The sequence below is a fragment of the Streptomyces sp. NPDC058671 genome (genome assembly GCF_042716475.1).
In the GTDB taxonomy this organism is placed as follows: domain Bacteria; phylum Actinomycetota; class Actinomycetes; order Streptomycetales; family Streptomycetaceae; genus Streptomyces.
The window spans coordinates 150,628-204,343 of sequence record NZ_JBHXSA010000015.1; the positions used below are offsets into that span (position 1 = coordinate 150,628).

Below are 53,716 nucleotides of genomic sequence, written 5' to 3' on the forward strand. Positions count from 1 at the left end.
GGGGGGGGCGCCCGCGTACTGGCGCTGACTTTCGGGCGACCGGGACCACCCCCCGGCCCCCCCCCCGGCGCGGGCGGCGGGGGGGTGGGCGCCGGAGGTTGTGCCTGTGTGGCTGCTCGCGCGGCGCCGTCGCCCCGAGTCGGACGGCGCCGTGCGGCTCTCGGCCTGGCTCAGCTGTCGGCCAGGATGTGGGAGAGCTCCGTGTCGAGATCGAAGTGCCGGTGCTCGGTGCCCGGTGGCACGGCGGCGTCGGTCCTCTTCAGGAACGACTCCAAGGCCCTCGCCGGGGCCTCGAGCAGGGCTTCTCCCTCGGGGGAGCTCAGTGCGATGCAGACGACTCCCTGACCGTGGCTACGCGACGGCCAGACGCGGACGTCGCCCGTGCCGGTGGGCCGGTGCAGCCCCTCGGCGAGAAGGTCGCGGGCGAAGACCCACTCGACCGTCTCCTCGGCTCCGGTGTGGAAGGTGGCGTGCACGGCATAGGGATCGGCCGTGTCATACCGCAGGCCCGCGGGTACAGGCAGTGAGGACTCGCTCGACACAACGAGGCGCAGGTGCAGCTCGCAGCTGACCGTGGTGTTCATAAGCGCCAGGGCCTTTCGCTCAGTGTGCGCTCGGGGATTCGCACGTCGGCGAAATCGACATGCCACCTCTGGTGCCGTTGTAAACCCCTCTGTCGGTTTTGTGAGTGTTCAGGTCGCTCGTATGGGCGCCTGTGACCTGCGGTAATACCGCCATTCCGGCAAGGGCTCCCGGTCCGGTAGGTTGGGAGTCATGAATGCGGAGAGTGACGAGCGCGCCGGGGAGTCCGCAGACGGCCAGGACGCCGAACTGGGATCACGCGCGCCGGAGTTCATCAAGTCGCGCCGAGGCCTGCACATGAGCTGGCAGGTCGGCGTCTTCGTCGTGGGACTCGCCGTGGTCGGCGCCGGAGTGGTCATGCTGCCGCTCCCCGGACCCGGCTGGCTGGTCATCTTCGGCGGCATGGCGATCTGGGCGACCGAGTTCGTCTGGGCGCAGCTGGTGCTCCGCTGGACCAAGCGCAAGGTCACCGAGGCGGCCCAGCGAGCCCTCGACCCGAAGGTCCGCCGCAGGAACATCATCCTCACCACCGTCGGCCTGGTGATCATCGCCGTCCTGCTCGGCTTCTACCTCTGGAAGTTCGGCTTCGTCATGCCGTGGAGGATCGACCAGTGACCATCGGCTGGTGCGGGAGCCCCGCTGACATGCGGTAATGTTTGCGGTGCACCGGGGCGATTAGCTCAGTGGGAGAGCACTTCGTTCACACCGAAGGGGTCACTGGTTCGAACCCAGTATCGCCCACCACCCGGTCCGAAGGCCCGGAGACGGATCACCGTCTCCGGGCCTTCGGCGTTCACCGCATCCGCGCGACCCGGTCCCGGAGCCTCCTGGCGTCCCGCAGCCGCTGCTCGTAGGTGGCGCCCACCGCGAGCAGCAGCAGCCCGGCCAGGGCCGGCGGCAGCCAGCGCGGCAGCGCGCCCACCACCTGCACCACGTACGGCGCCAGCTCGTGCAGCCCGTCCAGGGCCAGCACCCCGCCGCCGAGGACCAGCAGGGCCTGGAGCCGGAACCGCGCGCCGACCAGCGTCACCGCCAGGGCCGCCGCCCCCAGGGCCAGCGGGCGGAACCACTCCGGGTCCGTCCAGGCCGCCAGGAGGCTCGGCAGCAGCGTCGCCGCGAGCCCGGGGCCGTACGCCGTCCAGGACGAGGCCTCGGGGTCCCGGCGCCGACGCAGGAAGCCGAAGAAGAGCGCGGGCACGGTCACCGGGATCGTGTACGCCTCCGGCGTCGTCACCTCCCAGGCCCCGAGCCGCACCCAGGCGGCGAGCAGGAACAGCGCCGCCGCCGTCCAGGAGGCGAACCGCCGCCGCTCCGGACGTACCGCCGTCGCCGCCGCGATCACTCCGCCGAGGGCCAGCGCGAGCGCCAGGAACGCCGGCCGGGACGCGGCGAGACCGACCGCCGGAAGCGCCACGACCGCGCCGGTGATCTCCACCGTCAGGGCCACCGCACGCGGGCGGGTCCAGGCGCCCACGGCAGCGGTTACCGCCGGGACCACGAGCAACGCGAGAGCCGTCCAGTGGTCCTCGAAGCCCCCGGCCGCCGCCACCGCCCACACCAGCCCCGCCGCGGAGAGGACCGCGCCCGAGGCGGCGACCAGGCGGCGCGCGTCCGTACCGAGCGCCGTCACGGCCGTGAGGAGAGCCGACACCGCCCCCAGGACGACGAACGTGGCTCCCCGTACGTCGAGGGCCAGGGCGACGGCGCTGACGGCGGACGCGAGCCCGCCCCCGTACGCGCACCACCCGAGGACGGCACCCGGCTCCATCACGGGCGTCCGCGCGCCGGGCCACTGGGGTACCCACGGAGCCCAGGGCGTCGCCGGTCCGGTCGGCGCCCCCGCCTCCGGGTGGCCGGGCGCGGGCAGGCCGCGGGTCAGCGGGTCCGGACGGACGGCGATCCCGAGGGCCGCCGCGGCCGTCAGGAGCTGGACGGCGAGCGTCACCGCGTACGGCAGGTCGAGGGAGACCGGCAGGGCGGTCAGGAGCGCCCAGGCCAGAGCGAGGGCCCCGCACCGGGCCCACAGCCGGGGAACGGCGGCCAGGGCGGCGACGGCCACCGCCAGGACCAGGGCCGCCGTCGCCGGGTACGACGTCAGGACGCGCCCGGTGTGCTCACCCGACCACACGTCCGTCGTACGGGCCATCGGCCCGAACAGCCCGGCGACCACCGGCGGCAGCGCCCACACGACCCCCAGCGCCGCCACCCCGGCCCCCGCCCCGGCCAGTCCGAGCCGAACCCCGCGCGGCAGCGGACGACCACCGGCCGTCGGCCCGGCGACCACGCCGACGTGCCCGCCGCCGGACGCCCCGGCACCGGCCGAGGCCGTGCTCACCGCGCCGCTCCCGGTGGGCGATGCCGTACCCGCGCGTCCCAGCGATGCCAGGGCCAGGGCGCACAGCACGTACCCCGGCACCGCCCAGTCCGCCGGGACCGCGGTGCGGAGCAGGCCGCCGAGGGCCGTCACCGTCGCCAGGCCCGCGACCGCCGCGGCGGCCACCGCGAGGGCGGGCGTGCGCCAGGCCACGTACAAGGACACCGCCGCGCCCGCGAGCAGCAGCGCCGCACCGCTCCACGGCGAGGCGACGGAGAGCCAGCCACCCGTCAGGAGCGCCCAGCCGCCCAGGACCACCGCACCCGTGGCGGCCGTGATCCGGACCGACTGCGGTCGCGCCCACAGCACCACCGCCCCGTCCACGGCGGCCGTCACCAGTGCCGCCCACGCGAAGGCCGTCGGCCCGCCGCCCGCCGCGAGGGCTCCCAGCGGCAGCGGCAGCTGTCCGGCGACGACGGCCACCGGCAGCGGGATCCGCAGCCGGGACAGTGCCGAGCCGTACGCGGTCCACGCGCCCGCGAGGACCGCGGCGGCCGCGGCCGTGTACCCCAGGCCGTCCGTCCCCGGCAGCGCCACCCGGTGCAGCGCGTACGCGTCGAGCACCATCAGGACCAGGCCGAGAGCCGCCACCGACTCCGCCGTCGACACCAGGCTCCTGCGCAGCAGCGCCGCCGGCGCCACCAGAGCGGCGGAGGTCACCACGCACAGGACCGCGGCGCGACCCCCGATGCCCATCGAGCCCCAGCTCACCAGGGTGAAGGCGACCGCCGCGATCGTCAGCAGGGTGCCGCCCAGCGTCAGCAGAACGTTCTGCGCGCTCCGCGGGGTCGCGTCCGCCACCGGCGGCCGCGGCCGCGGCGCCGCCGACGCGACCGGGGCGTACAGCACCTGGAGCAGCCAGGCCCGCCGCGCCAGCAACTGGGACCGGCGTGCGTCGAGTTGCGCCAGCTCGCGGTCCACGAGCACCAGCTCGTCCGCGGGCGGCAGTGAGTTGTCCATATCCGGAGTGTGGCCCCGGCCACACGGGGCGGGAATGCGTCCCGGTACTCATCTTCCGGCGCCCGGCGGCTGAGTACCCCCACACTGGGGGCATGGACTGGTGCCGGTACCGCTTCCGCAGCGTCTGGCGGCTCGCCGCCCCGCCCGACGCCGTCTACGGCGTCCTCGAACGCCCCGAGGAGTACCCCCGCTGGTGGCCCCAGGTGCGCGAGGTCGTCCGCGTCGACGACACCACCGGCACCGCCCGCTTCCGGTCCCTGCTCCCGTACGAGATCGCCGTCACCGTCCGGGCCCTGCGCGGCGACCCGGCCGCCCGGGTCCTGGAGATCGCCCTCGGCGGCGACCTGGACGGCCGGGTCCGCTGGACCGTCACCCCGGAGGGGCCCGGGACGCGTGTCGTGTACGAGCAGGAGGTCGAGGTCCGCGCCCGCCTCCTGCGGACCCTCGCCGTACCCGGCCGGCCCCTCTTCCGCCTCAACCACGCCCTGATGATGCGCGGGGGACGGCGGGGACTCGCCACCCGCCTCCTATCGGTTTGAACGAGAGGTGCGAGGGCCTGTATGGTTCAACCCGTTCCCGGGCGATTAGCTCAGCGGGAGAGCACTTCGTTCACACCGAAGGGGTCACTGGTTCGATCCCAGTATCGCCCACCGGGTAGAGGCCGGTCCGTCGCGAGACGGACCGGCCTCTGTCATGTGTCACGCCGCCGTGCGCATTTCCGGCCGCAGCGGCCACGCCGGGTCCACGGTCTCCGGTGTTCCCTGCCGGGTGAACCACGCCTGGAGGCCCCGCGCCTGCGCCGCGTGCCACACCGCCTGCAGCGTGTGCAGCTCGGCCGGGCTCAGCCGTTCGAGCCGGGACGAGAAGCGCCGCGCCACCGCCCGTACGACGTCGAGCGCCGCCGTCGCGTCCGCCGCCGCGTCGTGCGCCCCCGTCAACTCCACCTCGTAGTGCGCGCAGAGGTCCGCGAGCGTCCGGCGTCCCTTGCGGTAGCGGTCCAGATGCTTGTCCAGGACCCGCGGATCGAGCACGCACAGAGGGGTGCCCGGCAGGTAGTCGCCGAGCGTGGACGCCCGGTGCCTGCGCAGCTCGCGGTCGAGGATCGTCAGATCGAACGGCGCGTTCATCACCACCAGCGGACGGCCCGCCGCGACCTGCTCGGCCAGCGCCCGCGCCAGCTCCTCCATCACCGGGGCCGGCCAACGGCCGTGACGCTGGAGGTGATTGTCCGTCAGGCCGTGTACCGCGGTGGCCCCTTCGGGCACCGGTATGCCCGGATTGACCAGCCAGCGCGTCACCCTCGGCCGTGCCGCCGCCGTGTCCTGCACGACGAGGGCGGCCGACACGATCCGGTCGCCCTCGACGTCGACTCCCGTGGTCTCCGTGTCGAAAGCGGCCAGGGGCCCCTCGTACCACTGCATTGTCATCCCTGAACTCCCTGCACACGTGCGGCAGATGGCCAACCCCCTGCCCCGAAACGGTGATACCCGGACTGTTTGCGTCGTACGCGGACCGGTCACAACACAAGGGACGGGGAAGGGAACAGACATGGCGCTCGCCCAGCCCGAGTCGGGAGGGCTGCCGCCCCAGGGGATGGCACCGACGCGCGGCTCACTCGCCACCACCGCCTGCATGGAGACCCTCCAGGTGGGATACCTGCACGCCGTCGCCGCCGCGGCCGGCTGCTCGCTGTCCCAGCCCTTTCCGGACAACGGCATCGACTGGCACGTGAGCCACGGCTCTCCTGGACACACCGTCGATGACGAGGTGACCATCAAGGTGCAGCTCAAGTGCACGTACCAGACACCGCCGCGCCCGCCCGGGAGCACGTCCGCGGCGTTCTCGTTCACCCTCGACAACGACCACCTGGTGAAGCTCGCCAGGACCCCGGTGTCCGTGCACAAGATCCTCGTCGTGATGCTCGTCCCGAGGTCACCGGAGGACTGGCTGAGAGCGAGTCACGACCGGCTCGACCTGCGGCACTGCTGTTACTGGATCAACCTGGCCGGACAGCCGGTCACGGGACGCCACAGGACCACCGTGCGCATCCCCACGGCGCGGATCTTCGACGACCGGGCGCTCTGCGAGATCATGACCCGGGTCGGCGTGGGAGGGAGACCTTGATGCACCGACCGATCGACGAACCCGGGTTCGGGGACGAAGGCGACGGGACCGCGGGCGGCCCCGTCCCCGTACCCCCGCCCTACCGGCCCCACCCGGCGCCCGGTGACACCCCCGGTCACTGGACCGGCGTCCCGGCCCCGCCCACCGGACCCTGGGCCGACGGCCATGGCGCACCCGACCCCGGCCGGGTCGACCCGCGCGTCCTCGGCGCCCTCCTCGCCCGCCACGGGTGGCGGCGGCGCGGCGGCGCGGCCGGCCGCTACAGCCGCTGGACCCCGCCCGGAAACGGGGCCGGCACCAGCCTCCTCGTCCCCGAGAGCCGCGCCTTCCCGGACTGCGAGGACCTCATCGGCGAGGCGCTCACCGCCCTCGCCCGCAGCGCCACCCCCTCCGCCCGCGAGGTCCTCACCGGCCTCGCCGTGCCCAGCGACGAGATCCGCTGGTGGCGCGACGTGCCCCCGGGCCCCGCCGGCACCGTCCCCTGGACCGTGCAGGAACAGCTCAGGTCGGCCGCCCGGCAACTGCTCCTCGCCGGCGCGCTCGCCGTACGCGGCCGGGCCGGCTACTACGGGGCCCGGCACCGGCGCGCCGCCCAGGCCTCCCTGGAGACCGTCGTCGTCGGCGCGGCCCCCGACGGGCGCGGCCTCACCGCCTTCCTGCCGGTCGCACCGGGCCGCCCCGTCGCGGTCCGGCTCCACCACGCGCTCCACGCGGCCCGCGAGGCCACCGACTACCAGCGGGCCACCGGCGGCATGGAGGCCTTCGAGGCCGCCGTCGGGGCGGGCGTCAGCCGCGAACTCACCGAGGCCCTCGTCGCCCTCGTCCGCGGCACCGAAGGCGCACGCGTCGCCCTGGAATGGGCGCCGTCCGCCGGCGCGCCCGAGGGCTGCGCCGCCCGGCCCGAACCGGTCGAGTTCTCCCCGGGCGACCTGCCCGCGCTACGCGAGGCGAGCGCCCGCTACCTCACCGACGAACCCTCCGTGCCGGTCCGGATCACCGGCGCCGTCGTCCGCATGCGCCGCTCCGGGCCGCGCGGCGACGGCACCGTACGCCTCCGGGTGCTCGCCGGGGCGGAGGTCCCGCACGTCCGCGTCACCCTCGACGAGGAGGCGTACCGCACGGCGGGCCACGCCCATCTCGTGGGGCTCCCGATCCGGGTGGTGGGCCGTCTGGAGAGCCGGGGCGGCTTCCGCCGCCTCACCGACGCGTCCGGGGTCGTCCCCGTACAGGTGGACGAGACGGAACGGGACCGGCTGATGAAGGCCCTCCAGGAGAACCTCGACTTCTTCGAGGAGGCCTGCGGCCCGGACGAGACCTGACCCGCGGGTCCCCGGTGCGTCCGCCTGCGGCGCCGGGCGACTGAGCCGAAGGGGCGCGCCGGGGGAACAGCCCCGAGCGCGCGGAGCCTCCTGAGGGCGAAGGAGGCGAGCACGGTCGGGGCTGTGAGCCCGCCTCCAACGTCCCGGAGGCGAACCGAGCCCTTAGGATCAGGGGAGCGCGGCACCTCGTCTCTGTCGCGCGTCACCGGCGCCGGCACCTCGTGCCTGCCCGCGCCCCTATGTATGGAGTACCTGTGTCTGATGTCCGTGTGACCGTCCAGTCCGCCTCGGAAGCAGAGGAGAGGGCGGTGAGCGCGGGCACCACCGCCGGCGCCCTGTTCGCCGACGACCGCACCGTCATCGCCGCCCGCGTCGGCGGCGAGCTGAAGGACCTGTCGTACGAGCTCTCCGACGGCGATGTCGTCGAGGGCGTCGAGATCTCCTCCCCGGACGGTCTCGACATCCTGCGCCACTCGACCGCGCACGTCATGGCGCAGGCCGTGCAGGAGCTCTTCCCCGAGGCCAAGCTGGGCATCGGCCCGCCGGTCCGGGACGGCTTCTACTACGACTTCGACGTCGAGAAGCCCTTCACCCCCGAGGACCTCAAGGTCATCGAGAAGAAGATGCAGGAGATCCAGAAGCGCGGCCAGCGTTTCGCCCGCCGCGTGGTGACCGACGAGGACGCCCGCGCCGAGCTGGCGGACGAGCCGTACAAGCTGGAGCTCATCGGCATCAAGGGTTCGGCCTCGACCGACGACGGCGCGAACGTCGAGGTGGGCGGCGGCGAGCTGACCATCTACGACAACCTCGACGCCAAGACCGGCGACCTGTGCTGGAAGGACCTCTGCCGTGGTCCGCACCTGCCGACCACCCGGAACATCCCGGCGTTCAAGCTGATGCGCAACGCCGCCGCCTACTGGCGCGGCAGCGAGAAGAACCCGATGCTCCAGCGCATCTACGGCACCGCCTGGCCGTCGAAGGAGGAGCTGAAGGCCCACCTCGACTTCCTCGCCGAGGCCGAGAAGCGCGACCACCGCAAGCTGGGCAACGAGCTCGACCTCTTCTCCGTCCCGGACGAGATCGGCTCCGGCCTCGCCGTCTTCCACCCCAAGGGCGGCATCATCCGCCGGGTCATGGAGGACTACTCGCGCAAGCGGCACGAGGAGGAGGGCTACGAGTTCGTCTACTCGCCGCACGCCACCAAGGGCAAGCTGTTCGAGAAGTCGGGCCACCTCGACTGGTACGCCGAGGGCATGTACCCCCCCATGCAGCTCGACGAGGGCGTGGACTACTACCTCAAGCCCATGAACTGCCCGATGCACAACCTGATCTTCGACGCGCGCGGACGTTCGTACCGTGAACTGCCGCTGCGCCTCTTCGAGTTCGGCACCGTGTACCGGTACGAGAAGTCCGGCGTCGTGCACGGTCTCACCCGCGCCCGCGGCTTCACCCAGGACGACGCTCACATCTACTGCACCAAGGAGCAGATGGCGGAGGAGCTCGACAAGACCCTCACCTTCGTCCTCAACCTGCTCCGCGACTACGGTCTGACCGACTTCTACCTGGAGCTGTCCACCAAGGACCCGGAGAAGTTCGTCGGCTCCGACGAGGTGTGGGAGGAGGCCACCGCCGTCCTCCAGCAGGTCGCCGAGAAGCAGGGCCTGCCGCTCACCCCCGACCCGGGCGGCGCCGCGTTCTACGGCCCGAAGATCTCGGTGCAGGCGCGGGACGCCATCGGCCGCACCTGGCAGATGTCGACCGTGCAGCTCGACTTCAACCTGCCGGAGCGCTTCGACCTGGAGTACACCGCGCCGGACGGCACCAAGCAGCGCCCGGTCATGATCCACCGCGCGCTGTTCGGCTCGATCGAGCGTTTCTTCGCCGTGCTCCTCGAGCACTACGCGGGCGCGATGCCGCCGTGGCTGGCGCCGGTCCAGGCGACCGGCATCCCGATCGGCGACGCGCATGTCGACTACCTGCACGACTTCGCCGCCCAGGCGAAGAAGCGGGGTCTGCGGGTGGAGGTCGACTCCTCGTCGGACCGGATGCAGAAGAAGATCCGCAACGCGCAGAAGCAGAAGGTCCCGTTCATGGTCATCGCGGGTGACGAGGACATGGCCGCGGGCGCCGTCTCCTTCCGCTACCGCGACGGTTCGCAGGAGAACGGCATTCCCGTCGACGAGGCCATCGCCAAGCTCGCCAAGATCGTCGAGGACCGCGTCCAGGTGTGACGCCGCGAGTGTTAAGGAGGCCCCCGGGGAATCCCCCCGGGGGCCTCTCCTCGTCCTGCCGGGTGCACGGCCGGGGATCGGAACAGGATGGCCGCCCCATGGATCCTCCGCCCCGGCGACACGTTCCGAACGGGCGACGCAATATGCTGCTCGGCATGACGACTGAGCCGGAGCAGCAGATCGGAGTGGGGACGCGGGACGCGTTCCAGCGCCTGTGGACGCCTCATCGGATGGCGTACATCCAGGGCGAGAACAAGCCGACCGGGCCGGGGGCCGAGGACGGCTGTCCGTTCTGCTCGATCCCGGCGAAGTCGGACGAGGACGGCCTGGTGATCGCGCGCGGTGCGAGCGTGTACGCGGTCCTCAACCTGTACCCGTACAACGGCGGGCACCTCATGGTCGTCCCCTACCGCCATGTCGCCGACTACACGGATCTGGACGTCGCGGAGACGGCGGAGCTCGCCGACTTCACCAAGCGCGCGATGGTCGCGCTGCGGGCGGCGTCCGGCGCGCACGGCTTCAACATCGGCATGAACCAGGGCGCCGTCGCGGGCGCCGGCATCGCCGCGCATCTGCACCAGCACGTGGTGCCGCGCTGGGGCGGGGACACGAACTTCATGCCGGTCGTCGGTCACACCAAGATCCTGCCGCAGCTGCTCGCGGACACCCGGAAGATGCTGGCCGACGCCTGGCCGGCCACCATCTGATCCCGGGCACGCCCTGGTGCCGGGTACGCCCCTGTGCCGGGTACGCCCCGGGTCCCGGACACGCCCTGGGCCCCGGGTACGCCCTGGTGCCGGTCGCGCCGGCGTCCCGGTCGTGGCCTAGGCGTCGTAGACGTCGGCCTTCTTCGGGGCGGGTTCCTGGACGCCGCCGCCGAGGACGAGGGAGCGGTTGGTGAAGCGCTCCGTGTCCACGTTGTGCTCGTCGAGCATCGCGATGGTCGCGGCGTGGACCGCCCGCAGCACCGGCGTCGCCATGCGGATCGCGTCGTCGGCCATGAAGCGGTTCTTCCAGGGCGGTCCGGCCCAGATGTGCCGCAGTCCGAAGGGCTCGGGCAGGACGAGCTTGCCGCCGAGGAAGTCCAGGACCGGCGGGTACCAGGTGAGCGGGGCGCGGACCGCGAGGCGGACGACCTCGTCGGTCGTCATCAACGCCTGGGTGATCTCCCGGGTCTCCCAGAAGCGGACCGTCTTGGAGACCTCCTTGGTCTTCGCCTTCGGCTTCGTGCCGAACAGGCCGTGGACGGGACCGAGGGCGTGCCCCGTGACCTCGATCCGGAGGGTGTGGAGCAGGGACGTGACCGTGACCATCATGGTGAGCACCAGGTTCCCGTCCCAGAGCGCGAACTGCACGCCGAGGTAGTGGCGGTTGCCCGCGCCGAACTGCTGGTCGTTGCAGATGCGCTGTATCTCGTGCGGCTTGACCTGGTAGTGGACGATGCTGTCGCCCTCGGGGCGGGTGACCTCGTCGGCGCCCTCACCGACGGGCGAGACGATCCAGTGCTTGACGGTCGGCTTGGGGAAGCCGGTCTTGAGGGACCCGCGCTCCAGCAGGGTGAGCTGGTCGTGGATCTTGCGGACGACGTCCCAGGCGCGGAAGTCGTGGATCTCGCGCCCGGACTTGGGGACCAGCTCCTCGGCGAGCGTCCAGCTGCCCCAGCGCGTGCCGAGACCGAGGATGCCCTTCGCGCCCGCGTAGAACACGATGTTGGACTGCTGCTCGGCGGCGAGCTTCTCCAGGTTCTGCCGGAGCTCCTCGGCGGCCTTCTCGCCCGGGTCCCGGGGCGCGGCCTCCGGGATCTTGGCGCCGATGCCACCGCCGCTGAGCAGCGCCGTCCAGCGCTCGCGGAGGTCGACGGCGGTGCCCTCGCAGATCCGGCGGGCGAGGAACCAGCCGACGACCGGGGCCACGAGCATGAGGCGCAGGTAGTTCGGCAGGATCCCGGCGAAGGGCAGCTTCAGCAGGACGAGCAGGGCGAGGAACCCGGCCGCGACGAGAAGGGCCGTGCCGATGGCGCTGGTGCGCTTCCTGTCGGAGCCCGCGGCCATCCGGCGGAGCTGGATCACACCGAGCCAGAGCAGCAGGCCGGGCAGGAAGAGGAACCCGCAGAAGAAGGTGACCATGGTCAGCTTGATGTCGCGCTGGCGGCGCAGGCGGGAGGCGGCGAGGCAGTGCTCGACGACCGGCTGCGGTTCCGCGCCGAACGACTGGATGAGGGCCTTGCGGGCGCCGCCGAGCATGCGGACCTGGACCGCGCGGGAGAAGGCCTCGCCGAAGTCCGGGCGGAAGAGCTTGTGCCACTTCCCTTCCTTGACGGTCGACTTGTAGAGGTCGTTGTCGGCTTCCTTGATCGTGTCCAGCGGACTGTCCCGGTACGCGGCGGACGCCAGGGCGTTCGTCGCCCCCGTACCGCCGCCGGATCCCTGGAGGGGAATCTGTGCCCCGGGTCCGAAACCGTCCATCGCCACTGCCGCCCCCATCGCGCGCGAGTACCCCTGTGCGGGCTGTTCCCAACTGCCGGGCCCCGCACACCTTCTGAGCTGGGCACCACAGCGTAACCGGGTACCGCCTGACGCGTCACCGGAGTGGGACGGCTCGGCCGAATGCCGTCCGCTCCCGGATGCCGGCGCGGACGGCCCCGGCTCCCACCCCGGCCGCCACCCCGCCGGTACACCGGCGGCCACCCGCCCGGCCGGCCGCCCCCCCGTCGGTACCCCGCCTGTCACCCCGTCGGTCAGGCGCCCTTTCCGGCCCTTTCGCGCAGCTTCTCGGCGAGCTGCGGCGGCATCGGTTCGTGGCGGACGTACGCGCGGTCGAACCGGCCGGTGCCGTGTGACACGGACCGCAGGTCGATCGCGTACCGCCCGATCTCGATCTCCGGCACCTCGGCCCGGACCACGGTCCGCCCGGGACCGGCCTGGTCGGTGCCGACGACCCGGCCCCGCCGCCCCGACAGGTCGCTCATCACCGGGCCGACGTACTCGTCCGGTACGAGGACCTGGACCTCCGCGACCGGCTCCAGGAGCCGGACGGCGATCCCGGCCGCCGCCTCCCGCAGCGCGAGCGCTCCGGCCGTCTGGAAGGCGGCGTCGGAGGAGTCCACCGAGTGGGCCTTGCCGTCCCGGAGGGTGACCCGGATGTCGACGAGCGGATGGCCCGCGGCGACACCCCGCGCGGCCTGCGCCCGTACGCCCTTCTCGACGGAGGGGATGAACTGGCGCGGAACCGCTCCGCCGACCACCTTGTCCACGAACTCGACGCCGCTGCCCGGCGGGAGCGGCTCCACCTCGATCTCGCAGATCGCGTACTGGCCGTGGCCGCCGGACTGTTTGACGTGCCGGCCGCGGCCGGCGGCGGCGCCGCCGAAGGTCTCGCGCAGCGCCACCTTGTACGGCACGGCGTCGACCCGGACCCCGTACCGGCCCTTGAGCCGTTCCAGAGCGACGTCCTGGTGGGCCTCGCCCAGGCACCACAGCACCACCTGCCCGGTGTCCTGGTTCTGTTCGAGGCGCAGGGTCGGGTCCTCCGCCACCAGCCGGGCGAGGCCCTGCGACAGCCGGTCCTCGTCGGCCTTGCCGTGGGCCTCGACGGCGAGCGGGAGCAGGGGCTCCGGCATGCTCCAGGGCTCCATCAGGAGCGGATCGTCCTTGGCGGAGATGGTGTCGCCCGTCTCGGCCGTGCCGAGCCGGGCCACACAGGCGAGGTCCCCGGCGATGCACTGCGCCAAGGGCCGCTGCTGCTTGCCGAAGGGCGAGGTGAGTCCGCCGATCCGCTCGTCCGCCTCCCGCCGCTCGTGGCCCCGGTCGGCCGGGCCGTGACCGGACACGTGGACGGTCTCGTCGGGCCGAAGGGTGCCGGAGAAGACCCGGACCAGGGAGACCCGGCCGACGTAGGGGTCGGCGGCGGTCCTGACGACCTCGGCGACCAGGGGCCCGTCGGGGTCGCAGGCGATCGGGGGCCGGGGGCGGCCGTCGGGGGTGGTGACGGCGGGCGGCTCGTGTTCCAGCGGGGAGGGGAAGCCGCCGGTGATCAGCTCCAGGAGTTCGAGGGTGCCGAGGCCCTGCGTGCCGCCGTCGGCGGCGGGGGCGGCCGCGAGCACCGGATGGAAGGCGCCCCTGGCGACGGCCTTCTCCAGGTCGTCGACGAGGGTCTTCACATCGAGCTGTTCACCGCCGAGGTAGCGGTCCATGAGGGTCTCGTCCTCGCTCTCGGCGATGATCCCCTCGACCAGCCGGGCGCGTGCCTCCGCGATGAGTTCCCTCAGGCTCCCGTCGGGCGGGCTCTCCCGCCGCACCCCCGTGGAATAGTCGTGGACCCGCTCCGAGAGCAGGCCGACCAGGCCGGTCGCGGGCGCGTGCCCGTCGGGGCCCTCCTCGCCGCGCACCGGAAGGTAGAGGGGCAGGACGGCATCCGGGTCGTCGTGGCCGAAGAGGGAGGCGCAGACGGCGGTGAGCTCGTCGAACTCGGTGCGGGCGGTGTCGAGATGGGTGACGACGATGGCGCGGGGCATGCCGACGGCGGCGCACTCCTCCCAGATCATCCGGGTGGAGGCGGCGACGGCGTCGGCCTCCTGCGCGGCCGAGACGACGAAGAGGGCGGCGTCCGCGGCGCGCAGACCCGCCCTCAGCTCCCCGACGAAGTCGGCGTACCCGGGGGTGTCGAGGAGGTTGATCTTGTACCCGTCCCAGCCGACCGGAACGAGGGAGAGCTGTACGGAACGGTGCTGGCGGTGCTCGATCTCGTCGTAGTCGGAGACGGTGGCGCCGTCCTCGACCCGGCCGGCCCGGTTGAGCGCCCCGGCGGTCTGCGCGAGCGCCTCCACCAGGGTCGTCTTGCCGGATCCGCTGTGGCCGACCAGCACCACGTTCCGCACGGCCGTGGGCCGGTCGACCGTCAGAGCCCTGCCGGCGGCCCCGGCGGCGGTGTTCGCCTTGTCACCCATGATGTGTTCCTCCCGACTGCTCGCGCGGTGCGGCGGTGCGACGGGTGCCGCGGGGGAGTGGTGTGTCGCGGTACGGCTCCTGCGGTGCCCGCGGTGGTCCTTCGAGCTTTGCACCGACGCCGGGGCGCGTCCATCCGTCGGACACGGAGGGGTCCTCCGGGGGACGCCGACGCGACGGGGGCGGGTGCCGCCCGTACGCCGGGGCGCGCGTGGCTACGATGGGTGAGCCGGTGGTCGTAGGGGCCGCGCGGCCCACCGAACCTCGGGAAGGCCATGCTGAACAAGTACGCGCGTGCATTTTTTACGCGTGTCCTCACACCGTTCGCCGCGTTTCTGCTCCGCCGGGGCGTCAGCCCGGACGCGGTCACGCTCATCGGCACGGCGGGAGTGATGGCCGGAGCGCTGGTCTTCTTCCCCCGCGGCGAGTTCTTCTGGGGCACCATCGTCATCACCCTGTTCGTCTTCTCCGACCTCGTCGACGGGAACATGGCCCGGCAGGCGGGGATCTCCAGCCGCTGGGGAGCCTTCCTCGACTCGACGCTCGACCGGGTCGCCGACGGCGCGATCTTCGGCGGCTTCGCGCTCTGGTACGCGGGCAAGGGCGACGACAACGTGCTGTGCGCCGTGGCGATCTTCTGCCTGGCGAGCGGTCAGGTCGTCTCGTACACGAAGGCGCGCGGCGAGTCGATCGGCCTGCCCGTCGCCGTGAACGGCCTGGTCGAGCGCGCCGAGCGCCTGGTGATCTCCCTGGTCGCCGCCGGCCTCGCAGGACTGAGCACGTTCGGCGTGCCCGGCGTCGAGGTGCTGCTCCCGATCGCGCTCTGGGTCGTGGCCGTCGGCAGCGCCGTGACCCTGGGGCAGCGGGTCGTGACCGTACGACGGGAATCGGCCGAGGCGGACGCCGCCGCGGCCGGGGGGAGCGGGGCGGCATCGTGAGCACGTTGAAGGACCGGATGAGCGACGGCCTGTACGGGGCCGGCTGGGCGACCGTGAAGAAGCTGCCCGAGCCGGTGGCCACGGCCCTGGGACGGCGGATCGCCGACCTCGTGTGGAAGCGGCGCGGCCCGAGCGTCCTGCGTCTCGAGGCCAACCTCGCGCGCGTGGTGCCCGACGCCACGCCCGAGCGCCTCGCCGAGCTGTCCAAGGCCGGCATGCGCTCGTACATGCGGTACTGGATGGAGTCCTTCCGGCTGCCGACCTGGAGCGCGGAGCGGGTCGAGCACGGGGTGGACCTCAAGGACGTCCACCACCTGAAGGAGGGGCTGGCCGCCGGTCGCGGGGTCGTCGTCGCCCTGCCGCACCTGGCGAACTGGGACCTCGCGGGGGCGTGGGTGCCCCGCGCCCTCGGCGTGCCGTTCACCACGGTCGCGGAGCGGCTCAAGCCGGAGTCGCTGTTCGACCGGTTCGTCGCCTACCGCGAGTCCCTCGGCATGGAGGTCCTCCCGCACGCCGGGGGCTCCGCCTTCGGCACCCTCGCCCGGCGCCTGCGGGCGGGCGGCCTGGTCTGCCTGGTCGCGGACCGCGACCTGTCGGCCTCCGGAACCGAGGTCACCTTCTTCGGGGAGAAGACGCGGATGCCGGGCGGACCCGCGATGCTCGCCCAGCAGACGGGAGCGCTGCTGCTGCCGGCGACGCTCTGGTACGACGAGACGCCGGTCATGAGGGGGCGGATCCACCCGCCCGTCGACGTACCCGAGACGGGTACGCGGGCCGAGAAGACGGTCGTGATGACGCAGGCGCTGGCCGACGCGTTCGCCGCCGGCATCGCGGACCACCCGGAGGACTGGCACATGCTGCAACGACTGTGGCTCGCGGACCTGGAAGAGCGTCCGGAGCGGGACGGCGGGACGGCGTGAGGATCGGCATCGTCTGCCCGTACTCCTGGGACGTGCCCGGCGGCGTCCAGTTCCACATCCGCGACCTGGCCGAGCACCTGATCCGGCTCGGCCACGAGGTCTCCGTCCTCGCCCCCGCCGACGACGAGACACCGCTGCCGCCGTACGTGGTCTCCGCGGGCCGGGCCGTCCCCGTGCCGTACAACGGCTCGGTGGCGCGGCTCAACTTCGGCTTCCTCTCCGCCGCGCGGGTCCGCCGCTGGCTCCACGACGGCACCTTCGACGTCGTCCACATCCACGAGCCGACGTCGCCCTCGCTCGGACTGCTCACCTGCTGGGCCGCGCAGGGGCCGATCGTGGCCACCTTCCACACGTCGAACCCGCGCTCCCGGGCGATGATCGCGGCGTATCCGATCCTCCAGCCCGCCCTCGAGAAGATCAGCGCCCGCATCGCCGTGAGCGAGTACGCGCGGCGCACGCTCGTCGAACACCTCGGCGGTGACGCCGTCGTCATCCCCAACGGCGTCGACGTGGACTTCTTCGCCCGCGCCGAACCGAAGAAGGAGTGGCAGGGCGAGACCCTCGGCTTCATCGGACGCATCGACGAGCCGAGGAAGGGCCTGCCGGTCCTCATGCGGGCCCTTCCCAGGATCCTCGCCGAGCGGCCCGGCGCGCGGCTCCTCGTCGCCGGACGCGGGGACGAGGAGGAGGCGGTGGCCTCGCTGCCGCGCGAGCTGCGGTCCCGGGTGGAGTTCCTCGGCATGGTCAGCGACGAGGACAAGGCGCGGCTGCTGCGCAGTGTCGACGTGTACGTGGCGCCCAACACCGGCGGGGAGAGCTTCGGCATCATCCTCGTCGAGGCGCTGTCGGCCGGGGCGCCGGTCCTCGCCGCCGACCTCGACGCCTTCGCCCAGGTCCTCGACCAGGGCGCGGCGGGCGACCTCTTCGCCAACGAGGACGCGGACGCCCTCGCGGACGCGGCGATCCGCCTCCTGGGCGACGAGGAACGCCGCGCCGGCCTGAGCGCCCGGGGCTCGGCGCACGTGCGCCGCTTCGACTGGACGACGGTGGGGGCGGACGTCCTTTCCGTGTACGAGACGGTGACGGCGGGGGCGGCGGCGGTGGACACGGACGAACGCGTGAGCCTGCGCACCCGGCTGGGGCTGTAGGACCCGCCGTTCCGCCGGGCGGAGGGCCGCCCCCTGCCCACGGTCACGGGCCTCCGCCCCGCGCCCACGGTCACGGGCCTCCGCCCCCTGCCCACGGTCACGGGCCTCCGCCCCCTGCCCCCGCCCGGCGGAACGGGCCTCCGCCCCGTGACCGCGGGCAGGGGCGCCGCCACCGCCCCGGTAGCCTGTGCGCCCGTGACCGAAACCCTGATCTGGACCGTCGTCGCGCTGATCCTCATCGGCGTCTATCTGAGCTGGACCGCCGGACGGCTCGACCGGCTCCACTCCCGTATCGACGCCGCCCGCGCGGCCCTGGACGCGCAGCTGCTGCGCCGGGCCTCGGTCACCCAGGAGCTGGCCACGTCCGGCGTTCTCGATCCGGCCGCCTCGATCGTCCTGTACGAGGCCGCGCACGCGGCCCGGCAGGCCGAGGAGGACCACCGGGAGGTCGCCGAGAGCGAGCTGAGCCAGGCCCTGCGGGTCGTGTTCGGCGAGCCCGAGCAAGTGGAGGTCGTCCGGGCGGCCTCCGGCGGCGACGAGGCCGCGGAAGAGCTCGCCCAGGCGGTACGCCGGGTGCCGATGGCCCGCCGTTTCCACAACGACTCGGTGCGGGCCGCCCGCGCGCTGCGCCGCCACCGCGCGGTCCGCTGGTTCCGGCTCGCGGGCCACGCGCCGTTCCCGCTGGCCTTCGAAATGGACGACGAGCCGCCGGTGGCCCTTGCCGATCGCCCGGCCTGACATCCCGTAACCTGCGAAAACGATCCACCGGGTCCACATTGGCCCTTGCTGTGGACCGCAGGTGGACTGTTTCCTCGGACCTAGTCGTCAACCCCCGTTGTCACGAGTGAGGTACCCCGTGTCCACCACGCCTTCCGTTTCCCCCCAGTCCGCTGAGTCCTCGGCGATCGGCACCTCCCGTGTGAAGCGCGGCATGGCCGAGCAGCTCAAGGGCGGCGTGATCATGGACGTGGTCAACGCCGAGCAGGCGAAGATCGCCGAGGACGCCGGCGCCGTGGCCGTCATGGCCCTGGAGCGGGTCCCCGCGGACATCCGCAAGGACGGCGGCGTGGCCCGCATGTCCGACCCGAACATGATCGAGGAGATCATCGGCGCGGTCTCCATCCCGGTGATGGCCAAGTCCCGCATCGGTCACTTCGTCGAGGCCCAGGTCCTGCAGTCCCTCGGCGTCGACTACATCGACGAGTCCGAGGTCCTCACCCCGGCCGACGAGGTCAACCACTCCGACAAGTGGGCCTTCACGACCCCCTTCGTCTGTGGCGCCACCAACCTGGGCGAGGCCCTGCGCCGCATCGCCGAGGGCGCGGCCATGATCCGCTCGAAGGGCGAGGCCGGCACGGGCAACGTCGTCGAGGCCGTCCGTCACCTGCGCCAGATCAAGAACGAGATCGCCAGGCTGCGCGGCTACGACAACAACGAGCTGTTCGCCGCCGCCAAGGAGCTGCGCGCCCCGTACGAGCTCGTCAAGGAGGTCGCCGAGCTCGGCAAGCTGCCGGTCGTGCTGTTCTCCGCCGGTGGCGTCGCCACCCCGGCCGACGCCGCGCTCATGCGCCAGCTCGGCGCCGAGGGCGTCTTCGTCGGCTCCGGCATCTTCAAGTCGGGCGACCCGGCCAAGCGCGCCGCCGCCATCGTGAAGGCCACCACCTTCTACGACGACCCGAAGATCATCGCGGACGCCTCCCGCAACCTGGGCGAGGCCATGGTCGGCATCAACTGCGACACCCTCCCCGAGTCCGAGCGCTACGCCAACCGGGGCTGGTAACACCCATGAGCAGCACTCCCGTGATTGGTGTCCTGGCTCTCCAGGGCGACGTACGGGAGCACCTGATCGCCCTGGCCGCGGCGGACGCCGTGGCCAGGCCGGTCAGGCGCCCCGAGGAGCTGGCCGAGGTCGACGGTCTCGTCATCCCCGGTGGTGAGTCCACCACCATCTCCAAGCTGGCCGAGCTCTTCGGCCTGATGGAGCCGCTGCGCGAGCGCATCGCCGCGGGCCTGCCGGTCTACGGCACCTGCGCCGGGCTGATCATGCTCGCCGAGAAGATCCTCGACCCGCGTTCGGGTCAGGAGACCTTCGGCGGCATCGACATGATCGTCCGCCGCAACGCCTTCGGACGGCAGAACGAGTCCTTCGAGGCCGCCGTCACCGTCGCGGGCATCGAGGACGGGCCCGTCGAGGGCGTCTTCATCCGGGCCCCCTGGGTGGAGTCCGTCGGCGCCCGGGTCGAGGTCCTCGCCGAGCACGGGGGCCATGTCGTCGCCGTACGACAGGGCCGGGCACTCGCGACCTCGTTCCACCCGGAGCTCACCGGGGACCACCGCCTCCACGCCCTGTTCGTCGACATGGTGCGCGCCGCGCGCTGATCCGATCCCGGTAGGATCTCTGGGGTTCGTTCAGAAATGGGTTACGCGAAGGAGACAGGCAGATGTCCGGCCACTCTAAATGGGCTACGACGAAGCACAAGAAGGCCGTGATCGATGCCAAGCGCGGCAAGCTCTTCGCGAAGCTGATCAAGAACATCGAGGTCGCGGCCCGCACGGGCGGCGCCGACCTGGACGGTAACCCGACCCTGTTCGACGCCGTCCAGAAGGCGAAGAAGCAGTCGGTCCCGAACAAGAACATCGACTCCGCGCTCAAGCGCGGTGCGGGCCTCGAGGCCGGCGGCGCCGACTACGCCACGATCATGTACGAGGGCTACGGCCCGAACGGCGTCGCGGTGCTCATCGAGTGCCTCACCGACAACCGCAACCGCGCCGCCTCCGACGTGCGCGTGGCCATGACCCGCAACGGCGGCTCCATGGCCGACCCGGGCTCGGTCTCGTACCTGTTCAACCGCAAGGGCGTCGTCGTGCTCCCCAAGGGCGAGCTGTCCGAGGACGACGTCCTGGAGTCGGTGCTCGAAGCCGGCGCCGAGGAGGTCAACGACCTCGGTGAGTCCTTCGAGATCATCAGCGAGGCCACCGACCTGGTCGCGGTCCGTACCGCCCTCCAGGAGGCCGGCATCGACTACGACTCCGCCGAGTCCAGCTTCGTCCCGACCATGCAGGTCGAGCTCGACGAGGAGGGCGCGCGCAAGATGTTCAAGCTGATCGACGCGCTGGAGGACAGCGACGACGTGCAGAACGTCTTCGCCAACTTCGACGTCAGCGACGAGGTCATGGCGAAGGTCGACGCCTGATCGCGGCCGTTCCGCAGCGGGCCGACGGGGACACACCCCCGTCGGCCCGCTGTCGTTCGCGCGGCGTTGTCGGTGGCAGCGGATAGCCTGCACAAACAGGTGATCGAAGGAGGGGGCGGCGTGCGTGTTCTCGGGGTGGACCCGGGTCTGACCCGGTGCGGCGTCGGCGTCGTCGAAGGCGTCGCCGGTCGGCCCCTCACCATGCTCGGCGTCGGCGTGGTGCGGACCGCGGCGGACGACGACATCGGGGTGCGGCTGGTCGGCATCGAGCGCGGCATCGAGGAGTGGCTCGACCGCTTCTCGCCCGAACTCGTCGCCGTGGAGCGGGTGTTCAGCCAGCACAACGTGCGCACGGTGATGGGCACCGCCCAGGCGAGCGCCGTCGCCATGCTCTGCGCCTCCCGCCGGGGCATCCCCGTCGCCCTGCACACCCCCAGCGAGGTCAAGGCCGCCGTCACCGGCAGCGGACGCGCCGACAAGGCGCAGGTCGGCGCCATGGTGACCCGGCTGCTCCGGCTCTCCGCCCCGCCCAAGCCGGCCGACGCCGCCGACGCCCTGGCCCTCGCCATCTGCCACATCTGGCGGGCCCCCGCCCAGAACCGCCTCCAGCAGGCCGTCGCCCAGAACCGTCTCCAGCAGGCGGTCGCCCAGCAGGCGTCCGCAGTGAAAGGCCGAACCCGATGATCGCCTTCGTCAGCGGCCCGGTCGCCGCCCTCGCCCCCTCCACGGCCGTCATCGAGGTCGGCGGCGTGGGCATGGCCGTCCAGTGCACCCCCGGGACCCTCGCCGGACTGCGGATCGGGCAGGACACCCGCCTCGCCACCTCCCTCGTCGTGCGCGAGGACTCCCTCACCCTGTACGGCTTCGCCGACGACGACGAGCGCCAGGTCTTCGAGCTCCTCCAGACCGCCAGCGGCGTCGGCCCCCGCCTCGCCCAGGCCATGCTCGGTGTGCACAGCCCCGACGCGCTGCGCCTCGCCGTGTCCACCGGAGACGAGAAGGCCCTCATGGCCGTCCCCGGCATCGGCAAGAAGGGCGCGCAGAAACTCCTCCTCGAACTGAAGGACAAGCTCGGTGCCCCCCTCGGCAGCAGCGGCCTGGTCGGCGCCCAGCGCGCCGCCGCCTCGGGACCCGCGCCGTGGACCGAGCAGCTCACCGCCGCCCTGATCGGCCTCGGCTACGCGAGCCGCGAGGCCGAGGAGGCCGTCGGCGCGGTCGCCCCGCAGGCCGAGGCCGCCATCGCCGAGACCGGCACCGCCCCCGTACCGCAGCTGCTCCGCGCCGCCCTGCAGACCCTCAACCGCGCCCGCTGAACCACCCGTTGACCCACCACCCGGCCCGACCCGGCCGTACGAACGAGAAGGCATCCACCGTGAACTGGGACGACGACACCGCAGCCGAGGCCCCCGACGCCGAGGCGCGTATCGTCGGCGCCTCCGCCGAGGGCGACGACCAGGCCGTCGAAGCGGCCCTGCGCCCCAAGGACCTCAGCGAGTTCGTCGGCCAGGAGAAGGTCCGCCAGCAGCTCGACCTGGTCCTCAAGGCCGCCCGCCAGCGCGGCGCCACCGCCGACCACGTGCTGCTCTCCGGCGCCCCCGGCCTCGGCAAGACCACCCTCTCGATGATCATCGCCGCCGAGATGAACGCGCCGATCCGCATCACCTCGGGCCCCGCCATCCAGCACGCCGGAGACCTCGCCGCGATCCTCTCCTCCCTCCAGGAGGGGGAGATCCTCTTCCTCGACGAGATCCACCGCATGTCCCGGCCCGCCGAGGAGATGCTCTACATGGCGATGGAGGACTTCCGCGTCGACGTCATCGTCGGCAAGGGCCCCGGCGCCACCGCCATCCCCCTCGAACTCCCGCCCTTCACCCTCGTCGGCGCCACCACCCGGGCCGGACTCCTGCCGCCCCCGCTGCGCGACCGCTTCGGCTTCACCGGCCACATGGAGTTCTACGACCCGGCCGAGCTCCAGCGCGTGATCCACCGCTCCGCCGGGCTCCTCGACGTCGAGATCGACACGGCCGGTGCCGCCGAGATCGCCGGCCGCTCCCGCGGCACCCCCCGCATCGCCAACCGTCTGCTGCGCCGCGTCCGGGACTACGCGCAGGTCAGGGCCGACGGCGTCATCACCAGGGAGATCGCGGAGGCGGCCCTGAGGGTGTACGAGGTCGACGGCCGCGGCCTCGACCGGCTCGACCGCGCCGTCCTCGAAGCCCTCCTGAAGCTCTTCGGCGGCGGACCGGTCGGGCTCTCCACCCTCGCGGTCGCGGTGGGGGAGGAGCGCGAGACCGTCGAGGAGGTCGCCGAACCCTTCCTCGTACGCGAAGGACTGCTGGCCCGCACCCCCCGTGGCCGGGTGGCCACCCCGGCGGCCTGGGCGCACCTCGGACTCGTTCCGCCGCAGGCAGCGGGCCCGGCGGCGCCAGGAAGCGGACAACAGGGGCTCTTCGGGGCGTGACGGTGCGGACACTCGCCCGGACCGGAACCGGGGTGCGATGCTGGACGTTGTTCCATCGATGCGGACTCGCCTAGACTCCGCCGATGCCGCCCTTTCTGGTCGGCGCGCCCACCCCCGAAGATCAGGCCGCGGTTTCTCCGCGACCGTGCGAAGGAAACCCGTCCCGTGAGCATCGTGACCCTCCTCCCCTTCATCGTCCTCATCGGGGCCATGTTCCTGATGACCCGCTCTGCCAAGAAGAAGCAGCAGGCGGCGTCGCGGATGCGCGACGAGATGCAGCCCGGCACCGGCGTCCGCACCATCGGTGGGATGTACGCCACCGTCAAGGAGATCGGCGACGAGACCGTCCTCCTCGAGGTCGCGCCCGGCGTGCACGCCGTCTACGCGAAGAACGCCATCGGCGCGGTCCTCGAGGACTCCGAGTACAACCGCATCGTCCACGGTGACGACGACTCGGAATCCGCCGCCGTCGTCCCGGACGACGCCTCGTCGCTGACCGGGGCCGCCGAGGCCACCGACGGCGCGGAGACCGTCGAGGACGCGGAGCCGAAGGCCGATCTGACCAAGAAGTCGGACACGGCCGAGGCCGCCGAGGGCCAGAAGGACGGCAAGGCCGACGGCGAGACCGACGCGAAGTAGTCGCGGTCGGGGACACCGTGCACGCCCACCGGCGCGCACGGCCCCCGGAACGGTTCCACGTCTGCGGGGGAAGGTCCCCACACACACTTCGTGGCCGTCTCACGCATACCCGGCGGTAGACGGTTGGACAGGGAGATACGACAGGTGGCAGCACCGAAGAAGGGCCGAAGGCCGGCGGGGGGACAGAGCCGGCCGGGCCGCGCCCTGGCACTCATCCTGATCGCCATGGTCGCGCTCACCGGCGGCATGTTCTGGTCGGGGCACACCACCCCGCGTCTGGGCATCGACCTCGCCGGCGGTACGTCGATCACGCTCAAGGCCAAGGCTGATCCTGGCCAGGAGTCGGCGGTCAACGAGACCAACATGAACACCGCCGTCGGCATCATCGAGCGCCGCGTCAACGGTCTCGGTGTCTCCGAGGCCGAGGTCCAGACGCAGGGCCGCGAGAACATCATCGTCAACATCCCCCGCGGGACGAACGAGAAGCAGGCCCGGGAGCAGGTCGGTACCACCGCCCAGCTCTACTTCCGGCCCGTGCTCGCGGTGACGAGCGGCGGTGCCGCGCCGGCGCCGAGCACCAGCTCCTCCGGCTCCCCCTCGACCCCGCCGAAGCCGTCCTCCTCCGCCTCCGGCTCGTCCGTGGGCGAGAAGACGGCCACCCCGACGGCCACCGGCGCCACCCAGGGCCGTGCGCTCACCGACGCCCTCAAGGCGCCGAGCCCCACGCCCAGCGGCAGCGCCTCGCCCTCCGCGACGCCGAAGGCCACCGGCACCCCCTCGGCGACCCCGACGCCCGACGCCGGCACCGCCGCGCTCGAGCAGAAGTTCTCCGCCCTGAACTGCCTCGACCCCAAGCAGCGCACCGCCGCCGGTCAGGGAGTCAAGCCGACCGAGCCCACCGTCGCCTGTGGCGAGGACGCCCCCGGCGTGTGGTCGAAGTACATCCTCGGACCGGCCGAGGTCGAGGGCCGTGACGTCGACGACGCCAAGGGCGCCCTCGACCAGCAGCGCGGCATGTGGATCGTGACCATGGACTTCACGGACGCGGGTTCGAAGAAGTTCCAGGCGATCACCAGCAAGCTGTCGGCCCAGACCGACCCGCAGAACCGCTTCGCGATCGTCCTGGACGGCGAGGTCGTCTCGGCGCCCTCGGTGCGCCAGACGCTCAGCGCCAGCGCGGAGATCTCCGGCAACTTCAACCAGGAGTCCGCCCAGGACCTCGGCAACATCCTGTCGTACGGCGCCCTGCCGCTGACCTTCGAGACGCAGAGCGTCGACACCGTCACCGCCGCCCTCGGCGGTGACCAGCTGGAGGCCGGTCTGATCGCCGGCGCCATCGGTCTCGGCCTCGTCATCATCTACCTGGTCGCGTACTACCGCGGTCTGTCGCTCGTCGCCATCCTCAGCCTCGGCGTCTCCGCGCTCCTCACCTACGTGATCATGTCGCTGCTCGGCCCGGCCATCGGCTTCGCGCTGAACCTGCCGGCCGTCTGCGGAGCCATCGTCGCCATCGGTATCACCGCGGACTCGTTCATCGTCTACTTCGAGCGCATCCGCGACGAACTCCGCGAGGGACGCACGCTCCGCCCGGCCGTCGAGCGTGCCTGGCCGCGCGCCCGCCGCACCATCATGGTCTCCGACTTCGTGTCGTTCCTGGCCGCGGCCGTGCTCTTCATCGTCACCGTCGGCAAGGTCCAGGGCTTCGCGTTCACGCTCGGCCTGACCACCCTGCTCGACGTCGTCGTGGTGTTCCTCTTCACCAAGCCGGTCATGACGCTCCTCGCGCGGACCAAGTTCTTCGGTGACGGCCACGCCTGGTCGGGCCTCGACCCGAAGCGGCTCGGCGCCAAGCCACCGCTGCGCCGTACCCGCCGTGCCTCCGCTTCCGCCGCTGGCCCCGTCGACCCGAAGGAGGCGTGAGATGTCGAAGCTCGGCGATCTCGGCGCCCGGCTCCACCGCGGTGAGGTCGGCTACGACTTCATCGGCAACCGCAAGATCTGGTATGGCCTGTCCATCCTGATCACGATCACCGCCATCGCCGCCCTGGCCGTCCGCGGCCTCAACATGGGCATCGAGTTCCAGGGCGGTGCCGTCTTCACCACCCCGAAGTCGGAGATCTCCGTCAGCCAGGCGCAGGAGTACGCGGAAGAGGCCTCCGGCCACGACGCGATCGTCCAGCAGCTCGGCAACGGCTCCCTGCGCATCCAGGTCGGCGGCCTCGACACCGCGCAGTCCGACCAGGTCCGCTCGGAGCTCGCCAAGGACCTGAACGTCCCCGAGGACAAGATCGCGGCGGAACTCGTCGGCCCCAGCTGGGGTGAGCAGATCGCCAACAAGGCCTGGACGGGTCTCGGGGTCTTCATGATCCTCGTGGTGATCTACCTCGCCATCGCCTTCGAGTGGAGAATGGCGGTCGCGGCGCTCATCGCCCTCATCCACGACCTCACGATCACGGTGGGCATCTACTCGCTGGTCGGCTTCGAGGTCACGGTCGGTACGGTGATCGGTCTGCTGACCATCCTCGGCTATTCGCTGTACGACACGGTCGTCGTCTTCGACTCCCTCAAGGAGCAGACGAAGGACATCACGAAGCAGACCCGCTTCACGTACAGCGAGCTGGCGAACCGCTCGATCAACGGCACCCTCGTCCGTTCGATCAACACCACCGTCGTCGCGCTGCTGCCGGTCGCCGGCCTGCTCTTCATCGGTGGCGGCGTCCTCGGCGCCGGCATGCTCAACGACATCTCGCTGTCGCTGTTCGTCGGTCTCGCCGCCGGCGCGTACTCCTCGATCTTCATCGCCACCCCGCTCGTCGCGGACCTCAAGGAGCGCGAGCCGTCGATCAAGGCGCTCAAGAAGCGCATCGTCGCCAGGCGGGCAGCCGCGAGGGACGAGGCCGCGGACGGCCCGTACGCGGACGAGGGCGAGGCCGCCGTCGTCGGCCCGCGCGCGAGCCGCCGTGGCCGCGCGCAGGAGCACCGAGGATGACCGCGGAGGCCCAGGACGTCACCGCGCTCCTGCTCAGCCGCATCCGTGACGTCCCCGACTATCCGAAGCCGGGCGTGCTGTTCAAGGACATCACGCCGCTGCTCGCGGACCCCGAGGCGTTCACGGCGCTGACCGACACCCTCGCCGCCCTGTGCTCCGCGCACGGCGCGACGAAGATCGTCGGCCTCGAGGCGCGCGGCTTCATCCTGGCCGCCCCGGTGGCCGTCCGCGCGGGCCTGGGCTTCATCCCGGTCCGCAAGGCCGGCAAGCTCCCCGGGGCGACCCTCCGCCAGGCGTACGAGCTGGAGTACGGCACCGCCGAGATCGAGGTGCACGCCGAGGACCTGGCCGCGGGCGACCGCGTCATGGTCATCGACGACGTCCTCGCCACCGGCGGTACGGCCGAGGCCTCGATCGAGCTCATCCGCCGCGCCGGCGCAGAGGTGGCGGGCGTCGCGGTCCTCCTGGAGCTCGGCTTCCTCCCGGGCCGCGCCCGGCTGGAGCCCGCCCTGGACGGGGCGCCGCTCACGGCCCTCATCCGCGTCTGACCGGTCCGGCCTTCCGCCCCCTCGGGGGCGAGGCGTACGACGACGGGCGCCCCGGGACCTCCCGGGGCGCCCGTCGTCGTTCCGAAGGCGGGGCCGCAGGTGAGGCCACCGCGTGCGCGTCGTCACTCCCGGCTCGATACCATGGGCTTTCCGGGCCTGTCCGGGGGACCCGGAACCTCCCCCAGACTCCCCGGGGGGACCGCCAGAGGAGCGCTCTTGCCAGACGAGGCCCAGCCACTCTCCGCCGCGCAGCCCGACCCGAAGGCCGACCAGGCCGCGCCGGGGACGGGCACGCCCGAGAACAAGCCCGCGGAGACGGGGCCCACGCCTGCCGCGCCCGCGCCGTCCGCCCCCGAGGCCCCCGCCCCCGCGCGGCCCGCCCCGGCCGCGCCCTCCCGCTCGGGCGGCTCCTCCAACCGCGTGCGCGCCCGCCTGGCCCGGCTCGGCGTCCAGCGCTCCTCCCCGTACAACCCGGTTCTCGAACCGCTGCTCCGGATCGTCCGCTCCAACGACCCCAAGATCGAGACGGCGACGCTCCGCCAGATCGAGCGGGCCTACCAGGTCGCCGAGCGCTGGCACCGGGGTCAGAAGCGCAAGAGCGGCGACCCGTACATCACGCACCCGCTCGCCGTGACCACCATCCTCGCCGAGCTCGGCATGGACCCGGCGACCCTGATGGCCGGTCTGCTGCACGACACCGTCGAGGACACCGAGTACGGCCTCGACACCCTCCGGCGGGACTTCGGCGACCAGGTCGCCCTCCTCGTCGACGGCGTCACCAAGCTCGACAAGGTCAAGTTCGGCGAGGCCGCCCAGGCCGAGACCGTCCGCAAGATGGTCGTCGCCATGGCCAAGGACCCGCGCGTCCTGGTCATCAAGCTCGCGGACCGCCTGCACAACATGCGCACCATGCGCTACCTCAAGCGGGAGAAGCAGGAGAAGAAGGCCCGCGAGACGCTGGAGATCTACGCGCCCCTGGCCCACCGCCTGGGCATGAACACCATCAAATGGGAGCTGGAGGACCTCGCCTTCGCGATCCTCTACCCCAAGATGTACGACGAGATCGTCCGGCTCGTCGCCGAGCGCGCCCCCAAGCGGGACGAGTACCTCGCCATAGTGACCGACGAGGTCCAGACCGACCTGCGTGCCGCCCGCATCAAGGCCACCGTCACCGGCCGTCCCAAGCACTACTACAGCGTCTACCAGAAGATGATCGTCCGCGGCCGTGACTTCGCGGAGATCTACGACCTGGTCGGCATCCGTGTCCTCGTCGACACCGTCCGCGACTGCTACGCCGCCCTCGGCACCGTCCACGCGCGATGGAACCCGGTCCCCGGCCGGTTCAAGGACTACATCGCGATGCCGAAGTTCAACATGTACCAGTCGCTGCACACGACGGTCATCGGACCCAACGGCAAGCCCGTCGAGCTGCAGATCCGCACCTTCGACATGCACCGGCGCGCCGAGTACGGCATCGCCGCCCACTGGAAGTACAAGCAGGAGGCCGTCGCCGGAGCCTCCAAGGTGCGCGCCGAGGTACCGAGGAAGGTCGGCAAGGACGACCACCTCAACGACATGGCGTGGCTGCGCCAGCTCCTCGACTGGCAGAAGGAGACCGAGGACCCCAGCGAGTTCCTGGAGTCCCTGCGCTTCGACCTCTCCCGCAACGAGGTCTTCGTCTTCACGCCCAAGGGCGACGTCATCGCCCTGCCCGCCGGGGCCACGCCCGTCGACTTCTCCTACGCGGTCCACACCGAGGTCGGCCACCGCACCATAGGGGCGAGGGTCAACGGGCGGCTCGTACCGCTCGAATCGACCCTCGACAACGGCGACCTGGTCGAGGTCTTCACCTCCAAGGCCGCCGGCGCCGGGCCCTCCCGCGACTGGCTGGGCTTCGTCAAGTCCCCGCGCGCCCGCAACAAGATCCGCGCCTGGTTCTCCAAGGAGCGCCGGGACGAGGCCATCGAGCAGGGCAAGGACTCCATCGCGCGGGCCATGCGCAAGCAGAACCTGCCGATCCAGCGGATCCTCACCGGCGACTCCCTCGTCACCCTCGCCCACGAGCTGCGCTACAGCGACATCTCCTCGCTGTACGCGGCGATCGGCGAGGGCCATGTCACCGCCCAGTCCATCGTGCAGAAGCTGGTCCAGGCGCTCGGCGGCGAGGAGGCGGCCACCGAGGACGTCGACGAGGCGAGCCCGCCGACGCGCGGCCGGTCCAAGCGCCGCGCCAACGCCGACCCCGGTGTGGTCGTCAAGGGCGTCGAGGACGTCTGGGTGAAGCTGGCCCGCTGCTGCACCCCCGTGCCCGGCGACCCGATCATCGGCTTCGTCACCCGCGGCAGCGGCGTGTCGGTTCACCGCAGCGACTGCGTCAACGTGGACTCGCTCTCCCGCGAGCCGGAGCGGATCCTCGAGGTCGAGTGGGCCCCCACGCAGTCCTCGGTTTTCCTCGTCGCCATCCAGGTCGAGGCGCTCGACCGGTCCCGGCTGCTCTCGGACGTGACCCGGGTCCTCTCGGACCAGCACGTCAACATCCTCTCGGCGGCCGTCCAGACCTCCCGCGACCGGGTGGCCACCTCGCGCTTCACCTTCGAGATGGGCGACCCGAAGCACCTCGGTCACGTCCTGAAGGCCGTGCGGGGCGTGGAGGGCGTCTACGACGTGTACCGCGTGACCTCGGCCCGCAGGCCGTAGCGAGCAGCACGAGGAAGGCCCCCCGGCAGCGAGCCGGGGGGCCTTCCTCGTACGTCACGGCCGTCAGCCGCCGAACTCCTGCAGGCCCTTCAGCGCCTGGTCGAGCAGGGCCTGACGGCCCTCGAGCTCACGCGAGAGCTTGTCGGCCTTGGCGTCGTTGCCCGCGGCACGGGCCGCGTCGATCTGCTTGCGCAGCTTCTCGACCGCGTCCTGGAGCTGACCGGTCAGACCCGCGGCACGCGCGCGTGCCTCCGGGTTCGTGCGGCGCCACTCGGCCTCCTCGGACTCCTGGATCGCCCGCTCCACCGCCTGCATCCGGCCCTCGACCTTGGGCCGGGCGTCCCGCGGCACGTGGCCCACGGCCTCCCACCGCTCGTTGAGGGAACGGAAGGCCGCGCGCGCCGCCTTCAGGTCCGTCACCGGCAGCAGCTTCTCGGCCTCGGTCGCGAGCTCCTCCTTCAGCTTGAGGTTCTCGGTCTGCTCCGCGTCCCGCTCGGCGAAGACCTCACCGCGCGCCGCGAAGAAGACGTCCTGGGCGCCGCGGAAGCGGTTCCACAGATCGTCCTCGTGCTCGCGCTGGGCGCGGCCGGCCGCCTTCCACTCCGTCATCAGCTCGCGGTACCGGGCAGCCGTGGTGCCCCAGTCGGTGGAGCCGGACAGCGACTCCGCCTCGGCGACCAGGCGCTCCTTGGCCTTGCGGGCGTCCTCACGCTGGGCGTCCAGCGAGGCGAAGTGAGCCTTGCGGCGCTTCGAGAACGCCGAGCGGGCGTGCGAGAAACGGTGCCACAGCTCGTCGTCGGACTTGCGGTCGAGCCGGGGGAGACCCTTCCAGGTGTCCACCAGGGCCCGCAGCCGCTCGCCCGCCGAGCGCCACTGCTCGCTCTGGGCCAGTTCCTCGGCCTCCGTGACGAGCTTCTCCTTCGCCGCGCGGGCCTCGTCGGTCTGCTTCGCCTTCTGTGCCTTCCGCTCCTCGCGGCGCGAGTCGACCGTCTCGACGAGCTTGTCGAGACGGGTCGAGAGCGCGGCCAGGTCACCGACGGCGTGGTGCTCGTCGACCTGCTGCCGGATGTGCTCGATCGCCGCGGTGGCGTCCTTCGCCGAGAGGTCGGTGGTCCTCACCCGCTTCTCGAGGAGGCCGATCTCGACGACCAGGCCCTCGTACTTGCGCTCGAAGTAGGCCAGGGCCTCTTCGGGGGTGCCGGCCTGCCACGATCCGACGACCTTCTCACCCTCGGCCGTCCGCACGTACACGGTGCCCGTCTCGTCGACGCGGCCCCACGGGTCGCTGCTCACAGCGCCTCCTCACCATGATGCCGTCGCGGGGTCGTACCCCCCGGGCATCGTCCACAGTTTCCCGGCGGGCCTCGCCCGCCTTCCGCAGCGTGGCCGACGGCCCAACGCTGCACAACGCCAATCTAGGCGAACCGCGGCCCGGCTGTCCGCACTCAGCGCGACCGAGATTCGACGGTCACGCGGACGTGCGGACGCCCGGCTCACTTCTTCGTGACGGTCGCCTTCTCGATGGTCACGGCCTTCTTCGGGGCACCGTCCGTGGCGCCGCCCACGACGCCCGCTCCGGCCACGTCCTGGACCGCCTTCAGGCCGGCCGCGTCGATCTTCCCGAAGGGGGTGTAGGCCGGCGGCAGCTTGGTGTCCTTGTAGACGAGGAAGAACTGCGAGCCGCCGGTGTTCGGCTGCGAGGTGTTCGCCATGGCCACGGTGCCGGCCGGGAAGGTCACCGAGCCGTCCGCACCCGCCTTGCCGAGGGCGCCCAGGTTCTCGTCCGGGATGGTGTACCCGGGGCCGCCGGTGCCGTCGCCCTTCGGGTCGCCGCACTGGAGCACGAAGATGCCCCCGGTGGTGAGCCGGTGGCACTTCGTCCCGTCGAAGTACTTCTTGTCGGCGAGGCTCTTGAAGGAGTTCACCGTGCGCGGGGTCTTCGCCGCGTCCATGGTGATCGTGATGTCGCCCTCGTTGGTCTTCAGAGCCATGGTGTACGTGCCCTTGGGGTCCACGGACATCGCGGGCTCCGGGTTCGCCGAGGCGCTGCCGGTGGGCGTCGGCGTGGGCGTGCCGCTCGCCGCGCTGTCCGAGTCCTTCGGGGAGTCGTCGCCCGTCAGCGCCACGGACGCGTACACGGCGCCGCCCGCCGCGAGGACCACCGCGAGGGCGGCCGCGACGACGGTGTTGCGGCGCTTCGCCTTGCGCCGGTTCTCCTCCCGCCGCTGCTGCTGCCGCACGTACTTCTCCCTGGCAAGCTGCCGCCGCCGCTGATCGCTGGTGACCACCGGTTCCGCTCCTGTCGCTCGTCTGTTCCTGTCCTGGCCGGATGTGCCCGTACCGTATACGGGTTGGCTGTGGAACCGGCACCGCCGGTAGGCTCTGATCTGCCGAATCCCGTGTTTCCCGTGATTTCCGCGCCCCGTGCCGGACGACGACCAAGGACGAGACGTGCTGATTGCTGGGTTCCCCGTCGGGGCCTGGGGGACCAACTGCTATCTGGTCGCCCCCGCCGCGGGCGAGGAGTGCGTGATCATCGACCCCGGCCACCAGGCCGCCCAGGGCGTCGAGGAGACGCTGAAGAAGCACCGGCTGAAGCCCGTCGCCGTCGTCCTCACCCATGGACACATCGACCACGTCGCCTCCGTCGTCCCGGTGTGCGGCGCCCACGACGTCCCCGCGTGGATCCACCCGTCCGACCGCTTCATGATGAGCGACCCGGAGAAGGCCCTCGGCCGCTCCATCGGGATGCCGCTCATGGGCGAGCTGACCGTGGGAGAGCCCGACGACGTGCGGGAACTCACCGACGGCGCCGAGCTGAAGCTCGCCGGTCTCGACTTCTCCGTCGCCCACGCGCCCGGTCATACCAAGGGGTCGGTGACCTTCAGGATGCCGGAGACCACGGAGATCCCGTCCGTCTTCTTCTCCGGGGACCTGCTGTTCGCCGGCTCCATCGGACGCACCGACCTTCCCGGAGGTGACATGGACGAGATGCTCGCTTCGCTGGCGCGTGTGTGCCTGCCGCTCGACAACTCGACCGTGGTGCTGTCGGGACACGGTCCCCAGACGACCATCGGCCAGGAGCGCGCCACGAACCCCTATCTGCGGGACGTGGCCGCCGGCCTCGGGAGCACGGACGCTCCCCGACGAGGAATGTGACGACCCACGTGAGCACCTTCAAGGCACCCAAGGGCACCTACGACCTGCTGCCGCCCCGTTCCGCGACCTTCCTCGCGGTGCGCGAGGCGATCGCCGCCCCGCTGCGCGACTCCGGCTACGGCTACGTCGAGACCCCCGGCTTCGAGGACGTCAAGCTGTTCTCCCGCGGCGTCGGCGAGTCCACCGACATCGTGTCCAAGGAGATGTACACCCTCACGACCAAGGGCGGCGACGAGCTTGCCCTGCGGCCCGAGGGCACCGCGTCCGTCCTGCGCGCGGCCCTCCAGGGCAATCTGCACAAGCTCGGCAACCTGCCGGTCAAGCTCTGGTACTCGGGCTCCTACTACCGCTACGAGCGGGCCCAGGCAGGCCGCTACCGTCACTTCTCGCAGGTCGGCGCCGAGGCGATCGGCGCCGAGGACCCGGCGCTCGACGCCGAGCTGATCATCCTCGCCGACCAGGCGTACCGCTCGCTCGGCCTGCGCAACTTCCGCATCCTGCTGAACTCGCTCGGCGACAAGGAGTGCCGTCCCGTCTACCGGGAGGCCCTCCAGTCCTTCCTGCGCGGGCTCGACCTCGACGAGGACACCCTGCGCCGCGCCGAGATCAACCCGCTGCGGGTCCTCGACGACAAGCGCGAGTCCGTGCAGAAGCAGCTGGTCGGCGCGCCGCTCCTGCGCGACTACCTGTGCGACGCGTGCAAGGCGTACCACGAGGAGGTGCGCGCCCTGGTCTCCGCGGCCGGTGTCGTCTTCGAGGACGACGCCAGGCTCGTACGCGGCCTCGACTACTACACCCGTACGACCTTCGAGTTCGTCCACGGCGGTCTCGGCTCGCAGTCGGCGGTCGGCGGCGGCGGCCGCTACGACGGCCTCTCCGAGATGATCGGCGGCCCCGCGCTGCCCTCCGTTGGCTGGGCGCTCGGCGTGGACCGCACGGTCCTCGCGCTGGAGGCGGAGGGCATCGAGCTCGACCTCCCCGCCGCCACCAGCGTCTTCGCGGTGGCCATCGGCGAGGAGGCGCGCCGCCTGCTGTTCGGCAAGGTCACCGAACTGCGCCGGGAGGGCATCGCCGCGGACTTCTCCTTCGGGGGCAAGGGCCTCAAGGGCGCCATGAAGGACGCCAACCGCTCCGGTGCCCGCTTCGCCGTCGTCGCCGGCGAGCGCGACCTCGCCGAGGGCGTCGTCCAGCTCAAGGACATGGAGTCCGGCGAGCAGCAGGCGGTCCCCGTGGACGGTCTCCTCGACGCGGTACGGGCCAGGCTGGCCTGACGGGCCGGGTACGGACACCGGCAGGGGCCCGGACCACGCACGCGTGGGCCGGGCCCCTCCCGCGTGCTCCTTATCCCCCGCGAACGGCGGACGCGGGGGGCGGTGCGGCAGAATGGCCGTGCCCGACAGGCGGACGATCGAGGGACAAGGCGACATGACGAAGGCAGCGGTGGAAGAGGCCGCGTCCGGCCGCGACGGCGCCGGCACGATCGGCGCGGGCAGGGCTTTCGCCTGGCTTCTCGTGATCACCGGAGCGGCCGGGGTGCTCGCCGCCTGGGTCATCACGATCGACAAGTTCAAGCTGCTGGAAGACCCGAACTTCACCCCGGGGTGCAGCCTCAACCCGATCGTCTCCTGCGGCAACATCATGAAGAGCGACCAGGCCTCGGTCTTCGGCTTCCCGAACCCGATGCTCGGCCTCGTCACGTACGCCATGGTGGTCGCGATCGGTCTGGGTCTCCTCGCCGGAGCCCGCTACCGCCGCTGGTACTGGCTCGGTCTCAACGCCGGCACGCTCTTCGGCGTCGGCTTCTGCACCTGGCTCACCTATCAGTCGCTGTACGAGATCAACTCGCTCTGCCTGTGGTGCTGCCTGGCCTGGGTCGCCACCATCGTCATGTTCTGGTACGTGACCTCGCACAACGTCCGCCACGGCGTCATCCCCGCCCCCCGCGGCCTCAGGACCTTCTTCGACGAGTTCACCTGGATCCTGCCCGTCCTGCACATCGGGATCATCGGCATGCTCATCCTGACCCGCTGGTGGGACTTCTGGACGGGCTGACGCAGGACCGCGCTGTCGGTGCGGTGACCTAGGCTTCATGACTGTGGAGCCCGACCTCTTTACCGCAGCGGCCGAAGACCGCCAGGAGAAGGACCCGACCAGCAGCCCGCTGGCCGTCCGGATGCGCCCGCGCACCCTCGACGAGGTGGTGGGCCAGAAGCACCTGCTCAAGCCCGGCTCGCCGCTGCGCCGCCTGGTGGGCGACGGGGACGGCGGCCCCGCCGGCGCGTCATCGGTGATCCTCTGGGGCCCGCCGGGCATCGGAAAGACCACCCTCGCCTACGTCGTCTCGAAGGCGACGAACAAGCGGTTCGTGGAGCTCTCCGCGATCACCTCGGGCGTCAAGGAGGTCCGCGCCGTCATCGACGGCGCCCGGCGCGCGGTCGGCGGCTACGGCAAGGAGACCGTCCTCTTCCTGGACGAGATCCACCGCTTCTCCAAGGCCCAGCAGGACTCGCTCCTGCCCGCCGTCGAGAACCGCTGGGTGACGCTGATCGCCGCCACCACGGAGAACCCGTACTTCTCCGTGATCTCCCCGCTCCTCTCCCGCTCGCTGCTCCTCACCCTGGAGCCGCTGACCGACGACGACCTGCGCGGCCTGATGGCGCGGGCCCTCACCGGCGAGCGGGGACTCGGCGGGGCCGTGACCCTGCCGGAGGACGCCGAGGCCCACCTCCTGCGCGTCGCGGGCGGCGACGCCCGGCGCGCCCTGACCGCCCTGGAGGCGGCGGCGGGAGCCGCCATCGCCAAGGGCGAGCCGGAGATCACCCTCCAGACGGTCGAGGAGACCGTCGACCGCGCGGCCGTGACGTACGACCGGGACGGCGACCAGCACTACGACGTGGCCAGCGCGCTCATCAAGTCGATCCGCGGCTCGGACGTGGACGCGGCCCTGCACTACCTGGCGCGGATGATCGAGGCGGGGGAGGACCCGCGGTTCATCGCCCGGCGGCTGATGATCTCCGCGAGCGAGGACATCGGCCTCGCCGACCCGAACGCGCTGCCGATCACCGTCGCCGCCGCGCAGGCCGTCGCCATGATCGGTTTCCCGGAGGCGGCGCTCACCCTGAGCCACGCCACCATCGCCCTGGCCCTGGCCCCCAAGTCGAACGCCGCGACGACCGCGATCGGCGCCGCCCTCGCGGACGTACGGAACGGCCTCGCGGGCTCGGTCCCGGCGCACCTGCGCGACGGCCACTACAAGGGAGCGGCCAAGCTCGGCCACGCCCAGGGCTATGTGTACCCGCACGACGTCCCGGGCGGCATCGCGTCCCAGCAGTACGCCCCGGACACGATCCACGGCAAGCACTACTACGAGCCGACCCGCTACGGCGCGGAGGCGAGGTACGCGGACGTGGTGGAGCGCGTACGGGCCCGCCTGAAGGGCCAGGAGTAGCACTCCGACGCCGTGCGTGAGCACTCTCCGGACCCGGTACACTGGTGCGGATTGCTGCGTCCCGTGTCCGGCTCCGGTCGGCACACCAGAACGGGACAGTCAGCCGGAGACCCGGCCCCCGGGCGGGGTTTCCAGGAGCGTCGCGCACCTTCGAAGGTGTCGCGTGCCACCCACCACCACCCGGTTCCCGGGAGCGGCGGTGGGTCGTTCGCGTGCTGCACGTATGTGCCCAGACCTGGGAGCGGCTGCCCGGCAGGTCCGTCCCGTACGGACCCGGCGGGTTTCCCGGCTGCGGATGCGACCTCCCCTAACCCTGGTGAAGCCGTTACGTACGAAGAGAGAGGTTGGTTCATGCCGAACCAGTCCCGTCCCAAGGTCAAGAAGTCGCGTGCCCTCGGCATCGCGCTGACCCCCAAGGCTGTCAAGTACTTCGAGGCCCGCCCCTACCCGCCGGGCGAGCACGGCCGTGGCCGCAAGCAGAACTCGGACTACAAGGTCCGTCTGCTCGAGAAGCAGCGTCTGCGCGCCCAGTACGACATCAGCGAGCGCCAGATGGCCCGCGCCTACGACCGCGCCAAGAAGGCCGAGGGCAAGACGGGCGAGGCGCTGGTCGTCGAGCTCGAGCGCCGCCTCGACGCCCTGGTCCTGCGTTCGGGCATCGCCCGCACCATCTACCAGGCCCGTCAGATGGTCGTCCACGGCCACATCCAGGTCAACGGCGGCAAGGTCGACAAGCCGTCGTTCCGCGTCCGTCCCGACGACGTCGTGATGGTCCGCGAGCGCAGCCGCACCAAGCCGCTGTTCGAGATGGCCCGCGAGGGTGGCTTCGCCGCCGACGGCGAGACCCCGCGCTACCTGCAGGTCAACCTGAAGGCCCTGGCCTTCCGCCTCGACCGCGACCCGAACCGCAAGGAAATCCCGGTCATCTGCGACGAGCAGCTGGTCGTCGAGTACTACGCCCGCTGACCCAGGCGTACTACCGCGGTTCCCGGCCCGCCGCTTCCCCGCCCTTTCCGGTGGGGGAGTCGGCGGGCTTCCGCGTGCCCGGGACCGACGACGACCCCGCCGTACGGAAGGGACGCGGGGCGGACGCCCCCCCGGCGCCCGCGAGGGTCGGCCCGCGGCCGAACGCCAGCGCGCGCTCCACCGCCTCCGCCGCCGACAGGGCCTGGCCCGCACGGAACGCGGTGCCGTACGCCTCCGCCCCCAGCGCCTCCTCCGCCCGCTGCGCGCACAACGACCTCGGCCCGTCGAACGCCTCCGAGCCGAAGAGCCGGACACCCACCGTGTCCCACACCGGCACCGTCGCCCCCTGGAGCACCGCCGCCTCCACCGGGTCGCCCTCGCTCACCGCCACCAGGGCGAGCACCTCGATCGCGAGGACGAGCCCGACCAGGTCACGGAAGGTGTGGTTGATCAGGACGCACTCGGTCAGCAGCTCCCTGGCCTCGCCGTACGCGCCCCTGCTCCACGCGGCATACGCCAGCACGTACAGCGCGTACGCCCGGGTCCACAGCTCGCCCCGCTCCTCGCAGATCTCCCGGACCTCCCGGCAGAGGACGGCCGCCCCCTCCAGGTCGCCCCGGAAGGCCCGCGCCATCGCCACCTCGACCTGCCCCATCAGCACGTTGCTGTTCAACTCGCCGAGTTCCCGGTACGCGACGAGCGCCCGTCCGATCAGCTCCTCGGCCCGCGGCATGTCGTCCGTGAGCAGCGCGAGACAGCCCATCCGGTGCGTCGCGTACGCCTCCGCCAGCGGGTTCCGCGAGGACCGGGCCCGCTCCCCGCACTCGTGCAGCGCCGCCACCGCCGCCGTGCCGTCCCCCTGCAGCACCGCCACGTACCCGAGGACCCACAGCGCCTTCAGCCGCGCCTCCTCGTGCCCGGACTCCAGCGCCAGCGCACGCTCCAGCCAGTGCCGGCCCTCCGACAGACGCCCGCAGCCCACCCACGCGAACCAGAGCGTGCCCGCCAGGTGCTGGGCGATATGCGCGTCCTCGGAGAGTTCGAGACACAGTTCCAGGGCCGCCCGCAGATGCGGCAGCGCCGCCTCCGTGAGGGCCGCCACCTCCGGCTGGCGCGGGCTGAACCACTCCAGCTCGCACCAGGTGGCCAGGCCCATGTACCAGTCGCGGTGCCGCCGCCGCATCCGCTCCGTGTCGTCGAGCGCCGTCAGCCACTCCGCCCCGTACGCGGCGACCGTGTCGAGCATCCGGTAGGAGGGACCGAGCGGAGTGTCCTCCCGGGTGAGCAGCGACTGCGCGAGCAGTCCGCCGAGCAGATCCAGGATCCGCTCCGGCGGCAGCTCCGGGCCCCCGCACACGTACTCCACGGCCTCCAGGTCGAAGGGACCGGGGAACACCGAGAGCCGCGCCCAGAGGAGCCGTTCCTCCGGGGTGCACAGCTCATGGCTCCAGCCGATGGCCGTGCGCAGCGTCTGGTGGCGGGGGAGCGCCCCGCGCGCGCCGTCCGTGAGCAGCCGGAAGCGGTCGTCGAGGCGCAGCAGCATCTGTCCGACGGAGAGGAGGGGGAGCCGCCCGGCCGCCAGTTCCAGGGCGAGCGGGATCCCGTCGAGCCGTCGGCACAGCTCGTGAGCGGCGCCCTCGTCGGCCGGCGGAGTGGGCGCGCCCGCCTCCGCCGCCCGTTCCGCCAGCAGCGTCACCGCGTCCGCCTCGCCCAGCGGCGCCAGCGGGAAGACGGTCTCGCCCGCCACGCGCAGGGGCCGGCGGCCGACCGCGAGGACGGTGAGCCCGGGAGCGTGCGCGAGGATCTCCCGTACCAGCGGGGCGCAGTGCTCCACGAGGTGCTCGAAACCGTCGACGACGAGGAGCAGTCGCCGCTCCGCGAGATGGTCGAGGAGCATCTCGCGCGGCTCCCTCGGGGTGTGGTCGGTCAGGCCGAGCGCCTCGGCCAGGGCGTACTCGACCAGTCCGGGGTCCCGGAGGGACGCGAGCTCGGCCAGCCGCACCCCGTCGCCGTAGCGTTTCTGCGCGGCGGTGGCAGCGCGCAGCGCGAGCCGGGTCTTGCCGACCCCGCCCACACCCACGACCGTGACGAGGCGGGACTCTTCGAGGAGCGCCGTCAGGGCGGCCTGCTCTGCGGACCGGCCGACGAACCGGTTCAGCTCCGCCGGGAGATTGCTGCGTCGCATGGGACACGGAGCGTACTCACCGGGACGCTCTCCGTACAATCGGTTCCCGCAACTCCCCTCCCACGGGCGGTAATGCGGTACGGCGGGAGAGTCCGGGCGCGATAGGGTCGTGGAACGACCTTTCGCAAGGGCCCGACGACAGCAGAGAGCGGTGCAGAGTGACCGGTGGAGAGGTTGCCGGGATTCTGGTGGCCGTCTTCTGGGCGATCCTGGTCTCCTTCCTCGCCGTGGTGCTGGTGAGGTTGGCGCAGACGCTCAGGGCGACCACCAGGCTGGTGGCGGACGTGACCGAGCAGGCCGTGCCCCTGCTCGCGGACGCCTCCGCGACGGTGCGCTCCGCGCGGACCCAGCTCGACCGGGTCGACGCCATCGCCTCGGACGTCCAGGAGGTCACCTCCAACGCCTCCGCGCTCTCCTCCACCGTCGCCACCGCCTTCGGCGGCCCGCTCGTCAAGGTGGCCGCCTTCGGCTACGGCGTGCGCAAGGCGCTCGGCCGGAGCGGGGACGGCGAGGACGTGCCGCGCGCCCGCTCGCGCCGTACTGTGATCGTCGGCCGTACCGTGCCGTCCTCCCGACGCCGGAAGCAGAAGGGCTGAGCCGCGATGTTCCGCCGTACGTTCTGGTTCACGGCCGGCGCAGCCGCCGGCGTGTGGGCCACCACCAAGGTCAACCGGAAGCTGAAGCAGCTGACCCCCGAGAGCCTCGCGGCCCAGGCGGCGAACAAGGCGATCGAGACCGGCCACCGCCTCAAGGACTTCGCCCTCGACGTGAGGGCGGGCATGGTCCAGCGGGAAGCCGAACTGGGCGAGGCGCTCGGTCTGGACACAGCCGTCGACCAGGACCACGAGCTTCCGCCACCCCGTCGCAGGGCCGCGCTCGATCCCACCGCGCGCCCGACCACGACGCGTTCCACCCCCACGATCTCGTACAACCGGAATGAGGACCACTGATGGAGTCGGCTGAAATCCGCCGCCGCTGGCTGAGCTTCTTCGAGGAGCGCGGGCACACCGTCGTCCCTTCGGCGTCGCTCATCGCGGACGACCCGACTCTGCTGCTCGTCCCCGCCGGCATGGTGCCCTTCAAGCCCTACTTCCTGGGCGAGGTCAAGCCGCCCTTCTCGCGCGCCTCCAGCGTGCAGAAGTGCGTGCGTACGCCGGACATCGAGGAGGTCGGCAAGACCACCCGCCACGGCACGTTCTTCCAGATGTGCGGCAACTTCTCCTTCGGCGACTACTTCAAGGAAGGCGCCATCAAGCTCGCCTGGGAGCTCCTGACCTCCTCGGTGGAGCACGGCGGCTACGGGCTGGAGCCGGAGAAGCTCTGGATCACGGTCTACCAGGAGGACGACGAGGCCGAGCAGATCTGGCGCGACGTCGTCGGCGTCCCCGCCGAGCGCATCCAGCGCCTCGGCAAGAAGGACAACTACTGGTCGATGGGCGTCCCCGGCCCCTGTGGCCCGTGCTCCGAGATCAACTACGACCGCGGACCCGACTTCGGCGTCGAGGGCGGCCCGGCCGTCAACGACGAGCGGTACGTCGAGATCTGGAACCTCGTCTTCATGCAGTACGAGCGCGGTGAGGGCTCCGGCAAGGACGACTTCCCGATCCTCGGCGAGCTGCCGTCGAAGAACATCGACACGGGCCTCGGCCTCGAGCGCCTGGCGATGATCCTCCAGGGCGTCCAGAACATGTACGAGACGGACACCCTCAAGGTCGTCATCGACAAGGCCACCGAGCTCACCGGCGTCGACTACGGCACGTCCCACGAGAGCGACGTCTCGCTCCGCGTGGTCGCCGACCACATGCGCACCTCCGTGATGCTCATCGGCGACGGCGTCACCCCCGGCAACGAGGGCCGCGGCTACGTGCTGCGCCGCATCATGCGCCGCGCCGTCCGCAACATGCGTCTGCTCGGCGCCACCGGTCCGGTCGTCCAGGAGCTCGTGGACACCGTGATCAACACGATGGGCGAGCAGTACCCGGAGCTCGTCACCGACCGCAGGCGCGTCGAGACCGTCGCCCTCGCCGAAGAGGCCGCCTTCCTGAAGGCCCTCAAGGGCGGCACCAACATCCTCGACACCGCCGTCACCGAGACCAAGGCCGCCGGCGGCACGGTCCTCTCCGGCGACAAGGCGTTCCTGCTCCACGACACCTGGGGCTTCCCGATCGACCTCACCCTGGAGATGGCCTCCGAGCAGGGTCTCTCGGTGGACGAGGACGGCTTCCGCCGCCTGATGAAGGAGCAGCGGGAGCGCGCCAAGGCCGACGCCAAGGCCAAGAAGACCGGCCACGCCGACATGACCGCGTACCGGGAGATCGCCGACGGCAACGGCGCCACCGAGTTCACCGGTTACACCAACACCGAGGGCGAGAGCACCGTCGTCGGTCTCCTCGTCAACGGCGTCCCCTCACCGGCCGCCTCCGAGGGCGACGAGGTCGAGGTCGTCCTCGACCGCACCCCGTTCTACGCCGAGGGCGGCGGCCAGATCGCCGACCAGGGCCGCATCAGGCTGCACAGCGGCGCGGTCATCGACGTCCGTGACGTCCAGCAGCCGGTTCCCGGTGTCTCCGTGCACAAGGGTTCCGTGCAGGTCGGCGAGGTGACCGTGGGCGCCACGGCCTACGCCGCCATCGACGTGCGCCGCCGCCGGGCCATCGCCCGCGCCCACTCGGCCACCCACCTCACCCACCAGGCGCTGCGCGACGCGCTCGGCCCGACGGCCGCCCAGGCCGGCTCCGAGAACCAGCCCGGTCGCTTCCGCTTCGACTTCGGCTCGCCGAACGCCGTGCCGGGCGCGGTCCTCACCGATGTCGAGCAGAAGATCAACGAGGTCCTCTCGCGCGAGCTGGAGGTCCACGCCGAGGTCATGCCGATCGACGAGGCCAAGCGCCAGGGCGCCATCGCCGAGTTCGGCGAGAAGTACGGCGAGAAGGTCCGGGTCGTCACCATCGGCGACTTCTCCAAGGAGCTGTGCGGCGGCACGCACGTCCACAACACCGCCCAGCTGGGCCTGGTGAAGCTGCTCGGCGAGTCCTCCATCGGCTCCGGCGTGCGCCGTATCGAGGCCCTCGTCGGCGTCGACGCGTACAACTTCCTGGCCAGGGAGCACACGGTCGTCGCCCAGCTCCAGGAGCTGGTCAAGGGGCGTCCGGAGGAGCTGCCGGAGAAGATCTCCACCATGCTCGGCAAGCTGAAGGACGCCGAGAAGGAGATCGAGAAGTTCCGCGCGGAGAAGGTCCTCCAGGCCGCCGCCGGCCTCGTCGACTCCGCCCAGGACATCCGCGGCGTCGCCGTCGTCACCGGGCAGGTCCCGGACGGCACCGGCGCCGACGACCTGCGCCGGCTTGTCCTCGACGTGCGGGGCCGCATCCCGGGCGGCCGCCCGGCCGTCGTCGCCCTGTTCACCACGGCCAACGGCAAGCCGCTCACGGTCATCGCGACCAACGAGGCCGCCCGCGAGCGCGGCCTCAAGGCCGGTGAGCTGGTCCGTACCGCGGCCAAGACCCTCGGTGGCGGTGGCGGCGGCAAGCCGGACGTCGCCCAGGGCGGCGGTCAGAACCCGGGCGCCGTCGGCGAGGCCATCGCGGCCGTCGAGCGCCTCGTGACGGAGACGGCGTGACGATGCGCCGCGGCCGCCGCCTCGCGGTGGACGTCGGGGACGCCCGGATCGGGGTCGCCTCGTGCGACCCCGACGGGGTCCTCGCCACCCCGGTGGAGACCGTGCCGGGACGTGACGTCCCGGCCGCCCACCGGCGGCTCCGCCAGATCGTCGAGGAGTACGAGCCGATCGAGGTCATCGTGGGTCTGCCCCGCTCGCTCAGCGGGCGGGAGGGCCCGGCCGCGACCAAGGTCCGTGCCTTCGCCGGGGAGATGGCGCGCGGGATCGCGCCCGTACCTGTCCGCCTCGTGGACGAGCGGATGACGACCGTGACGGCCACGCAGGGACTTCGGGCCTCGGGAGTGAAGGCGAAGAAGGGGCGGTCCGTCATCGACCAGGCCGCCGCTGTGATCATCCTGCAGAACGCTCTTGAGTCCGAACGGGTATCAGGTAATCCGCCCGGTGAGGGCGTCGAAGTGGTCATCTGATCGCGATACGGTAACGTTCCGCGCGATGCGGCGGTGTTCGAACAGCTGCCGCACTACGTAGAGGCGGATCGTCCGGAAGCCTCGCGGCTGTTTGGGGATCGATGACTGAGTATGGCCGGAGCCCAGGCTCCGAACCGTGGCACCCCGGGGACCCGCTCTACGGGGACCAGGGGTGGGAGGGCCAGCAGCAGCACTACCCGCACCCGCAGCAGGCGAGCCAGTACGGGCACGACGGCCAGGGCTACGAGGACCCGTACGGCCAGGGCGGTCAGGGTACTCAGGGCGGCCAGGGATACGAGGGCGACCCGTACCAGCAGCAGCATGCCCAGCAGTACGAGCAGCAGCCGCAGGGGTACGCGGACCCGCAGTACCAGCAGCAGGCGCAGGCGCAGCAGTACCAGCAGTCGTACGAACAGCAGCAGTACGGGACGGGGTACCAGGGCGGTTACGACACGCCCGGGCACCTCGGACAGCAGTACGACGGCAGCTGGGAGAGCGGCCAGGCCGCGATGGCCTACGGCACGCCACCGGCCGATCCGTACGGCGGCCAGAACCCCGACCTCTACGGCACCCCCGAGGCCTACCCGCCGCCCCAGCCCCCCGGTCACCGGCAGAACCCGCCGGAGCCGGTGATCGACTGGGCCCCGGAGGAGGAGTCCCGGCCGGAGCCGGAGGAGGAGAAGCACCCCTTCTTCACCGGCGAGGACGACCCGGACGACGACCACGACGACGAGCCGGCCCCCGGCCGGGGCTCGCGCGGCGGCGACCGCGACCGCCGCGGCAAGGCGAAGAAACGCAACGGCAAGAACGGCGTGGCCTGCCTGGTCGTCGCCCTCGTCCTGGTGGGCGGCGTCGGCGGCATCGGCTACTTCGGCTACCAGTTCTGGCAGGGCCAGTTCGGGGAGGCGCCCGACTACGCGGGCGGCGGCAGCGGAGACGTCCAGGTCGAGATCCCGCGCGGGGCGCTCGGTTACGACATCGGCAACATCCTGAAGAAGGCCGGCGTCGTGAAGAGCGTCGACGCGTTCGTCGCCGCGCAGTCCCAGAACCCCAAGGGCAGGACGATCCAGGCGGGCGTCTACACCCTGAAGAAGGAGATGTCGGCGGACAGCGCCGTCGCGCTGATGCTCAACCCCGTGAGCCAGGCCAACTTCGTCATCCCCGAGGGCAAGCGCAACACCTGGGTGTACGACACCCTCGACAAGCGCCTCGACCTCAAGCCGGGCACCACCAAGGAGATCGCCCGCGCGAAGGCGGACTCCCTCGGCCTGCCGGACTGGGCCAAGAACCACAAGGACGTCAAGGACCCGCTGGAAGGATTCCTCTTCCCGGCGAGCTACCCGGTCGCCAAGAACAGCAAGCCGGAGGACGCACTCCGCAAGATGGTCTCCCGCGCGAACCAGGAGTACGGGAAGCTCGACCTGGACGCGAAGGCGTCGGAGCTGGGGCTCCAGGGCCCCTGGCAGCTGCTCACCGTCGCGAGCCTGGTGCAGGTCGAAGGCAAGTACAAGCACGACTTCGACAAGGTCGCGCGGGTCGTCTACAACCGGCTCAAGCCGAACAACGTGGAGACCGTCGGTCGGCTGGAGTTCGACTCGACGGTGAACTACTTCAGGGGCACGAGCACCCTCGACGTCGGCACGGTCGAGGAGATGCGCAAGATCAAGGACCCGTACAACACCTACGCGTACGACGTGAAGGGCCTCATCCCCGGTCCCATCAGCAATCCGGGCATCGAGGCGCTGAACTCGGCGATGAGCCCGGCAGAGGGCCCGTGGTACTACTTCGTGTCGATCAACGAGAACAAGACGGTCTTCTCCGTGACCCTCGAGGAGCACAACCGGCGCGTCGCGGAGTACCAGAAGGAACGGCAGGAGTCCGGCCAGTGAGAAAGCAGCACCGCGCGGCCGTCCTCGGTTCGCCGATCGCCCACTCGCTCTCGCCGGTCCTGCACCGGGCCGCGTACGCCGAGCTCGGCCTCGACGGCTGGTCGTACGACCGCTTCGAGGTCGACGAGGCCGGGCTGCCCGGCTTCGTGGGCGAGCTGGACGACAGCTGGGCCGGGCTCTCGCTGACCATGCCGCTCAAGCGGGCGATCATCCCGTTGCTCGACGAGATCAGCGACACGGCCGCGTCCGTGGAGGCCGTCAACACCGTCGTCCTCCGCGAGGACGGCCGACGGGTCGGCGACAACACCGACATCCCCGGCATGATCGCCGCCCTGCGCGAACGCAACGTCGAGAAGGTGGAGTCGGCGGCGATCCTCGGCGCCGGCGCCACCGCCTCCTCCGCGCTCGCCGCGCTCGCCCGGATCTGCGCGGGGCCCGTGACCGCGTACGTACGCAGCGAGGCGCGCGCCGAGGAGATGCGCGGCTGGGGTGACCGGCTCGGCGTGGACGTCCGTACCGCCGACTGGGACGACGCGGCGGAGGCGTTCGCCGCGCCGCTGGTCGTCGCGACCACCCCCGCCGGGACGACGAACGCGCTGGCGACCGCCGTCCCCGACACCGTCGGCACCCTCTTCGACGTCCTCTACGACCCGTGGCCGACGGCGCTCGCCGCCGCCTGGTCCGACCGCGGCGGCAAGGTCGTCGGCGGCCTCGACCTCCTCGTCCACCAGGCCGTCCTCCAGGTCGAGCAGATGACGGGCGTGCCGCGGGCGCCGCTCGCCGCCATGCGGGCGGCGGGGGAGCGGGCACTGACCGCCCGGTAGGCTCGGAGCGGCGCCGGGGACCGCCGGTGCCGCAGGGGGAAGTACGGGGGACATGGGCGGGGAACTGGTGCTGGCGTCCAAGTGGGACGCCGCTTTCGACGTGGTGCGCTTTCTGTACGTGGGGTTCTTCAGCGACCTGTCGGCCTGGGCGAGGTACACCGTCCTCGGCCTCTTCGGCTCGACCGTGGCGTACGGCTTCCTCTCCTGGCTGCGCAAACGCTCCGCCACCGCCCCGGCGGACGAGGAGACCGGCCAGGAGGACGAGACCCGCGTCCGATAGCTGGACCGGCGGCCAGGTGGTCGCCCCGGACGTGGGAGGATCGGGAGTGGCGGGCCAGGGCCGCGCACCCGGCCGCGTCGTCGCAGTGCCCAGGCGCGAGCATGAGGAGCATCGTTGAGCAGGTTGCGTTGGCTGACCGCTGGGGAATCCCACGGACCCGCGCTGGTCGCGACGCTGGAGGGTCTTCCCGCCGGTGTCCCGGTCACCACTGAGCTGGTGGCGGACCACCTCGCGCGGCGGCGTCTCGGCTATGGGCGCGGCGCCCGGATGAAGTTCGAGCAGGACGAGATCACCTTCCTCGGTGGCGTCCGGCACGGGCTCTCCCTCGGCTCCCCGGTCGCCGTCATGATCGGCAATACCGAGTGGCCCAAGTGGGAGAAGGTCATGTCGGCCGACCCGGTCGACCCCGCCGAGCTCAAGGAGACGGGCCGCAACGCCCCCCTGACCCGGCCACGGCCCGGCCACGCCGACCTCGCCGGCATGCAGAAGTACGGCTTCGACGAGGCCCGGCCGATCCTGGAGCGCGCCAGCGCCCGGGAGACCGCGGCCAGGGTCGCCCTCGGCGCCGTCGCCCGCTCCTTCCTCAAGGAGGCCGCGGGCATCGAGATCGTCTCGCACGTCGTCGAGCTGGCCGCCGCCAAGGCGCCGTACGGCGTCCACCCCACCCCCGCGGACGTCGAGAAGCTCGACGCCGACCCGGTCCGTTGTCTCGACGCCGACGCGTCGAAGGCGATGGTCGCCGAGATCGACCAGGCCCACAAGGACGGCGACACCCTCGGCGGTGTCGTCGAGGTCCTTGCCTACGGCGTGCCCGTAGGCCTCGGCTCGCACGTCCACTGGGACCGGCGCCTCGACGCACGGCTCGCCGCCGCCCTCATGGGCATCCAGGCCATCAAGGGCGTCGAGGTCGGCGACGGCTTCGACCTCGCCCGCGTGCCGGGCTCCCAGGCCCACGACGAGATCGTGAGGACCGAGGACGGCCTCAGGCGCACCACCGGCCGCTCCGGCGGCACCGAGGGCGGTCTGACCACCGGTGAGCTGCTGCGCGTCCGCGCCGCGATGAAGCCCATCGCGACCGTCCCGCGCGCCCTCGCCACCGTCGACGTCGTCACCGGCGAGGCCACCCAGGCCCACCACCAGCGCTCCGACGTGTGCGCCGTCCCCGCGGCCGGCATCGTCGCGGAGGCCATGGTCGCCCTGGTCCTCGCGGACGCCGTCGTCGAGAAGTTCGGCGGCGACAGCGTCCCGGAGACCCGCCGCAACGTGCGGTCGTACCTCGACAACCTCCGCATCCGGTGACCGCCGGTCCCCTGGTCGTCCTCGTCGGGCCCATGGGCTCCGGCAAGTCCACGGTGGGCGCGCTCCTGGCCGAACGGCTCGGCGCGCCCTACCGGGACACCGACGCCGACATCGTCGCCGCCGAGGGACGCGAGATCTCCGACATCTTCGTCGAGGACGGCGAGGACCACTTCCGCGCCCTGGAGCGGGACGCGGTCGCCGCGGCCCTCACCGGGCACGAGGGCGTCCTCGCCCTCGGCGGCGGCGCGGTCCTCGACGCCGGAACCCGCGCCCTGCTCGCCGGGCTGCCCGTCGCGTACCTCTCGATGGACGTCGACGAGGCCGTCCGGCGCGTCGGCCTCAACACCGCGCGGCCGCTGCTCGCCGTCAACCCGCGCCGCCAGTGGCGCGAGCTGATGGAGGCACGCCGTCACCTGTACACCGAAGTCGCGCGGGCCGTCGTCGCCACCGACGACCGCACCCCGGAAGAGGTCGCGGACGCGGTCCTCGCGGCACTGGATCTGAAGAAGGACGCATGACGACGGACCAGGCAGTGACCCGTATCCAGGTCGCGGGCAGCGCGGGCACGGATCCGTACGAGGTGCTGGTCGGCCGGCAGCTGCTCGGCGAGCTTCCGGGACTGATCGGCACCCAGGCCAAGCGGGTCGCCGTGATCCACCCGGAGGCGCTCGCCGACACGGGTGAGGCGCTCCGCGCCGACCTCGCCGACCAGGGATACGAGGCGGTCGCCATCCAGGTGCCGAACGCCGAGGAGGCCAAGACCGTCGAGGTCGCCGCCTACTGCTGGAAGGCGCTCGGCCAGACCGGCTTCACCCGCAGCGACGTCGTGGTGGGCGTCGGCGGCGGCGCCACCACCGACCTGGCCGGCTTCGTGGCCGCGACCTGGCTGCGGGGCGTGCGCTGGATCGCCGTACCGACCACCGTCCTCGCGATGGTCGACGCGGCCGTCGGCGGCAAGACGGGCATCAACACCGCCGAGGGCAAGAACCTCGTCGGCGCCTTCCACCCGCCCGCCGGCGTCCTCTGCGACCTGGCGGCCCTGGACTCGCTGCCGGTGCACGACTACGTCAGCGGTCTCGCGGAGATCATCAAGGCCGGGTTCATCGTCGACCCGGTCATCCTCGACCTCATCGAGGAGGACCCGGAGGCCGCCCGCACCCCGACCGGGCCGCACACCGCCGAGCTGCTCGTCCGCTCGATCAAGGTGAAGGCGGAGGTCGTCTCCGGCGACCTCAAGGAGTCCGGCCGCCGCGAGATCCTCAACTACGGCCACACCCTCGCCCACGCCATCGAGAAGAACGAGCGGTACAAGTGGCGCCACGGCGCCGCCGTCTCCGTCGGCATGGTCTTCGCCGCCGAACTCGGCCGGCTCGCCGGGCGGCTCGACGACGCGACCGCCGACCGGCACCGCGCGATCCTGGAGTCCGTCGGCCTCCCGCTCACCTACCGCGGCGACCAGTGGCCCAAGCTCCTGGAGACCATGCGGGTGGACAAGAAGTCCCGCGGCGACCTGCTGCGCTTCATCGTCCTCGACGGGATCGGCAGGCCCACCGTCCTGGAGGGGCCCGACCCGGCCGTCCTGATCGCGGCGTACGGCGAGGTGTCCGCGTGAGCGAGCCCCGTGCGGTCCTGGTGCTGAACGGCCCCAACCTGGGCCGGCTCGGCTCGCGCGAGCCCGACATCTACGGCGCGACCTCGTACAAGGGACTCGTCGACTCCTGCCGCACCCTCGGCGCGGAGCTCGGCTTCGACGTCGAGGTGCGGGAGACGAACGACGAGGGCGAGATGATCCGCTGGCTCCACGAGGCGGCGGACACCTCGACGCCGGTCGTCATCAACCCCGGGGCGTTCACGCACTACTCGTACGGGATGAGGGACGCCGCCGCCCAGCGGACCGCCCCGCTGATCGAGGTCCACATCTCGAACCCGTACGCCCGGGAGGAGTTCCGGCACACCTCGGTCGTCGCGGCGGTGGCGACCGGTACGGTCGCCGGGTTCGGGATCGGTTCCTACCGGCTCGCCCTGAGGGCGCTCGCCGAGGAACTGTCCGGCTGACTGGGCACCAGGGGGCGTCCCCGGCCGTTCCCCTCGTGGGGGCCGCGGGCGGTAACGTTCCGGCGCACCGGATACATCAGGCGTACGAGACGGAGTGGCACCGGATGCAGCACGCAGTGGGGGGTCCGCTGCCACCCCCCGAGCAATCGGGCCAGGCGCCGAGCCTTGGCCACGTCCAGGGCCCCGGCCAGGGCCCTGGCCAGGACCCTGGCCCTACTCAGGGTCCCGGCCCCGGACCCGGCCCGCTTCCCGCCTCAAGGGCGGAGGGCGGGGCCGCCGGCGCGCGTCCGCTCGTGCCTCCGCCTCCGTCCGGCGCCCCGCACCAGAGCCCGACGGCCGGGCCGCGGCTCGGTGTGCACCCTGCCGTGCAGGCCGGGGGCCCCAGGCCGCCGCACGCGGCGCCGTCACCGCCCCCCGCGCAGCCGGGAGCGCCCGGCTGGGCCGCGCCCGGAGCCGTACCGCCGCACTCCGGCGCGTCGCACTACCCCGCCGGGGGCCCGCATCGTGCGGACCTCACCGGCCACGTACCGCTGCCGCCCGTGAGCGCGCCGCTCGCGCCCCCCGGGGAGCACGGCGTCGGTACGGGCGCGGCGACCCTCGCCGTCCTGCTCATCGGCCCCGCGGGCGCGGGCAAGACGACCGTCGCCCGGCACTGGGCGCAGCGCCGCCGCGTGCCCACCGCGCACATCAGCCTCGACGACGTACGCGAGTGGGTCTGCTCCGGTTTCGCCGACCCGCAGACCGGGTGGAACGAGCACTCCGAGGCGCAGTACCGGCTCGCCCGCCGCACCTGTGGCTTCGCCGCGCGCAACTTCCTCGCCAACGGGATCTCCTGCATCGTCGACGACGCCGTCTTCCCCGACCGGCCCGTGGTCGGCCTCGGCGGATGGAAGCGCCACGTCGGCCCCGGCCTGCTCCCGGTCGTGCTCCTGCCCGGCCTGGAGGTCGTCCTGGAGCGCAACGCCGAGCGCAGCGGGAACCGGCGCCTCTCGGACGAGGAGGTCGCCGCCATCCACGGCCGGATGGCCGGCTGGTACGGCTCGGGCCTGCCGATCATCGACAACTCCACGTACGACGTCGAGACGACGGCCCGCGTCCTCGACGACGTCCTGGCCCGCGCGATCGCCAGCCCGCCCACCTGGTGAGCCTCGGCCACGACCGGGCGTCCCTGCCCGGTCGGCCGTGCTGAACAGGCCACCGCGGCCCGCTCCTCGTACGCTCGGAGCATGTCAGAGGTGTATGCGGACCGCCGTGTACGGCTGCGCGATCGGTGCGCGGCCGCGGGCAGCCCGGCGGCCCTGGTCTCCCGCCCCGCCAACGTCCGCTACCTGGCGGGCGGTTCGCCTCCCGGCGCCGTCCTCCTCGTCGGACCGGAGCCCGACGCGGACCTCCTGCTCTGCCCCGTGCCCCCCGGTGGCGAGCCGGCCGACGGACGGCTCGACGAACTGCTCCGCCGACAGGTCCTGCCCACCGACGGCGGCGATCCGGCCGTCGCCGCCGTCGGCCACGCCCTCCGGTCCGGCGCCGACGCGCTCGCCGTGGAGGAACACGATCTGACGGTGGCCCGGTACCGGGCCATGGGCTCCGTCTCGCCCGGACTGCGTCTCGCCGACCTCTCCTGCGCCGTCGAGCAGCTCAGGATCGTCAAGGACGAGGACGAGATCGCCTGCCTCCGGATCGCCGCCGAGATCGCCGACCAGGCCCTCGGTGAGCTGCTCGAGTCGATCCTGGTGGGCCGGACCGAACGCCATCTCGCCCTGGAGCTGGAGCGGCGGCTGGTCGACCACGGTGCCGACGGCGCCGCCTTCCCCACCTCGGTGGCGACCGGGCCGCACTCCGGACGGCGCGGGCACCGGCCCACGGACCGCCGGGTCGAGGAGGGTGATTTCCTCTCCGTCTGCCTCGGCGCCGACTACCGCGGCTACCGGTGCGAGATCGGCCGTACCTTCGTCATCGGTACGACGCCCGCCGACTGGCAGATCGAGCTGTACGAGCTCGTCTTCGCCGCTCAGCGGGCCGGACGGGAGTCGCTCGTGCCGGGTGCCGGGTACCGTGACGTGGACCGGGCGGCCCGTCAGATCCTGGACGCGGCGGGGCACGCGGAGGCCGCCGTACCCCTCACCGGGCACGGCGTGGGGCTCGAAATCGACGAGGACCCGCAGCTCTCACCCTCGGCCATGGGTAAACTGGACGCTTGTGTGCCGGTCACCGTCGAACCGGGGGTCCACCTCCCGGGCCGGGGCGGGGTCCGGATCGATGACACGCTCGTCGTACGCCAGGAGGCGGACGGCGGACCCGAGCTACTCACCATCACGACCAAGGAGCTGCTCGCGCTGTAAGGCGCGTACGCCTCCACGGTCCCACGTCAGTCCAGGAGATTCCGCAACCGTGGCTTCCACGAACGACCTCAAGAACGGCATGGTGCTCAAGCTCGAAGGCGGCCAGCTCTGGTCCGTCGTCGAGTTCCAGCACGTCAAGCCCGGCAAGGGCCCGGCCTTCGTGCGCACCAAGCTCAAGAACGTGCTGTCCGGCAAGGTCGTCGACAAGACCTTCAACGCCGGTGTGAAGGTCGAGACGGCCACCATCGACCGCCGCGACATGCAGTTCTCCTACATGGACGGCGACTACTTCGTCTTCATGGACATGGAGACCTACGACCAGCTCATGGTCGAGCGCAAGGCCGTCGGCGACGCCGCCAACTTCCTGATCGAGGGCTTCACCGCCTCCGTCGCCCAGCACGAGGGCTCGGTGCTCTACGTCGAGCTCCCCGCCGCCGTCGTGCTGACGATCGAGCACACCGACCCGGGCGTCCAGGGCGACCGCTCCACCGGCGGCACCAAGCCCGCCAAGCTGGAGACCGGCCACGAGATCCAGGTCCCGCTCTTCATCACCACCGGTGAGAAGGTCAAGGTCGACACCCGCACCAGCGACTACCTCGGCCGGGTGAACGACTAACCGTGGCCGCTCGGAGCAAGGCCCGCAAGCGCGCCTTCCAGATCCTCTTCGAGGCCGACCAGCGTGACGCCTCCGTCCAGGAGGTCCTCGCGGACCAGGTCCGGCACGCGCGGTCGGACGACCGCCAGCCGCCGGTGAGCGACTTCACCATGCAGCTGGTCGAGGGGTACGCGGCACACGTGGCGCGGATCGACGAGCTCATCGCGACCTACGCGGTGGACTGGGACCTCGACCGGATGCCCGTCGCCGACCGGAACATCGTGCGCCTCGGCGCGTACGAGCTGATCTGGGAGGACGGGACGCCGGACGCGGTGGCGATCGACGAGGCGGTGCAGCTCGCCAAGGAGTTCTCCACGGACGAGTCCCCCACCTTCGTGAACGGTCTGCTGGCGCGCTTCAAGGACTTGAAGCCGCGTCTGCGCCGGGACACGGACGCCTGAGTCGTCTCGGCCGGTGGACGTCACCGGCAGTCGAAGGGGCCCGCAGCACTCGTGCTGCGGGCC

49 protein-coding genes and 2 tRNA genes are annotated in these 53,716 nt (G+C 72.0%); 43 read left to right on the forward strand and 8 right to left on the reverse strand.

What is annotated here, in order from left to right; genetic code table 11:
* Positions 1–170 precede the first annotated feature (170 nt).
* A complete protein-coding gene (locus ACFWV2_RS20320; RefSeq protein ID WP_015032345.1) occupies positions 171–584 on the reverse strand; it encodes an SsgA family sporulation/cell division regulator in 414 nt (137 codons plus the stop codon).
* 190 nt (positions 585–774) lie between these two features.
* Between ACFWV2_RS20320 and ACFWV2_RS20325 the strand changes: the two genes are divergently transcribed.
* Both ACFWV2_RS20325 and ACFWV2_RS20330 read left to right on the forward strand, forming a co-directional pair.
* The gene (locus tag ACFWV2_RS20325; RefSeq protein WP_384406372.1) at positions 775–1,197 is read left to right on the forward strand and encodes a TIGR02611 family protein; all 423 of its coding nucleotides are present in this window, start codon (positions 775–777) and stop codon (positions 1,195–1,197) included.
* Positions 1,198–1,251: 54 nt separating this feature from the next.
* Positions 1,252–1,326, forward strand: a tRNA-Val gene (locus ACFWV2_RS20330).
* 49 nt (positions 1,327–1,375) lie between these two features.
* On the opposite strand, the gene ACFWV2_RS20335 is transcribed toward ACFWV2_RS20330, so the two are convergent.
* Positions 1,376–3,916 (reverse strand): SCO7613 C-terminal domain-containing membrane protein, encoded by a 2,541-nt coding sequence (locus ACFWV2_RS20335; RefSeq protein WP_384406373.1) that lies wholly within the window; start codon positions 3,914–3,916, stop codon positions 1,376–1,378.
* 92 nt (positions 3,917–4,008) lie between these two features.
* Here ACFWV2_RS20335 and ACFWV2_RS20340 point away from each other — a divergent pair, with 92 nt between their 5' ends.
* Complete coding sequence (locus tag ACFWV2_RS20340) at positions 4,009–4,455, forward strand: SRPBCC family protein (RefSeq protein WP_384406374.1); 447 nt, start codon at positions 4,009–4,011, stop codon at positions 4,453–4,455.
* A 39-nt stretch (positions 4,456–4,494) separates the two neighbouring features.
* Positions 4,495–4,566, forward strand: a tRNA-Val gene (locus tag ACFWV2_RS20345).
* 48 nt (positions 4,567–4,614) lie between these two features.
* Here the strand turns inward: ACFWV2_RS20345 and ACFWV2_RS20350 are convergent.
* The gene (locus tag ACFWV2_RS20350; protein ID WP_384406375.1) at positions 4,615–5,343 is read right to left on the reverse strand and encodes a 3'-5' exonuclease; all 729 of its coding nucleotides are present in this window, start codon (positions 5,341–5,343) and stop codon (positions 4,615–4,617) included.
* Positions 5,344–5,464: 121 nt separating this feature from the next.
* Here ACFWV2_RS20350 and ACFWV2_RS20355 point away from each other — a divergent pair, with 121 nt between their 5' ends.
* The 4 genes from ACFWV2_RS20355 (at position 5,465) to ACFWV2_RS20370 (ending at position 10,297) form a co-directional block, all read left to right on the forward strand.
* On the forward strand, positions 5,465–6,040 hold the full coding sequence (locus ACFWV2_RS20355) for a DUF4365 domain-containing protein (protein WP_384406376.1): 576 nt from the start codon (positions 5,465–5,467) through the stop codon (positions 6,038–6,040).
* A complete protein-coding gene (locus ACFWV2_RS20360; protein ID WP_384406377.1) occupies positions 6,040–7,359 on the forward strand; it encodes a hypothetical protein in 1,320 nt (439 codons plus the stop codon). Before ACFWV2_RS20355 ends, ACFWV2_RS20360 begins: the two co-directional genes overlap by 1 nt.
* A 254-nt stretch (positions 7,360–7,613) precedes the next feature.
* Positions 7,614–9,590, forward strand: a complete 1,977-nt coding sequence (gene thrS, locus ACFWV2_RS20365) for a threonine--tRNA ligase (RefSeq protein WP_360792567.1) — start codon at positions 7,614–7,616, stop codon at positions 9,588–9,590.
* A gap of 143 nt (positions 9,591–9,733) precedes the next feature.
* On the forward strand, positions 9,734–10,297 hold the full coding sequence (locus tag ACFWV2_RS20370) for an HIT family protein (RefSeq protein WP_384406378.1): 564 nt from the start codon (positions 9,734–9,736) through the stop codon (positions 10,295–10,297).
* Between the two features lie 117 nt (positions 10,298–10,414).
* On the opposite strand, the gene ACFWV2_RS20375 is transcribed toward ACFWV2_RS20370, so the two are convergent.
* Positions 10,415–12,073 (reverse strand): hypothetical protein, encoded by a 1,659-nt coding sequence (locus ACFWV2_RS20375; protein ID WP_384406379.1) that lies wholly within the window; start codon positions 12,071–12,073, stop codon positions 10,415–10,417.
* A 254-nt stretch (positions 12,074–12,327) separates the two neighbouring features.
* Positions 12,328–14,535, reverse strand: coding sequence for an elongation factor G-like protein EF-G2 (locus ACFWV2_RS20380; RefSeq protein ID WP_384406380.1), 2,208 nt, complete (start codon positions 14,533–14,535; stop codon positions 12,328–12,330).
* 273 nt (positions 14,536–14,808) lie between these two features.
* On the opposite strand from ACFWV2_RS20380, the gene pgsA reads away from it, so the two are divergent.
* The 15 genes from pgsA (at position 14,809) to ACFWV2_RS20455 (ending at position 30,067) form a co-directional block, all read left to right on the forward strand.
* The gene (pgsA, locus tag ACFWV2_RS20385; protein WP_384406381.1) at positions 14,809–15,471 is read left to right on the forward strand and encodes a phosphatidylinositol phosphate synthase; all 663 of its coding nucleotides are present in this window, start codon (positions 14,809–14,811) and stop codon (positions 15,469–15,471) included.
* 17 nt (positions 15,472–15,488) lie between these two features.
* On the forward strand, positions 15,489–16,391 hold the full coding sequence (locus ACFWV2_RS20390; RefSeq protein WP_384406410.1) for a phosphatidylinositol mannoside acyltransferase: 903 nt from the start codon (positions 15,489–15,491) through the stop codon (positions 16,389–16,391).
* Complete coding sequence (locus ACFWV2_RS20395) at positions 16,388–17,539, forward strand: glycosyltransferase family 4 protein (protein ID WP_384406382.1); 1,152 nt, start codon at positions 16,388–16,390, stop codon at positions 17,537–17,539. Before ACFWV2_RS20390 ends, ACFWV2_RS20395 begins: the two co-directional genes overlap by 4 nt.
* A gap of 195 nt (positions 17,540–17,734) precedes the next feature.
* Positions 17,735–18,277, forward strand: a complete 543-nt coding sequence (locus ACFWV2_RS20400; protein WP_384406383.1) for a hypothetical protein — start codon at positions 17,735–17,737, stop codon at positions 18,275–18,277.
* 118 nt (positions 18,278–18,395) lie between these two features.
* Positions 18,396–19,319, forward strand: a complete 924-nt coding sequence (pdxS, locus tag ACFWV2_RS20405) for a pyridoxal 5'-phosphate synthase lyase subunit PdxS (RefSeq protein ID WP_360792583.1) — start codon at positions 18,396–18,398, stop codon at positions 19,317–19,319.
* 5 nt (positions 19,320–19,324) lie between these two features.
* On the forward strand, positions 19,325–19,918 hold the full coding sequence (gene pdxT / locus ACFWV2_RS20410; RefSeq protein WP_360792585.1) for a pyridoxal 5'-phosphate synthase glutaminase subunit PdxT: 594 nt from the start codon (positions 19,325–19,327) through the stop codon (positions 19,916–19,918).
* Between the two features lie 62 nt (positions 19,919–19,980).
* On the forward strand, positions 19,981–20,733 hold the full coding sequence (locus tag ACFWV2_RS20415) for a YebC/PmpR family DNA-binding transcriptional regulator (protein ID WP_360792587.1): 753 nt from the start codon (positions 19,981–19,983) through the stop codon (positions 20,731–20,733).
* Positions 20,734–20,853: 120 nt separating this feature from the next.
* A complete protein-coding gene (ruvC, locus tag ACFWV2_RS20420; RefSeq protein WP_056566692.1) occupies positions 20,854–21,417 on the forward strand; it encodes a crossover junction endodeoxyribonuclease RuvC in 564 nt (187 codons plus the stop codon).
* The gene (ruvA, locus tag ACFWV2_RS20425) at positions 21,414–22,046 is read left to right on the forward strand and encodes a Holliday junction branch migration protein RuvA (RefSeq protein WP_384406384.1); all 633 of its coding nucleotides are present in this window, start codon (positions 21,414–21,416) and stop codon (positions 22,044–22,046) included. The genes ruvC and ruvA overlap by 4 nt, the downstream gene beginning before the upstream one ends.
* A gap of 59 nt (positions 22,047–22,105) precedes the next feature.
* Positions 22,106–23,194 carry a Holliday junction branch migration DNA helicase RuvB gene (gene ruvB, locus ACFWV2_RS20430; RefSeq protein WP_360792591.1) on the forward strand — a complete coding sequence of 363 codons (1,089 nt, stop codon included), beginning with the start codon at positions 22,106–22,108 and terminating at the stop codon, positions 23,192–23,194.
* A 165-nt stretch (positions 23,195–23,359) separates the two neighbouring features.
* Positions 23,360–23,833 (forward strand): preprotein translocase subunit YajC, encoded by a 474-nt coding sequence (gene yajC, locus ACFWV2_RS20435; RefSeq protein ID WP_384406385.1) that lies wholly within the window; start codon positions 23,360–23,362, stop codon positions 23,831–23,833.
* 144 nt (positions 23,834–23,977) lie between these two features.
* Positions 23,978–25,753, forward strand: coding sequence for a protein translocase subunit SecD (gene secD / locus ACFWV2_RS20440; protein ID WP_384406386.1), 1,776 nt, complete (start codon positions 23,978–23,980; stop codon positions 25,751–25,753).
* 1 nt (position 25,754) lies between these two features.
* Positions 25,755–26,822, forward strand: a complete 1,068-nt coding sequence (secF, locus tag ACFWV2_RS20445) for a protein translocase subunit SecF (protein ID WP_384406387.1) — start codon at positions 25,755–25,757, stop codon at positions 26,820–26,822.
* Positions 26,819–27,370, forward strand: coding sequence for an adenine phosphoribosyltransferase (locus tag ACFWV2_RS20450; RefSeq protein ID WP_384406388.1), 552 nt, complete (start codon positions 26,819–26,821; stop codon positions 27,368–27,370). The genes secF and ACFWV2_RS20450 overlap by 4 nt, the downstream gene beginning before the upstream one ends.
* Positions 27,371–27,586: 216 nt before the next feature.
* The gene (locus tag ACFWV2_RS20455; protein WP_384406389.1) at positions 27,587–30,067 is read left to right on the forward strand and encodes a RelA/SpoT family protein; all 2,481 of its coding nucleotides are present in this window, start codon (positions 27,587–27,589) and stop codon (positions 30,065–30,067) included.
* A gap of 63 nt (positions 30,068–30,130) precedes the next feature.
* Here the strand turns inward: ACFWV2_RS20455 and ACFWV2_RS20460 are convergent, their stop codons facing one another.
* On the reverse strand, positions 30,131–31,360 hold the full coding sequence (locus ACFWV2_RS20460) for a DUF349 domain-containing protein (protein WP_384406390.1): 1,230 nt from the start codon (positions 31,358–31,360) through the stop codon (positions 30,131–30,133).
* A gap of 200 nt (positions 31,361–31,560) precedes the next feature.
* On the reverse strand, positions 31,561–32,355 hold the full coding sequence (locus tag ACFWV2_RS20465; protein ID WP_384406391.1) for a peptidylprolyl isomerase: 795 nt from the start codon (positions 32,353–32,355) through the stop codon (positions 31,561–31,563).
* 163 nt (positions 32,356–32,518) lie between these two features.
* Here ACFWV2_RS20465 and ACFWV2_RS20470 point away from each other — a divergent pair, with 163 nt between their 5' ends.
* The 5 genes from ACFWV2_RS20470 to rpsD all read left to right on the forward strand — a co-directional run bounded on the left by ACFWV2_RS20470 (position 32,519) and on the right by rpsD (position 37,640).
* Positions 32,519–33,226 (forward strand): MBL fold metallo-hydrolase, encoded by a 708-nt coding sequence (locus ACFWV2_RS20470; RefSeq protein WP_384406392.1) that lies wholly within the window; start codon positions 32,519–32,521, stop codon positions 33,224–33,226.
* Positions 33,227–33,234: 8 nt separating this feature from the next.
* A complete protein-coding gene (gene hisS / locus ACFWV2_RS20475) occupies positions 33,235–34,497 on the forward strand; it encodes a histidine--tRNA ligase (protein ID WP_384406393.1) in 1,263 nt (420 codons plus the stop codon).
* Positions 34,498–34,651: 154 nt separating this feature from the next.
* Complete coding sequence (locus ACFWV2_RS20480; RefSeq protein WP_384406394.1) at positions 34,652–35,278, forward strand: vitamin K epoxide reductase family protein; 627 nt, start codon at positions 34,652–34,654, stop codon at positions 35,276–35,278.
* A 43-nt stretch (positions 35,279–35,321) separates the two neighbouring features.
* The gene (locus tag ACFWV2_RS20485; protein WP_384406411.1) at positions 35,322–36,674 is read left to right on the forward strand and encodes a replication-associated recombination protein A; all 1,353 of its coding nucleotides are present in this window, start codon (positions 35,322–35,324) and stop codon (positions 36,672–36,674) included.
* Between the two features lie 351 nt (positions 36,675–37,025).
* The gene (gene rpsD, locus ACFWV2_RS20490) at positions 37,026–37,640 is read left to right on the forward strand and encodes a 30S ribosomal protein S4 (protein WP_015032311.1); all 615 of its coding nucleotides are present in this window, start codon (positions 37,026–37,028) and stop codon (positions 37,638–37,640) included.
* A 10-nt stretch (positions 37,641–37,650) separates the two neighbouring features.
* Here the strand turns inward: rpsD and ACFWV2_RS20495 are convergent, their stop codons facing one another.
* A complete protein-coding gene (locus ACFWV2_RS20495; RefSeq protein WP_384406395.1) occupies positions 37,651–39,825 on the reverse strand; it encodes an ATP-binding protein in 2,175 nt (724 codons plus the stop codon).
* Positions 39,826–39,983: 158 nt separating this feature from the next.
* Here ACFWV2_RS20495 and ACFWV2_RS20500 point away from each other — a divergent pair, with 158 nt between their 5' ends.
* From ACFWV2_RS20500 to nusB, 15 genes are all read left to right on the forward strand, one after another.
* Positions 39,984–40,421: a DUF948 domain-containing protein gene (locus tag ACFWV2_RS20500; protein ID WP_360792616.1), complete on the forward strand. Its 438-nt coding sequence runs from the start codon at positions 39,984–39,986 to the stop codon at positions 40,419–40,421.
* A gap of 6 nt (positions 40,422–40,427) precedes the next feature.
* Positions 40,428–40,775 (forward strand): DUF6167 family protein, encoded by a 348-nt coding sequence (locus tag ACFWV2_RS20505; protein ID WP_384406396.1) that lies wholly within the window; start codon positions 40,428–40,430, stop codon positions 40,773–40,775.
* Positions 40,775–43,444 (forward strand): alanine--tRNA ligase, encoded by a 2,670-nt coding sequence (alaS, locus tag ACFWV2_RS20510; protein WP_384406397.1) that lies wholly within the window; start codon positions 40,775–40,777, stop codon positions 43,442–43,444. Before ACFWV2_RS20505 ends, alaS begins: the two co-directional genes overlap by 1 nt.
* 2 nt (positions 43,445–43,446) lie before the next feature.
* Positions 43,447–43,911, forward strand: coding sequence for a Holliday junction resolvase RuvX (gene ruvX / locus ACFWV2_RS20515; protein ID WP_384406412.1), 465 nt, complete (start codon positions 43,447–43,449; stop codon positions 43,909–43,911).
* Between the two features lie 101 nt (positions 43,912–44,012).
* Complete coding sequence (gene mltG / locus ACFWV2_RS20520) at positions 44,013–45,800, forward strand: endolytic transglycosylase MltG (protein ID WP_384406398.1); 1,788 nt, start codon at positions 44,013–44,015, stop codon at positions 45,798–45,800.
* The gene (locus ACFWV2_RS20525; RefSeq protein ID WP_384406399.1) at positions 45,797–46,624 is read left to right on the forward strand and encodes a shikimate dehydrogenase; all 828 of its coding nucleotides are present in this window, start codon (positions 45,797–45,799) and stop codon (positions 46,622–46,624) included. The genes mltG and ACFWV2_RS20525 overlap by 4 nt, the downstream gene beginning before the upstream one ends.
* 52 nt (positions 46,625–46,676) lie before the next feature.
* Positions 46,677–46,904, forward strand: coding sequence for a hypothetical protein (locus ACFWV2_RS20530; RefSeq protein WP_384406400.1), 228 nt, complete (start codon positions 46,677–46,679; stop codon positions 46,902–46,904).
* 114 nt (positions 46,905–47,018) lie between these two features.
* The gene (gene aroC / locus ACFWV2_RS20535; protein ID WP_360792628.1) at positions 47,019–48,203 is read left to right on the forward strand and encodes a chorismate synthase; all 1,185 of its coding nucleotides are present in this window, start codon (positions 47,019–47,021) and stop codon (positions 48,201–48,203) included.
* Complete coding sequence (locus tag ACFWV2_RS20540; protein WP_360792630.1) at positions 48,200–48,721, forward strand: shikimate kinase; 522 nt, start codon at positions 48,200–48,202, stop codon at positions 48,719–48,721. The genes aroC and ACFWV2_RS20540 overlap by 4 nt, the downstream gene beginning before the upstream one ends.
* Positions 48,718–49,815 (forward strand): 3-dehydroquinate synthase, encoded by a 1,098-nt coding sequence (gene aroB, locus ACFWV2_RS20545; protein ID WP_384406401.1) that lies wholly within the window; start codon positions 48,718–48,720, stop codon positions 49,813–49,815. The genes ACFWV2_RS20540 and aroB overlap by 4 nt, the downstream gene beginning before the upstream one ends.
* Positions 49,812–50,258, forward strand: coding sequence for a type II 3-dehydroquinate dehydratase (gene aroQ / locus ACFWV2_RS20550; protein WP_360792634.1), 447 nt, complete (start codon positions 49,812–49,814; stop codon positions 50,256–50,258). Before aroB ends, aroQ begins: the two co-directional genes overlap by 4 nt.
* Before the next feature lie 104 nt (positions 50,259–50,362).
* Positions 50,363–51,403, forward strand: a complete 1,041-nt coding sequence (locus ACFWV2_RS20555) for an AAA family ATPase (protein ID WP_384406402.1) — start codon at positions 50,363–50,365, stop codon at positions 51,401–51,403.
* Between the two features lie 81 nt (positions 51,404–51,484).
* On the forward strand, positions 51,485–52,597 hold the full coding sequence (locus ACFWV2_RS20560) for an aminopeptidase P family protein (RefSeq protein WP_384406403.1): 1,113 nt from the start codon (positions 51,485–51,487) through the stop codon (positions 52,595–52,597).
* 49 nt (positions 52,598–52,646) lie between these two features.
* Positions 52,647–53,213 (forward strand): elongation factor P, encoded by a 567-nt coding sequence (efp, locus tag ACFWV2_RS20565; protein WP_073818654.1) that lies wholly within the window; start codon positions 52,647–52,649, stop codon positions 53,211–53,213.
* Positions 53,214–53,215: 2 nt separating this feature from the next.
* Entirely contained in the window at positions 53,216–53,653 is a 438-nt protein-coding gene (nusB, locus tag ACFWV2_RS20570) for a transcription antitermination factor NusB (protein ID WP_360792638.1), read from the forward strand.
* Positions 53,654–53,716: the final 63 nt, after the last annotated feature.

Excerpts from the sequence above, each read along its gene's own strand:
- ACFWV2_RS20320 (WP_015032345.1), bottom strand. The coding sequence starts at position 584 with ATGAACACCACGGTCAGCTGCGAGCTGCACCTGCGCCTCGTTGTGTCG.
- ACFWV2_RS20325 (WP_384406372.1), top strand. The coding sequence starts at position 775 with ATGAATGCGGAGAGTGACGAGCGCGCCGGGGAGTCCGCAGACGGCCAG.
- ACFWV2_RS20335 (WP_384406373.1), bottom strand. The coding sequence starts at position 3,916 with ATGGACAACTCACTGCCGCCCGCGGACGAGCTGGTGCTCGTGGACCGC.
- ACFWV2_RS20340 (WP_384406374.1), top strand. The coding sequence starts at position 4,009 with ATGGACTGGTGCCGGTACCGCTTCCGCAGCGTCTGGCGGCTCGCCGCC.
- ACFWV2_RS20350 (WP_384406375.1), bottom strand. The coding sequence starts at position 5,343 with ATGACAATGCAGTGGTACGAGGGGCCCCTGGCCGCTTTCGACACGGAG.
- ACFWV2_RS20355 (WP_384406376.1), top strand. The coding sequence starts at position 5,465 with ATGGCGCTCGCCCAGCCCGAGTCGGGAGGGCTGCCGCCCCAGGGGATG.
- ACFWV2_RS20360 (WP_384406377.1), top strand. The coding sequence starts at position 6,040 with ATGCACCGACCGATCGACGAACCCGGGTTCGGGGACGAAGGCGACGGG.
- ACFWV2_RS20370 (WP_384406378.1), top strand. The coding sequence starts at position 9,734 with ATGCTGCTCGGCATGACGACTGAGCCGGAGCAGCAGATCGGAGTGGGG.
- ACFWV2_RS20375 (WP_384406379.1), bottom strand. The coding sequence starts at position 12,073 with ATGGGGGCGGCAGTGGCGATGGACGGTTTCGGACCCGGGGCACAGATT.
- ACFWV2_RS20380 (WP_384406380.1), bottom strand. The coding sequence starts at position 14,535 with ATGGGTGACAAGGCGAACACCGCCGCCGGGGCCGCCGGCAGGGCTCTG.
- pgsA (WP_384406381.1), top strand. The coding sequence starts at position 14,809 with ATGCTGAACAAGTACGCGCGTGCATTTTTTACGCGTGTCCTCACACCG.
- ACFWV2_RS20390 (WP_384406410.1), top strand. The coding sequence starts at position 15,489 with ATGAGCGACGGCCTGTACGGGGCCGGCTGGGCGACCGTGAAGAAGCTG.
- pdxT (WP_360792585.1), top strand. The coding sequence starts at position 19,325 with ATGAGCAGCACTCCCGTGATTGGTGTCCTGGCTCTCCAGGGCGACGTA.
- ACFWV2_RS20415 (WP_360792587.1), top strand. The coding sequence starts at position 19,981 with ATGTCCGGCCACTCTAAATGGGCTACGACGAAGCACAAGAAGGCCGTG.
- ruvA (WP_384406384.1), top strand. The coding sequence starts at position 21,414 with ATGATCGCCTTCGTCAGCGGCCCGGTCGCCGCCCTCGCCCCCTCCACG.
- secF (WP_384406387.1), top strand. The coding sequence starts at position 25,755 with ATGTCGAAGCTCGGCGATCTCGGCGCCCGGCTCCACCGCGGTGAGGTC.
- ACFWV2_RS20450 (WP_384406388.1), top strand. The coding sequence starts at position 26,819 with ATGACCGCGGAGGCCCAGGACGTCACCGCGCTCCTGCTCAGCCGCATC.
- ACFWV2_RS20480 (WP_384406394.1), top strand. The coding sequence starts at position 34,652 with ATGACGAAGGCAGCGGTGGAAGAGGCCGCGTCCGGCCGCGACGGCGCC.
- rpsD (WP_015032311.1), top strand. The coding sequence starts at position 37,026 with ATGCCGAACCAGTCCCGTCCCAAGGTCAAGAAGTCGCGTGCCCTCGGC.
- ACFWV2_RS20495 (WP_384406395.1), bottom strand. The coding sequence starts at position 39,825 with ATGCGACGCAGCAATCTCCCGGCGGAGCTGAACCGGTTCGTCGGCCGG.
- ACFWV2_RS20505 (WP_384406396.1), top strand. The coding sequence starts at position 40,428 with ATGTTCCGCCGTACGTTCTGGTTCACGGCCGGCGCAGCCGCCGGCGTG.
- alaS (WP_384406397.1), top strand. The coding sequence starts at position 40,775 with ATGGAGTCGGCTGAAATCCGCCGCCGCTGGCTGAGCTTCTTCGAGGAG.
- ruvX (WP_384406412.1), top strand. The coding sequence starts at position 43,447 with ATGCGCCGCGGCCGCCGCCTCGCGGTGGACGTCGGGGACGCCCGGATC.
- mltG (WP_384406398.1), top strand. The coding sequence starts at position 44,013 with ATGACTGAGTATGGCCGGAGCCCAGGCTCCGAACCGTGGCACCCCGGG.
- ACFWV2_RS20530 (WP_384406400.1), top strand. The coding sequence starts at position 46,677 with ATGGGCGGGGAACTGGTGCTGGCGTCCAAGTGGGACGCCGCTTTCGAC.
- aroB (WP_384406401.1), top strand. The coding sequence starts at position 48,718 with ATGACGACGGACCAGGCAGTGACCCGTATCCAGGTCGCGGGCAGCGCG.
- ACFWV2_RS20555 (WP_384406402.1), top strand. The coding sequence starts at position 50,363 with ATGCAGCACGCAGTGGGGGGTCCGCTGCCACCCCCCGAGCAATCGGGC.
- ACFWV2_RS20560 (WP_384406403.1), top strand. The coding sequence starts at position 51,485 with ATGTCAGAGGTGTATGCGGACCGCCGTGTACGGCTGCGCGATCGGTGC.